Annotated in this window: 52 protein-coding genes and 1 pseudogene (2 of these 53 only partly in view); 33 read left to right on the plus strand and 20 right to left on the minus strand. The window is 66.2% G+C overall.

What is annotated here, in order from left to right; all coding sequences use genetic code 11:
• The 7 genes from recA to L0963_RS12645 form a co-directional block, all read left to right on the plus strand.
• Positions 1-96, plus strand: partial view of a recombinase RecA gene (gene recA, locus L0963_RS12615; protein WP_003050311.1) — the end only. It extends 981 nt beyond the left edge of the window; 96 of the gene's 1,077 nt are visible here — the last part of the coding sequence; the start codon falls outside the window, past its left edge; it ends in the stop codon at positions 94-96.
• 205 nt (positions 97-301) lie between these two features.
• Positions 302-1,117, plus strand: a complete 816-nt coding sequence (locus tag L0963_RS12620) for an agmatinase family protein (protein WP_186402354.1) — start codon at positions 302-304, stop codon at positions 1,115-1,117.
• A 12-nt stretch (positions 1,118-1,129) separates the two neighbouring features.
• On the plus strand, positions 1,130-1,753 hold the full coding sequence (locus tag L0963_RS12625) for a glutathione S-transferase family protein (protein WP_186402353.1): 624 nt from the start codon (positions 1,130-1,132) through the stop codon (positions 1,751-1,753).
• 13 nt (positions 1,754-1,766) lie between these two features.
• Positions 1,767-2,333 carry a hypothetical protein gene (locus L0963_RS12630; protein ID WP_234179862.1) on the plus strand — a complete coding sequence of 189 codons (567 nt, stop codon included), beginning with the start codon at positions 1,767-1,769 and terminating at the stop codon, positions 2,331-2,333.
• Positions 2,334-2,441: 108 nt separating this feature from the next.
• Positions 2,442-3,176, plus strand: coding sequence for a hypothetical protein (locus tag L0963_RS12635; RefSeq protein WP_217372433.1), 735 nt, complete (start codon positions 2,442-2,444; stop codon positions 3,174-3,176).
• Between the two features lie 51 nt (positions 3,177-3,227).
• Positions 3,228-5,882, plus strand: a complete 2,655-nt coding sequence (gene alaS / locus L0963_RS12640; RefSeq protein WP_186402350.1) for an alanine--tRNA ligase — start codon at positions 3,228-3,230, stop codon at positions 5,880-5,882.
• 11 nt (positions 5,883-5,893) lie between these two features.
• Positions 5,894-6,382, plus strand: a complete 489-nt coding sequence (locus tag L0963_RS12645; RefSeq protein ID WP_186402349.1) for an SRPBCC family protein — start codon at positions 5,894-5,896, stop codon at positions 6,380-6,382.
• Positions 6,383-6,488: 106 nt separating this feature from the next.
• On the opposite strand, the gene L0963_RS12650 is transcribed toward L0963_RS12645, so the two are convergent.
• Positions 6,489-6,902, minus strand: a complete 414-nt coding sequence (locus L0963_RS12650; protein WP_186402348.1) for a holin family protein — start codon at positions 6,900-6,902, stop codon at positions 6,489-6,491.
• A 64-nt stretch (positions 6,903-6,966) separates the two neighbouring features.
• Positions 6,967-7,533: pseudogene (locus L0963_RS12655) on the minus strand (glycoside hydrolase family 108 protein).
• A 68-nt stretch (positions 7,534-7,601) separates the two neighbouring features.
• On the opposite strand from L0963_RS12655, the gene L0963_RS12660 reads away from it, so the two are divergent.
• Positions 7,602-8,579 (plus strand): NADPH:quinone oxidoreductase family protein, encoded by a 978-nt coding sequence (locus L0963_RS12660; protein WP_186402346.1) that lies wholly within the window; start codon positions 7,602-7,604, stop codon positions 8,577-8,579.
• 131 nt (positions 8,580-8,710) lie between these two features.
• Positions 8,711-9,058, plus strand: a complete 348-nt coding sequence (locus L0963_RS12665; protein ID WP_234179864.1) for an EF-hand domain-containing protein — start codon at positions 8,711-8,713, stop codon at positions 9,056-9,058.
• 75 nt (positions 9,059-9,133) lie between these two features.
• On the opposite strand, the gene L0963_RS12670 is transcribed toward L0963_RS12665, so the two are convergent.
• Entirely contained in the window at positions 9,134-10,831 is a 1,698-nt protein-coding gene (locus L0963_RS12670) for an N-acyl-D-amino-acid deacylase family protein (protein ID WP_186402345.1), read from the minus strand.
• A complete protein-coding gene (locus L0963_RS12675; protein WP_062765817.1) occupies positions 10,824-11,447 on the minus strand; it encodes a helix-turn-helix domain-containing protein in 624 nt (207 codons plus the stop codon). The genes L0963_RS12670 and L0963_RS12675 overlap by 8 nt, the downstream gene beginning before the upstream one ends.
• Positions 11,448-11,627: 180 nt before the next feature.
• On the opposite strand from L0963_RS12675, the gene L0963_RS12680 reads away from it, so the two are divergent.
• The 8 genes from L0963_RS12680 (at position 11,628) to L0963_RS12715 (ending at position 22,958) form a co-directional block, all read left to right on the plus strand.
• Complete coding sequence (locus L0963_RS12680; protein WP_234179866.1) at positions 11,628-13,568, plus strand: serine hydrolase domain-containing protein; 1,941 nt, start codon at positions 11,628-11,630, stop codon at positions 13,566-13,568.
• Positions 13,568-14,578: a dipeptide epimerase gene (locus tag L0963_RS12685; RefSeq protein ID WP_222103021.1), complete on the plus strand. Its 1,011-nt coding sequence runs from the start codon at positions 13,568-13,570 to the stop codon at positions 14,576-14,578. Before L0963_RS12680 ends, L0963_RS12685 begins: the two co-directional genes overlap by 1 nt.
• A gap of 88 nt (positions 14,579-14,666) precedes the next feature.
• A complete protein-coding gene (locus L0963_RS12690) occupies positions 14,667-15,821 on the plus strand; it encodes a dipeptidase (protein WP_186402344.1) in 1,155 nt (384 codons plus the stop codon).
• Positions 15,822-15,825: 4 nt separating this feature from the next.
• Positions 15,826-18,012 carry a TonB-dependent receptor gene (locus tag L0963_RS12695; RefSeq protein ID WP_234179868.1) on the plus strand — a complete coding sequence of 729 codons (2,187 nt, stop codon included), beginning with the start codon at positions 15,826-15,828 and terminating at the stop codon, positions 18,010-18,012.
• Positions 18,013-18,032: 20 nt separating this feature from the next.
• The gene (locus L0963_RS12700) at positions 18,033-19,073 is read left to right on the plus strand and encodes a DUF1611 domain-containing protein (protein ID WP_186402342.1); all 1,041 of its coding nucleotides are present in this window, start codon (positions 18,033-18,035) and stop codon (positions 19,071-19,073) included.
• Positions 19,073-20,209, plus strand: coding sequence for a YkvI family membrane protein (locus tag L0963_RS12705; RefSeq protein ID WP_003050360.1), 1,137 nt, complete (start codon positions 19,073-19,075; stop codon positions 20,207-20,209). Before L0963_RS12700 ends, L0963_RS12705 begins: the two co-directional genes overlap by 1 nt.
• Positions 20,206-21,783 (plus strand): serine hydrolase, encoded by a 1,578-nt coding sequence (locus L0963_RS12710; protein WP_186402340.1) that lies wholly within the window; start codon positions 20,206-20,208, stop codon positions 21,781-21,783. Before L0963_RS12705 ends, L0963_RS12710 begins: the two co-directional genes overlap by 4 nt.
• Positions 21,780-22,958: a membrane dipeptidase gene (locus L0963_RS12715; RefSeq protein ID WP_234179869.1), complete on the plus strand. Its 1,179-nt coding sequence runs from the start codon at positions 21,780-21,782 to the stop codon at positions 22,956-22,958. Before L0963_RS12710 ends, L0963_RS12715 begins: the two co-directional genes overlap by 4 nt.
• A 1-nt stretch (position 22,959) precedes the next feature.
• Here the strand turns inward: L0963_RS12715 and L0963_RS12720 are convergent, their stop codons facing one another.
• Together L0963_RS12720 and L0963_RS12725 are read right to left on the minus strand one after the other, a co-directional pair.
• The gene (locus tag L0963_RS12720; RefSeq protein WP_186402338.1) at positions 22,960-23,202 is read right to left on the minus strand and encodes a hypothetical protein; all 243 of its coding nucleotides are present in this window, start codon (positions 23,200-23,202) and stop codon (positions 22,960-22,962) included.
• The gene (locus L0963_RS12725) at positions 23,203-24,258 is read right to left on the minus strand and encodes a Leu/Phe/Val dehydrogenase (protein ID WP_186402541.1); all 1,056 of its coding nucleotides are present in this window, start codon (positions 24,256-24,258) and stop codon (positions 23,203-23,205) included.
• 151 nt (positions 24,259-24,409) lie between these two features.
• On the opposite strand from L0963_RS12725, the gene L0963_RS12730 reads away from it, so the two are divergent.
• A complete protein-coding gene (locus L0963_RS12730; protein WP_058813303.1) occupies positions 24,410-24,871 on the plus strand; it encodes an Lrp/AsnC family transcriptional regulator in 462 nt (153 codons plus the stop codon).
• Positions 24,872-24,873: 2 nt separating this feature from the next.
• Here L0963_RS12730 and L0963_RS12735 read toward each other — a convergent pair whose 3' ends face one another.
• Complete coding sequence (locus tag L0963_RS12735; RefSeq protein ID WP_186402337.1) at positions 24,874-26,328, minus strand: CYTH and CHAD domain-containing protein; 1,455 nt, start codon at positions 26,326-26,328, stop codon at positions 24,874-24,876.
• Positions 26,329-26,574: 246 nt separating this feature from the next.
• Here L0963_RS12735 and L0963_RS12740 point away from each other — a divergent pair, with 246 nt between their 5' ends.
• The 3 genes from L0963_RS12740 (at position 26,575) to L0963_RS12750 (ending at position 29,415) form a co-directional block, all read left to right on the plus strand.
• Positions 26,575-27,198 carry a hypothetical protein gene (locus tag L0963_RS12740; RefSeq protein WP_186402336.1) on the plus strand — a complete coding sequence of 208 codons (624 nt, stop codon included), beginning with the start codon at positions 26,575-26,577 and terminating at the stop codon, positions 27,196-27,198.
• Positions 27,199-27,346: 148 nt separating this feature from the next.
• Positions 27,347-28,081: a response regulator gene (locus L0963_RS12745; protein ID WP_234179871.1), complete on the plus strand. Its 735-nt coding sequence runs from the start codon at positions 27,347-27,349 to the stop codon at positions 28,079-28,081.
• Positions 28,078-29,415 carry a sensor histidine kinase gene (locus tag L0963_RS12750; protein ID WP_186402334.1) on the plus strand — a complete coding sequence of 446 codons (1,338 nt, stop codon included), beginning with the start codon at positions 28,078-28,080 and terminating at the stop codon, positions 29,413-29,415. Before L0963_RS12745 ends, L0963_RS12750 begins: the two co-directional genes overlap by 4 nt.
• Before the next feature lie 9 nt (positions 29,416-29,424).
• On the opposite strand, the gene L0963_RS12755 is transcribed toward L0963_RS12750, so the two are convergent.
• The 7 genes from L0963_RS12755 to L0963_RS12785 all read right to left on the minus strand — a co-directional run bounded on the left by L0963_RS12755 (position 29,425) and on the right by L0963_RS12785 (position 37,561).
• Entirely contained in the window at positions 29,425-29,799 is a 375-nt protein-coding gene (locus L0963_RS12755) for a hypothetical protein (RefSeq protein ID WP_186402333.1), read from the minus strand.
• Positions 29,800-29,845: 46 nt separating this feature from the next.
• Positions 29,846-30,646: an acyl-CoA thioesterase gene (locus L0963_RS12760; protein ID WP_062902790.1), complete on the minus strand. Its 801-nt coding sequence runs from the start codon at positions 30,644-30,646 to the stop codon at positions 29,846-29,848.
• 8 nt (positions 30,647-30,654) lie between these two features.
• Positions 30,655-31,827: a saccharopine dehydrogenase family protein gene (locus tag L0963_RS12765; protein WP_186402332.1), complete on the minus strand. Its 1,173-nt coding sequence runs from the start codon at positions 31,825-31,827 to the stop codon at positions 30,655-30,657.
• 106 nt (positions 31,828-31,933) lie between these two features.
• Positions 31,934-32,776, minus strand: coding sequence for a 16S rRNA (adenine(1518)-N(6)/adenine(1519)-N(6))-dimethyltransferase RsmA (gene rsmA, locus L0963_RS12770; protein WP_234179874.1), 843 nt, complete (start codon positions 32,774-32,776; stop codon positions 31,934-31,936).
• Entirely contained in the window at positions 32,773-33,792 is a 1,020-nt protein-coding gene (gene pdxA / locus L0963_RS12775) for a 4-hydroxythreonine-4-phosphate dehydrogenase PdxA (protein WP_409574532.1), read from the minus strand. The genes rsmA and pdxA overlap by 4 nt, the downstream gene beginning before the upstream one ends.
• Positions 33,792-35,132 (minus strand): peptidylprolyl isomerase, encoded by a 1,341-nt coding sequence (locus L0963_RS12780; protein WP_186402330.1) that lies wholly within the window; start codon positions 35,130-35,132, stop codon positions 33,792-33,794. Before L0963_RS12780 ends, pdxA begins: the two co-directional genes overlap by 1 nt.
• Before the next feature lie 128 nt (positions 35,133-35,260).
• Positions 35,261-37,561: an LPS-assembly protein LptD gene (locus tag L0963_RS12785; protein ID WP_234179876.1), complete on the minus strand. Its 2,301-nt coding sequence runs from the start codon at positions 37,559-37,561 to the stop codon at positions 35,261-35,263.
• A gap of 132 nt (positions 37,562-37,693) precedes the next feature.
• Here L0963_RS12785 and L0963_RS12790 point away from each other — a divergent pair, with 132 nt between their 5' ends.
• From L0963_RS12790 to ndk, 4 genes are all read left to right on the plus strand, one after another.
• A complete protein-coding gene (locus L0963_RS12790; protein WP_062902786.1) occupies positions 37,694-39,139 on the plus strand; it encodes a leucyl aminopeptidase in 1,446 nt (481 codons plus the stop codon).
• Between the two features lie 15 nt (positions 39,140-39,154).
• Positions 39,155-39,604: a DNA polymerase III subunit chi gene (locus L0963_RS12795; protein WP_186402328.1), complete on the plus strand. Its 450-nt coding sequence runs from the start codon at positions 39,155-39,157 to the stop codon at positions 39,602-39,604.
• Positions 39,605-39,721: 117 nt separating this feature from the next.
• Positions 39,722-40,258, plus strand: coding sequence for a hypothetical protein (locus tag L0963_RS12800; RefSeq protein ID WP_186402327.1), 537 nt, complete (start codon positions 39,722-39,724; stop codon positions 40,256-40,258).
• Between the two features lie 102 nt (positions 40,259-40,360).
• A complete protein-coding gene (gene ndk / locus L0963_RS12805; RefSeq protein WP_003047863.1) occupies positions 40,361-40,783 on the plus strand; it encodes a nucleoside-diphosphate kinase in 423 nt (140 codons plus the stop codon).
• A gap of 53 nt (positions 40,784-40,836) precedes the next feature.
• Here the strand turns inward: ndk and L0963_RS12810 are convergent, their stop codons facing one another.
• The 4 genes from L0963_RS12810 to purM form a co-directional block, all read right to left on the minus strand.
• Positions 40,837-41,265, minus strand: coding sequence for a phage tail protein (locus L0963_RS12810; protein WP_234179878.1), 429 nt, complete (start codon positions 41,263-41,265; stop codon positions 40,837-40,839).
• A 102-nt stretch (positions 41,266-41,367) separates the two neighbouring features.
• Complete coding sequence (cls, locus tag L0963_RS12815) at positions 41,368-42,813, minus strand: cardiolipin synthase (RefSeq protein WP_234179880.1); 1,446 nt, start codon at positions 42,811-42,813, stop codon at positions 41,368-41,370.
• A 182-nt stretch (positions 42,814-42,995) separates the two neighbouring features.
• Entirely contained in the window at positions 42,996-43,946 is a 951-nt protein-coding gene (gene purN, locus L0963_RS12820) for a phosphoribosylglycinamide formyltransferase (RefSeq protein WP_186402324.1), read from the minus strand.
• A gap of 114 nt (positions 43,947-44,060) precedes the next feature.
• Entirely contained in the window at positions 44,061-45,167 is a 1,107-nt protein-coding gene (gene purM / locus L0963_RS12825) for a phosphoribosylformylglycinamidine cyclo-ligase (protein WP_217372411.1), read from the minus strand.
• Positions 45,168-45,432: 265 nt separating this feature from the next.
• Between purM and L0963_RS12830 the strand changes: the two genes are divergently transcribed.
• Genes L0963_RS12830 through L0963_RS12845 form a run of 4 tightly spaced genes read left to right on the plus strand, consistent with a single transcriptional unit; the run spans position 45,433 to position 50,956 of the window.
• Positions 45,433-46,650 carry a heavy-metal-associated domain-containing protein gene (locus tag L0963_RS12830; protein WP_234179882.1) on the plus strand — a complete coding sequence of 406 codons (1,218 nt, stop codon included), beginning with the start codon at positions 45,433-45,435 and terminating at the stop codon, positions 46,648-46,650.
• The gene (locus L0963_RS12835) at positions 46,650-47,306 is read left to right on the plus strand and encodes an HdaA/DnaA family protein (protein WP_003047844.1); all 657 of its coding nucleotides are present in this window, start codon (positions 46,650-46,652) and stop codon (positions 47,304-47,306) included. Before L0963_RS12830 ends, L0963_RS12835 begins: the two co-directional genes overlap by 1 nt.
• A complete protein-coding gene (locus tag L0963_RS12840) occupies positions 47,297-49,468 on the plus strand; it encodes an RNA degradosome polyphosphate kinase (RefSeq protein ID WP_234179883.1) in 2,172 nt (723 codons plus the stop codon). Before L0963_RS12835 ends, L0963_RS12840 begins: the two co-directional genes overlap by 10 nt.
• A 3-nt stretch (positions 49,469-49,471) precedes the next feature.
• Positions 49,472-50,956, plus strand: a complete 1,485-nt coding sequence (locus L0963_RS12845; protein ID WP_186402321.1) for a Ppx/GppA family phosphatase — start codon at positions 49,472-49,474, stop codon at positions 50,954-50,956.
• Between the two features lie 29 nt (positions 50,957-50,985).
• On the opposite strand, the gene rnd is transcribed toward L0963_RS12845, so the two are convergent.
• Positions 50,986-52,179, minus strand: a complete 1,194-nt coding sequence (gene rnd / locus L0963_RS12850) for a ribonuclease D (protein ID WP_186402320.1) — start codon at positions 52,177-52,179, stop codon at positions 50,986-50,988.
• A 192-nt stretch (positions 52,180-52,371) separates the two neighbouring features.
• Here rnd and aspS point away from each other — a divergent pair, with 192 nt between their 5' ends.
• The 4 genes from aspS to L0963_RS12870 are packed head-to-tail and all read left to right on the plus strand — an operon-like array spanning position 52,372 to position 56,487.
• The gene (gene aspS / locus L0963_RS12855) at positions 52,372-54,162 is read left to right on the plus strand and encodes an aspartate--tRNA ligase (RefSeq protein WP_062902776.1); all 1,791 of its coding nucleotides are present in this window, start codon (positions 52,372-52,374) and stop codon (positions 54,160-54,162) included.
• 4 nt (positions 54,163-54,166) lie between these two features.
• Positions 54,167-55,051 (plus strand): alpha/beta fold hydrolase, encoded by an 885-nt coding sequence (locus L0963_RS12860; protein WP_234179884.1) that lies wholly within the window; start codon positions 54,167-54,169, stop codon positions 55,049-55,051.
• Positions 55,052-55,111: 60 nt separating this feature from the next.
• Positions 55,112-55,897, plus strand: coding sequence for a polyphosphate kinase 2 family protein (locus L0963_RS12865; protein WP_217372408.1), 786 nt, complete (start codon positions 55,112-55,114; stop codon positions 55,895-55,897).
• A 53-nt stretch (positions 55,898-55,950) separates the two neighbouring features.
• Positions 55,951-56,487, plus strand: a complete 537-nt coding sequence (locus L0963_RS12870; protein WP_062903249.1) for a DnaJ domain-containing protein — start codon at positions 55,951-55,953, stop codon at positions 56,485-56,487.
• 141 nt (positions 56,488-56,628) lie between these two features.
• On the opposite strand, the gene rnhA is transcribed toward L0963_RS12870, so the two are convergent.
• Positions 56,629-57,054 carry the 3' portion of a ribonuclease HI gene (rnhA, locus tag L0963_RS12875; protein WP_003047820.1) on the minus strand. Its footprint extends 21 nt past the window's final position, so only the last 426 of its 447 coding nucleotides appear in the window; its start codon lies beyond the right edge, outside the window; the stop codon is at positions 56,629-56,631.

The following is a 57,054-nucleotide window of genomic DNA, read 5'->3' on the forward strand; positions in this document are numbered from 1 at the left end:
CTGATGGAACGGCTCGAAAAGGCGATCCGCAGCCGCACCGATGCGGTGGCCGAAGAGATGATGACCGGCCCCGACGCGGACGACGACGATATCTAATCCGGATCCGGCGAGCCGTCGCAATACGGCTCGCCGGCGAACGGCGGCGGGTCCGTGCCTCTCCGGCACGCCTCCTTGGATCTGCCCGACCCCTCTCTTGGCAGGTCGGCCCGGCCGCCGTTGACCATGCCGCCGCTGACCATGCTGGCGGGGCATGTACCGCATCCCGGCTTGCGTGTTCAGGGGCAAGGACTACACAGGCTCGATGCCCGCGATCCGCCTTTTCGGTTTGCCGACCGACGTCAACAGTAGTTTCGAACGCGGCGCGGCGGGCGGGTCTGCGGCGATCCGTGCGGCGCTGCGCAGCGATCGCGGCAATATGGCAAGCGAACTCGGTCCCGAAATCGGCACGGATATCGCCTTCACTGACGATGGCGACCTGCCGCTGACCGAGCATGTCGCACACGACGATGCCGCGATCCGGCGCCATGTCGCGATGCTGCACGAGGATGGCGAAATTCCGCTCGCGCTCGGCGGCGATCATGCGGTGACATTTCCGCTCGTCGAAGCCGCCGCCGCTTGTTTCGGTCCGCTCAACATCCTGCACATCGACGCGCATCCCGACTTGTACGACGACTTCGGCGGCAATCCGCGCAGCCATGCGTCGCCCTTTGCCCGGATATGCGAAGCGGGCCATGCCGCGCGGTTGGTCCAGGTCGGTATCCGCACGTTGAATCGCCATTGCGCCACGCAAGCCGATCGCTTCGGCGTCGAGATCGTCCCGATGGCGGGCTTGGTTCCCGAAGCGGTGCCGGTGCTGAGCGGCCCGCTCTATATCTCGATCGACCTCGACGGGCTCGATCCGTCGGCGGCGCCCGGCGTCGCGCATCCCGAGCCCGGCGGGCTGACAGTGCGCGAACTGCTCGCGGTGCTGCACCGGCAGTGCGCGCCGATCGTCGGCGCGGACATCGTCGAACATCATCCGGGCCGCGACATCGGCGGCGTGACCGCTATTGTCGGCGCCAAGCTGGTGCGCGAGCTGGCGGCGTTAATCGATCGCAACGGATATTGGCGAGGATAAGAGGAGAATGCGATGAGCCTGATCGTCCACCATCTGAACAACAGCCGGTCGCAGCGCATATTGTGGCTGCTCGAGGAAATCGGCGCTCCATACGAAATTCGCCACTATCAGCGCGACGCCGTTACCAACCTCGCGCCGCCCGAGCTGAAAGCCGTCCATCCGCTCGGCAAATCGCCGCTGCTCGAGGACGACGGGCGGGTGGTCCAGGAATCGGGCGCGATCGTCGAATATTTGTGCGAGCGCCATGGCGGTGACGCCCTGATCCCGCCGCGCGGCACCGACAATCATGTCCGGCACCTCGAGCTGCTGCACTTTGCCGAAGGTTCGGCCATGACTCCTATTCTCCTCAATCTCTATGTTGCCCGCCTCGGCGATACTGCGGCGCCGCTGCGACCGCGGATCGACGAACAGCTCGGCGCGCATTTCGCCTATCTCGAAAGCGAGATCGGCGACGCCGGGCATTTCATCGGCGGTCGCCTGTCGGCTGCCGACATCATGCTGAGCTTCCCGGCCGAGGTTGCGGCGATGAACGGTGCCGATCGCTATCCGCGCCTCGCCGCCTTCGTCGCGGCGTGCCACGCGCGCCCCGCCTGGCAGCGCGCGCGCGAACGCGGGGGCGATTATTTTGTCTTTTGATCGCCGGTTTGGCGTGCTGCTCCTGACCGCACTATTCACAGCGGCGACCCCGCTGGCGGCCGCGCCGCCCGTTCTGGGGCCCGAGGTCGAGCGCGACGTCGTGGTACCCGCGGGCAAGAGCTTCGAGCCCGCCCCAGCCGACGAGGAGGGCGCGATCGACCGCTTCACCGGGTTCACGATGGCGTTGGCGAAGCGCGACTATGAGGCGGCCTATGCGATGCTGCGCCTGTCGTTTCAGGCGTCGAACCCGCGGCTGGAATGGGAGATGAACCTGCGCAAGCGGGCCGCGCTGTGGGCCGATGGCACGCTGCGCATCCTGCGCCTGACCTGGTATGCCGACCCGGCGGGACAGCCGCCCGGCCTTTATGCCGCGTTCGATTTTCGCGGCGATCGCAAGGATGGCACGATGGATTGCGGCTATGTCGTCGTCCATCGCAGCGCGCCCGGTGCCGCCTTCACCGTCGTGCGCGTCGATACGTCGGAAGTGCCGCCTGACCTGCTCGAGGACGGGGTACCCAAGGCCGACGTGCTGCATCAGCTTCCCTGCTATCTGGGCAAGGGCATCGCGACCGCCTTTTGAGCGCAGTGGCGCTGAGCCAGCCCACATCGGACTTGCGGCGCGCGCCCGTTGTCCGCAATATCGGCCCGCGGTCATCCGATCGACGGAAGGCGGGGGGAGTTCGGGGTTATGGCAGGTCTGCTATTGGCGCTGTTGCTTGCGGCGGCGGGCGAGCCCGCAATTCGCGTCGAGAAGCTTGCCGCGGGTGGTTTCAGCGCCGATGTCGCCGATATCGAGGCGGCGCGGCTGACGACGACGATGGAAGAGGTCCAGCGGATTGCGGCGCAGCGCTGCGGCAAGATGAAGGTGCGTTTCGGCCGGTATAATTTCGACAGCCGCGTCGATACGACCCGCAATGTCATGATGATCGAAAACCTGCGGCAGAAATTCTTCTGCTACGATCCCGCGACCGATCCCTACAAGCCCGTTCCGCCGGACTGGAAGGCGAGCGACGCCGATACGGCGGCGGCGACCAGCTTTGTGACGCGCTTCCTCGACCGGCTCGATCGCGGCGATCAGGCCGGGATCGCGATGATGGACCCACTGGCGGAAATCACGCCGAAGGACTGGGCAAACCTGCATGCCGGCGCCACGCAGTTCCAGACCGGCGACGGATCGATGACGCCGCAATTCGTCGCGTGGAGCAACAATCCGGATGGCGCCGCATATCCCGGCGCCTATGTCCTGTTTTCGGTGCTCGACGATCATCCGGGGATTGCCGGAACGTGCGGCGGGATATTGGTGCAGCGCGTTCGCGAAGGCGAATATCGCATCGCCCAATATGATGTGCAGTTCATCTCGCAGGCGCTGGTGAACCAGCAGGGGTTGACCGGGCAGCAGCTCGACCGGCTCTGCCAGCGCTGATGCTGCGCGTCTGTGCTTGAGTAACGGACGATCCGGCACTAGATCGCGCGCATGACATCGACCAACGACATCCGCCGCTCGTTCCTCGACTATTTTGCCGGGGCCGGCCACCATATCGAACCGTCGGCACCGCTGGTGCCGTTCAATGACCCGACGCTGATGTTCGTCAACGCGGGCATGGTGCCGTTCAAGAATGTCTTCACCGGGCTGGAGAAGCGTCCGTACAGCACGGCCGCGTCGTCGCAGAAATGCGTTCGCGCCGGCGGCAAGCACAACGATCTCGACAATGTCGGCTATACGGCGCGGCATCATACATTCTTTGAAATGCTGGGGAATTTCTCCTTCGGCGACTATTTCAAGGAACAGGCGATCGACCATGCCTGGACGCTGGTTCACAAGACCTGGGGCCTGCCCGCCGACAAGCTGACCGCGACCGTCTATCACACCGACGACGAGGCGTTCGACCTGTGGCGCAAGATTGCGGGTCTTCCCGAAGAGCGGATCATCCGTATCCCGACGAGCGACAATTTCTGGTCGATGGGCGACACCGGTCCGTGCGGGCCGTGCAGCGAAATCTTCTACGACCATGGCGACCATATCTGGGGCGGCCCGCCGGGATCGCCCGAAGAGGATGGCGACCGCTTCATCGAAATCTGGAATCTGGTGTTCATGCAATATGAGCAGATGCCGGATGGGCAGCGGGTCGACCTGCCGCGCCCGAGCATCGATACCGGCATGGGTCTGGAACGCATTGCGGCGGTGATGCAGGGCGTCCACGACAATTACGACATCGACACGTTCAAGGCGCTGATCGCAGCGTCGGTCGACCTGACCGGCGTTGCCGCCGAGGGCGGAAGCCAGGCGAGTCACCGTGTCATCGCCGACCATCTGCGCGCATCGAGCTTCCTGATCGCCGACGGCGTGCTGCCGTCGAACGAAGGGCGCGGTTATGTGCTGCGCCGGATCATGCGCCGCGCGATGCGGCACGCGCACCTGCTCGGCGCCAAGGATCCGCTGATGTACCGACTGCTCCCGGCGCTGACGACCGAGATGGGCGCCGCCTATCCCGAGCTGATCCGCGCGCAGGCGCTGATCGCCGAGACGCTGGAGCGCGAGGAGGTCAAGTTCCGCCAGACGCTCGACAAGGGGTTGCGGCTGCTCGACGAGGCAACCGTGGGCATGGGCAAGGGCGCGACGCTGCCCGGCGATGTCGCCTTCAAGCTCTATGACACCTTCGGCTTTCCCTATGACCTGACCGAAGATGCGCTGCGGGCGCAGGGTATCGCGGTCGATCGCGCGGGCTTCGATGCGGCGATGGCGCAGCAGAAGGCAGCGGCGCGCGCGGCATGGAAGGGCAGCGGCGAAAGGGCGTCGGATGAAATCTGGTTCGACCTTGCCGAAGCCAATGGCAGCAGCGAGTTCACCGGCTACACCTCGACAGAGGGCGAGGGCGAGGTGATCGCGATCGTCAAGGACGGCCAGCCGGTCGAGACCGCCGAAGCCGGCGACACGGTGGTCGTGCTGACCAATCAGACGCCCTTTTATGGCGAAAGCGGCGGCCAGATGGGCGACGCGGGAACGATCACAACGCTGGAAGGCGCCAAGGCCAATGTCGAGGATACCGGCAAGCCGCTCGGCCGGCTGCACACGCATCAGGCGAAGCTGGAGGCGGGCAAGCTGAAGGTCGGCGACACTGTGCATCTGTCGGTCGATGCCGCGCGCCGCGATCGCATCCGCGCCAACCACAGCGCGACGCACCTTGTCCACGCCGCGCTGCGCAACCGTCTGGGTGCGCATGTCACGCAGAAGGGCAGCCTGGTTGCCGAGGATCGTTTCCGGTTCGACTTTTCGCACCCCAAGGCGCTGACGCCGGAGGAAATCGCCCAGATCGAAGCCGATGTGAACGCGCAGATCCGGGCGAACGAACCCGTCTCGACGCGGCTCATGACCCCCGAGGACGCGATCGCAGCGGGGGCGATGGCGCTGTTCGGCGAGAAATATGGCGACGAGGTGCGCGTGCTCAGCATGGGCAAGGGCGACGAGCATAGCTATTCGGTCGAACTGTGCGGCGGTACGCACGTGCGGGCGCTGGGCGACATCGCCTTGTTCAAGATCATCAGCGAAAGCGCGGTTTCGTCGGGCGTCCGGCGTATCGAGGCGCTGACCGGCGAGGCGGCGCGCCAGTGGCTGCTGGGCCGCGACGAGGCGCTGAAGTCGGCGGCGGCGGCGCTCAAGACCTCGCCCGACGAGGTGCCGGCGCGCGTTGCCGCGATGGCCGAGGCGCTGAAGAAAGCCGAACGCGAGCTGGCCGACGCGAAGAAGGCGCTGGCGCTTGGTGGCGGCGGTGCGGGCGGCGGAGCGGCTGCGGGTCCGGCGATCGAACAGGTCGGCGATGTCGCCTTTCTGGCGCAGGTCGTCGAGGGGCTCGATCCCAAGGAACTTCGCGGCACGGTCGATGGCCTCAAGAAGCAGGTCGGCAGCGGCGTCGCGATGCTCGTCGCGGTCAATGATGGCCGCGCGTCGGTCGCGGTTGGCGTGACCGACAACAAGACGGGCAGCCATAGCGCCGTCGATCTGGTCAAGGTCGCGGTTGCGGCGCTCGGCGGGCAGGGCGGCGGCGGCCGTCCCGACATGGCGCAGGGCGGCGGCCCGAACGGCGGCGCGGCGGACGACGCCGTCGCGGCGGTCAAGGCCGCGCTCGCCTGAAACGGTAGGACGTGAAACCGACAAAGAAGACGCGGCGCACCGATCATGCCGAGAGGCTGATCGCCGCGCCGCTGGTCGATGTGTTCGCGGCCTTTACCAGCGCCGAAAAACTGGCGCGCTGGCTTCCGCCCGAGGGCGCGACGGGCGCATTCGAGCATAGCGATCTGCGCGAGGGCGGCGGGTTCCGCCTGCGCCTGACCTTCGACGACCCCGATGTCGAGACCAAGAGCGACGATGACAGCGATCTGGTCGCGGTGCACATCCCGGTGCTCGATGACGGGCGGCTGATCGTGTGGGAGGTCGAATTCGTGTCGGATGATCCCCGCTTTTCGGGCACGATGGCGATGCACTGGTATCTGTCGCGCAAGGGCGGCGGGACGCTGGTCACGGTCGATGCGCATCATGTGCCGCCGGGGATTTCGGCGAAGGATCATGAGGCGGGGCTGACGTCGTCGCTGGCGAAGCTGGCGGCGGTGGTGGGAGAAAGAGCGGCCAGTTAATAGCGACCTGTATCCCCGCGAAGGCGGGGATCCATCATCCGGCAGTGCCGGAGATGGGTCCCCGCCTTCGCGGGGACACACAATTGAGAGCAGGGCTTGGAAAGGTTCAGTCCTCCCCCCCTTTCGCTTTCCCCCATGCGCGGGCGGCGGTGTAGCCGAGGTAGCCGGTGCCGAAGAGCGCGTAGAGCGGTTCGGGGATGCCGGCGAGATAGGCGTTCATGCCCTCTGCGATGCCCTTTGCCATGTCGGGGCGCGTCGCGGCGATCAGGCCCATCGGGATCGCCCACAGAAGCAGCGTATACATGACGTAGAGGAAGCTGGGCCGCGCGCGGCTGGTCCAGGGGTCGGTGCTGTTCGCTTCGGCGACGATCGCGGTCATCCGCGTCTTGATCGCCTCCATTTCCTGGCTGCCCTCGAGCTTCAGCAGTTCGAGCTTGGCGCGGTCGCGCGCTTCGGGGTCGGGGATGATCTTGTCGATCAGCTTGGCGACGGGGCCGATCAGGCCTTCGATGATGCTCATATTTGCAGATCCTTTTGCTGGAAGTTGTCAAAGTTCACGGTACGTCCCGGTATGATGATACTCATCAGCCGCCGCCGATGCGGTTCGCGAGCCAGCCGTAGAGAAATGCCTCCTGGCTCGGGCGGCGTTCGGCGAGCGCGATGTAGCGTTCGCCCTGCAGCGCCTGCATCGCGCGCAGCAGCACGGTTTCGCCGCCCTTGCCGCGCGCTTTCGGAAAACCGTCGAGCGCTGACAGCGTGCGCGGGCCGATGGCGCGGTCGACCATGATATCGGGATAGTCGCGCGCCGTGCGGTTGAGCGCGTTGCGTGCGCGCTGGAGAACGCCAGTGGCGATCGCAGTACCCATGTGACGCCGGTATCTAACGGTTCGGCCGCAATGCGCGGCGCGCGCGGCGATGCGATCGAAGGCGGGGCGCAGCCAACAGATGCGGCGACAGATGGTGGCCGCCTCGGCGCGGGGCAGATCGCGCATCGGCCCCGTATAGCCTTGCGCCCGCGCTACGGCATCGGTGATCCCCCGGCGCGTCGGGCCGCCGCAATCGGCGGGGTGGTTTACATATCCGCCTTCGCGGTCGATGAGGGCATCGATCAATGCGTCAATCGCAAGGCGGGGCAGGTGGGCAAGTGACATGATTCGCTTCTTTGGTTCACTGAGATATTGAAACGAACCATATTGGAATATTGTAGGAAAGGATTTTCATGCGCGCGCTGCAAGTGAGCCAATTGGCGCCCGATCACGCGGGTTGCGCGATCGCCGACCTGCCGCGACCCGAACCCGGGCCGGGCGAGGTGCGGGTGCGGGTGCGGGCAGCAGCAGTGAATTTTCCCGACCTGCTGATGACGCGCGGCGCCTACCAGCTCAAACCCGAGCTGCCCTTCGTGCCGGGGCTGGAGTTTTCGGGTGAGGTCGATGCGGTGGGCGCGGGCGTCGAAGGCTGGGCGCCCGGCGATGCGGTGATCGGCGGCAATCGTTTTGGCGCGATGGCCGAATATTGCATCGTTCCGGCGGCGACGCTGCGGCGCAAGCCCGCCGCGCTCGACTGGGCGGCGGCGGCGGCCTGTCCGGTCGCCTATCTGACGGCCTATGTCGCGCTCGTCCGCTGCGCGCGGGTCGCGCCCGGCGACTGGGTGCTGGTCCACGGCGCGGCGGGCGGCGTCGGCCTGGCGACGGTCGATCTGGCGCGCCGGCTGGGCGCGCGGGTGATTGCTGCGGCAAGCAGCCCCGCGAAGCGCGACGCCATTGCCGCGCTTTACGCACCCGACGCGGTGATCGAGGCGGCGCCCGGTTTTCGCACGACGGTTAAGGCGTTGACGGAGGGGAGGGGCGCCGATGTCATCTTCGACCCGGTCGGCGGCGATGTGTTCGACGAATCGACGCGCTGCATCGCCTTCGGCGGCCGCTTGCTTGTCGTCGGCTTTGCATCGGGGCGGATTCCCGAGATTTCGGTCAATATCCCGCTGATCAAGGGCTTTTCGGTCGTTGGGGTGCGCGCGGGCGAATATGGCCGCCGCTTTCCCGAGCGCGGGGCCGAGAATATCGCCGCAATCGACGCAATGGCGGAGAGCGGGGCGATCCGCCCCCATGTCCACGCCGTGCTCGATCTTGCCGATTGGCGCGCGGGGTTTGCCATGCTCGAACGGCGCGAGGTGGTGGGGAAGGTCGTGCTGACGCCCTGACGAGCGGGCGCGGCGGCGCTTTGGCCCGCGACTGCGGCACCACGGCGCAACTGGCATAGTTTTGCGACAAACCATGGGTCATTGAGCCGCGGGGTGCCCGGCGCTTTGCCGCCCATAGTGAAGGACGACATGTGAGAAAATTTCTGACGATTGCCGCGCCGCTGATGCTTGCAATACCGGCCGCGCACGCGCAGCCGCCGGCGCATAATGGCGAACGCATGTTCGCGATGATGGACGCCAATGGCGACGGCAAGCTCGACAAGGACGAGATCGCGAAGATGATGCAAATGCGCGCCGAGCGCATGGGCGAGCCATCGATGGCGACGCCCGAGCGGGTCGATGCGCTGATGAAGCGGTTCGACACCAATGGCGACGGCTTCGTCGACAAGGCCGAAATGGAAGCGATGCGCAAGGCGCGCGCGGCCGCCCCGCCGCCCGAAGCGCCCGCCGACGGCGCCGATCAGAGCGAATCCAACTGAAAAGACTGAATTGAACGGGGCCGGCGGCGGTTTCGGCCGCCGCCGGTCAATCACCGCCAATCAATGCGCGCGCGATCAGGAGCAGCGCTTCCAGCCCGATCCGCGTACTGCCTTGCCCGGGGTCGCGCCGGTCGGGTCGCCGCCGCGCAGCACCGCTGTACCGTTGACGAACACATCGCGCACGCCGGTCGCATATTGGTGCGGCTTTTCGAAGGTCGCGCGGTCGCCGACGGTCGCCGGATCGAAGATCACGACATCGCCGAAATAGCCGGGGCGCAGCGCGCCGCGATCCTGAAGGTTGAGGTTGCCCGCGGGGAGCGAGGTCAGCCGCCGCACCGCCTCTTCGAGCGGGATCAGCTTTTCGTCGCGAACATAGCGGCCGAGCAGGCGCGCGAAATTGCCGTAGGTGCGTGGGTGGGCGCCCGATTTCAGGAACACGCCCTCGGCCGCCTGCGATGCGGCGTCCGAGCCGAAGCTCATCCAGGGAAGCTGGATTTGGCGCCGGACATTTTCTTCCGACATCAGGAAATAGACGGTCCCGACGCGCGAGCCATCCTCGACGACAAGGTCCATCGCGGTTTCCTCGGGCGATTTTCCGCGCATCGCCGCCACTTCGGCCAGCGTCTTGCCGGTGAGCGGCTTGAGCGCGTCATTCTTGAAGCCGGTCAGGATCATCTTGTCGGCACCCGCGCCGATGTAGAGATTCTCCCAGTCGCTGCCCGGCCTTTTCATTTCGGCCGCGACGCGGGCGCGGATCGCCGGATCCTTCAGCCGCTCGATCCACGCTTCCAGTCCGCCCGCCTGAACCCAGGTCGGCATGGCGGCGTCGAGCCCGGTGGCGCCCGCGGTATAGGTGTACATGTCGGCGGTGATCCGCGTTCCCGCGGCGCGCGCCGCCTCGATCTTCGCTACGACGGGCGCGAATTTGTCCCAGTTCGCGCGGCCGGCCATCTTGAGGTGATAGATTTCGGCCGGCGCGCCCGACCGGCGCGCGATGGCGATCAGTTCGTCGACCGCTTCCTCAAGCCGGTCGCCTTCCGAGCGCATGTGACTGATATACATGCCGCCGCAGCGCGCCGCCTCGCTGGTCAGCGCGACGAGTTCGTCGGTCTCGGCATAGGAGCCGGGGGCATAGATCAGCGAACTGCCGACCCCCAGCGCGCCTTCGTCCATCGCCTGACGGACGAGCGCGCGCATCCGCGCGAGCTGTTCGGGGGTGGGATCGACATCGCCTTCGCCCAGTTCGTGCACGCGCACTGTCGCCGCACCGACGAAGCTCGCGACATTGGGCGCAATGCCGCGCTTTTCGAGATAGGCGAAATAATCGCCCAGCGTCGTCCAGCTGATGTCATATTTGATATCGCCCTGACGCTCGGTCTCCTGCGCCTTCATCGTCGCGTTGAACGGGCCCATCGACCAGCCTTCGCCCATCACTTCGAGCGTCACGCCCTGGCGGATGTCGCTGAGGCTGCGCGGGTCGGCGATCAGCGATTCGGTTGCCCAGCTCAGCATGTTGATGAAGCCGGGCGCGACAGCCATGCCCTTTGCGTCGATCTCGGTCCGGCCGCGGCCCGCGACCGTGCCGACCGCGACGATGCGGTCGCCCTTCAGCGCGATATCGCCAACGACGGGGGCGGCGCCCGAGCCGTCGTAGAGCGTCCCGCCGCGGATGACGACGTCATAGGCAGGGGCCGCGCCGCGCGCGCCGGCCGAGGCCGAAAGGAGCAGCGAGCTGGCGAGCAGCGCCGCGACGAAGGGCGAGCGGCTATGCATGGAGGCTCATCAGCGAATCCATCAACCCTTCGTCGGCGCTCGAGCAGACGCCGAGGACCAGCGCCTCGTCGCAGCCGTCGGCGACGACATAAGCGTGACCCATGGACGAATCGATATAGATGCCCTGACCCGCGTCGAGGACCACGGGATCGTAAAATTCGCTGTGCACTTCGATCCGTCCTTCGATGACATAGATGAACTCCTCGCCCTGGTGGTGGACGAGCTCGCCGAATTCGCTCGCACTGCGCGCGCGGATGCGCGTGATGATAGGGATCATGCGCTTTTGCCGCAGGTCGGTGCAGAGATAATGATAGTCGTAATTGTCGGTGGTGACGCGAACCGCGGTGTCGATGGTGCCGACGCTGCGCCGGCCGGTGACGCGCGGCGCGCTGTCCCCCGCATCTTCGGCGAACAGGTCGGACATGCGGATGTTGAGCCGCTGGCTGAGCTGTTGCAGCTTGTCGTAGCTGAGCGTCAGCCGGTCATGTTCGACCTTCGACAGCGTCGATACCGGGATGCCCGAGCGCGCGCTCATTTCCTTGAGCGTCCAGCCATTTCGGGTGCGAATTCCCCGCATGACCTCGCCGAGCGTCGGGGGATTCGATCGGGATGTCATCGGGTCGGTCCATTCCTCATTTGACAATTTTCCAATCAGGATCATTATGTCCGCATTGGGTCACTTATTGCTGACCCTTGGTAAGGCGTCTCGCGGCTCGCTGCAAGCATGTCGCGCGGCGCGCCGGATAAGGGGGATAAAGCGATGCGTTTCCTTCGCAAGCTTATGATAGGATTGGGAGTGCTGGCGGCCGTCCCGCTGGCCGCGCAGGGGCCGGTGCAGCAGATTGCCGCCAAGCCGGCGGAGCAGACGCCGGCCGTGCCGCCGCCGCCCGCGGGCGCGGCCAAGCTCGACGCCGCCGATGTCGAGGCGTGGCTCGACGGTTTCATGCCCTATGCGCTCGCGCGCGGCGAGGTTGCCGGTGCGGTCGTCGTCGTGGTGCGCGGCGGCGGCACGGTGCTGCAGAAGGGCTATGGCTTTGCCGATGTCGCGTCGCGCAAGCCCGTCGATCCCGCGACGACGCTGTTTCGCCCCGGTTCGGTGTCGAAGCTGTTTACCTGGACCGCGGTGATGCAGCTTGTCGAAGCCGGTAAGCTCGACCTCGATAAGGATGTGAACACCTATCTCGATTTCAAGATTCCGCCCTTCGAGGGCAAGCCGGTGACGCTGCGCAATATCATGACGCACACCGCGGGCTTTGAAGAATCGATCCGCTATCTGATCAGCAGCGATCCCAAGGCGGTGATGCCGCTGAAGGATTATGCGCGCGAAGCGCTGCCCGCGCGGGTTTTTGCGCCGGGAAGCACGCCCGCCTATTCCAACTATGCGACCGCGCTGGCCGGATACATCGTTCAGCGCACCAGCGGCGAATCCTTCGATGATTATATCGATCGGCACATTTTTGCGCCGCTGGGCATGAAATATGCGAGCTTCCGCCAGCCGCTGCCGGCCGCGCTCGCGCCCTTCATGTCGAGCGGCTACCGCGTGATGACCGACAAGGCCAAGCCCTTCGAAATCGTCGTGCCGGCCCCCGCGGGCAGCCTGTCGGCGTCGGGCGGCGACATGGGCAAGTTCATGATGGCGCATCTGAACAACGGCGGCGTGCTGCTGAAGCCCGAGACGGCGAAGCTGATGCACGATTACAAGGCGCCCGGCGTCGGCCCGCTCAACAGCATGGCGCTCGGCTTCTACGAACAATGGGTCAACGGGCATCGCGCGATCGCGCACGGCGGCGATACCGAATGGTTCCACAGCTATCTGTGGCTGTTCCCCGATTCGGACATCGGCTTGTTCGTGTCGATGAACAGCCCCGGCAAGGAAGGCGCAGCGGGCGCGATCCGCAGCGCGCTGTTCCACCAGTTCGCCGACCGCTATCTGCCCGGCACGCCCAAGCCCGGACAGGTCGATGAAAAGACTGCGCGCGACCATGCCGCGATGCTGGCCGGCCATTATGTGTCGAGCCGCGGGTCCTTCACCAATTTCATGAGCCTGTTCGGCCTGCTCGGCCAGGCGCAGATCGTGGTCGGAACCGACGGCAAGATCGCGATGCCCGCGCTCGACGGGCTGAGCGCCGGACCGCGCGACTGGGTCGAAGTCGAGCCCTTTGTGTGGCGCGACACCGGCACCGGCGAACGGCTCGCTGCCGAGGTCAAGGACGGACGCGTCGTGCGCATCAGCCTGGATGCCGCGTCGCCCTTCATGGTCTTCTGGCCGGCCCCGGCGGGCGAAAATGTCGCCTGGCTGAACCCGGCGCTGATCGCAGCGCTGCTGCTCGTGCTGCTTGCGGCGCTCGCGTGGCCGGTGCGCGCGCTGGTCCGCCGCAGCTATGGCGCGACCTTTGCGCTCGAAGGCCAGGCGCGGCGCGCGTGGCGGCTGTCGCGGCTGTTCGCGTGGCTCGTCATCGCGGCGGTCGCCGGATGGGCGATGTTCATCGTCACCTTCTCGGGCGATATCGGGAGCGTCGGCGGCCCGCTCGACTGGCTGATCATCCTGCTGCGCGTGCTGACGCCGATCGCCAGCCTTGGCCTGTTGGCGACGAGCGCGTGGCACCTGTGGCTGTGCATCAAGGACAAGCGCCGCTGGACGATGAAGCTGGGGGCGGTGCTGTTGCTGCTGTCGGCGCTGGTGCTCGTCTGGCTGACGCTGCACTTCCACCTCTATGGCTTCGGCATGGTCTACTGATGACGGCCGATGTCATGACCGGACTGACGCTCGACCTTCGGGTCGAGCGTTTTCCCTATCACCAGCCGTTCCGCATCGCGGGCCATGTGTTCACCGAGACTGCGCTGCTCGTCGCCACCCTGTCCGACGGCCGCCATGAGGGCCGCGGCGAGGGGGCGGGGGTTTATTACCTCGGCGACGATATCGACCATATGCTCGCCGAAGCGACGCGGGTGCGGCCCGCGATCGAAGGGGGCGCGACGCGCGAGGATCTGCAGCATCTGCTGCCCCCCGGCGGCGCGCGCAACGCGATCGACTGCGCCTTCTGGGATCTCGAGGCCCGGCGTGCGGGCAAGCCCGTCTGGGAATTGGCCGGGCTCGACCCGCCGCGCGCGCTGCGCTCGACGCTGACGCTCGGCGCCGACAGCCCCGAAGCGATGGCCGCCGCCGCGCTGGCGATCGACCCGCACGCGCCGGTGAAGGTAAAGCTGACGGGCGAGGTCGACCTTGACGCGGCGCGCATCGCCGCGATCCGCGCGGCGCGGCCGCATGCGTGGATCGGCGTCGATGCCAATCAAGGTTATGACCGCGCTACGCTGGGCGATCTGTTGCCGCTGCTCGTCGCGCATCGCATCGCGCAGCTCGAACAGCCGCTGCGGCGCGGGCGCGAGGCCGACCTCGACGGGGTCAAGCGGCCCTTGCCTTTCGTTGCCGACGAAAGCGCGCTGTCGCTCGCCGACACCGCCTCGCTCGTCGGGCGCTTCGATGTCGTCAATATCAAGCTCGACAAGTGCGGCGGGCTGACCGAGGGGCTGGCGATCGCGCGGCAGGCGCGGCGGTTGGGGCTCGACGTGATGGTGGGCAATATGATGGGCACCAGCCTGTCGATGGCGCCATCCTACCTCGTGGGGCAGCTCTGCGACATCGTCGACCTCGACGGGCCGACGTTCCTCGCGCGCGACCGCGAGCCCGGCGTCACCTATCGCGACGGCAAGATCCATTGTCCGCCGAGCCTGTGGGGTGGCGGCTGATATGAATTTTCCTGTCCTAAATGGGTTGACAATTTTCTGATTAGGACAATAGTCTTGAAAATGAAATTTTCTTGAGGTGGAGGGTGGAATGACCGCGTCATTCCCGGCGACGCGCCGCGCCTTTGTGGCGGGCGCGGTCGGGACAGCCTTGTCTGCGACGATCGCTGCGCCGATGATCGGGCGCGGAGCCTATGCCTTCGCGGCGACGCCGGCGCGCAGCTATTCGACGCGCGCCGTCGATCTGGTCGCCGCCTCGCTGGTGATCGACATGCTCGCGCCGCTCAAGATCACGATGGCAGCCGATTATATCGCGCACCGTCTGACCGATGCCGAGGCGGGGGAGTTTCGCGCGAGCGGGATCACGGGCTTCCACAACAGCTTCGGTCTGGGCGGCCCCGATGCGCGGGCGCAGGCGATGGAATATATGGCGGGGTGGCAGGGCTTCGTCGGGCGCAACGGCCATGTTTTTTCGCTCGTCGACACGGTGGAAGACCTCGACAGGGCAAAGGCGATGCGCAAATGCGCCGTCATCATGGGCCTTCAGAATGCCGACCAGTTCGACGGCGTCGAGGATGTCGCGGTCTTTCGCCGGCTGGGCCTGCGCTGCGCGCAACTCACCTATAACAGCCAGAACCGCATCGGGTCGGGCAGCACCGACCGTATCGATGGCGGGGTCAGCGACTATGGCGCGGCGATCATCGACGCGATGGAGCGGGCGAAGATGCTGATCGACGTGTCTCATTGCGGCGACCGCACCACGCTCGACGCGATCGCGCTCGCCAAGGGGCCGATCGCGATCACCCACAGCAATGCGCGCGCGCTGGTCGACCATCCGCGGGTCAAGACCGACGAGGCAATCAAGGCGCTCGCCGCCAAGGGTGGGGTTATGGGGATCACCGGAGTGCGGATGTTCGTCCGCGCGAGCGACCCCACCAATGTCGGCCATATGGCCGATCATATCGACCATGTCGCCAAGCTGGTCGGGATCGAGCATGTCGGCATCGGGTCCGACGCCGACCTCAACGGCTATGACGACATGGCGCCGGAGGAATATGCGGCGCTGAAGGCAAGCTACAAGGACAGCTATGCCTTTCGCGACAAGATCGACATCGACGGTTTCGACCACCCGCTCAAGGTCTTCGACCTGACCGAGGAACTGATCCGTCGCGGCTATTCGGACGATAACATCCGCGCGGTGCTGGGGGGCAATTTCCGCCGCCTGCTCGCGCAAGTGTGGGGGTAAGGCGATGACACAGGGTCTTTGGATTGCAAGCAGCATCGCGGCGCTCGCGGTGGCGATGCCGGTGCAGGCGCAGGAAGCGGGCGGCGCGGAATATAGCGGCGAGATCGTCGTCACCGCCCAGAAGCGCGTGCAGAACGTGCAGGACGTGCCGATTTCGATCAGCGTGGTCGGCGGTGAGGATATCCAGCAGCAGGGTTCGGCCTCGCTCGTCGATTATGCCGGCTATGTTCCCGGCATGAACGTGAGCAACGGCGGCACGCCGGGGCAGACGACGATCACGCTGCGCGGCGTCGCACCGCTGAGCGCCGCGCAGACGGTCGGCATCTACCTCGACGATGCGCCGGTCGGATCGAGCGCGATCTACAATCGCGCGGGGGCCTTCACGATCGACCTGATGCCCTATGACCTCGATCGCGTCGAAGTGCTGAAGGGTCCGCAGGGCACTCTGTATGGTGCGAGCTCGATCGGCGGCCTTGTCAAATATGTCACGGTGCAACCCGACACGCATGAATTCCGCGTGCGCGCCGGGCTCGAGGGCTTTTCGATCAAGGATGCAGGCGGTCTCGGCTGGGGCGCGCAAACCTATGTCAACGTCCCGATCGCGCAGGACACGCTGGCGATCAGCGGCAGTTTCGCCTGGCGCAGGAGCCCGGGCTGGGTCGACAGCGTCAATAATTCCGGGCTGACCGATCAGAATGATTTCGAACAGCGCGGCGGCCGCGCGGCGTTGCTCTGGCAACCAACGCCGCAATTGAGCGTCAAGCTGGCGGGCATTTGGCAGTCGCTCAATTCGGACGGCAACGGCCTCTATGCCGCGGACCTTGCGGGCAACCGGCTCGGCAACGGCCATTCGTTCAACAATTATGTCCCCGAATCCTATGATATTTCGCTCGATTATTATTCGGCGACGATCGATTATGATTTCGGCGTGGCAACGCTGACCTCTGCGACCACCTACAGCAAGACGAAGAGCCGTCAGGTGCAGGATGCGAGCTATGCTTTCGGCGTACTCTTTCCGCTGCTTACGGATGGCGCCGTCGATCCGGGCATCACGCCGTTTTACCTCGACCTCGGGCTCAAGAAGTGGACGCAGGAAGTCCGGCTGACCTCGCCAAGCGGCGGGCGGTTCGAATGGATGATCGGCGGCTTTTTCACCGACGAGAAGACGAGCAACGCGCAGCTTGTGCGGTCCTATGACATGAACGGCGATCCGATCGCCGGGCTCGATCCGCTGGCGATCGTCGGGCTGCCCGCGACCTACAAGGAATATGCGATCTTCGGCAATGCGACGCTGAAGCTCGCCGAGCAGTTCGACGTGACCGGCGGGCTACGCTGGGCGCGCAACAAGCAGACGTTCCGCCAGATTAGCTCGGGCGCGATCGTGCCCCAGGCCGACGATCCGGGAAGCTCTGCAGAGAGCGTCTGGACCTTTTCGGTCAGCCCGCAATTTCACATAAACAAGGACGCAATGCTCTACGGCCGCGTCGCCACCGGCTACCGTCCGGGCGGCCCGAACGTCATCGTTCCCAATGTGCCCCCGACGGTATCCGCCGACCGCATGACCAACTATGAGGTCGGACTGAAGGCCGATCTGGCCGACCGGATGGTGACGGTCGATGTCGCCGCCTTCTGGATGGACTGGACCGACATTCAGGTCGTCCGCTCGTTCGGCGGGGTCAATGGCGGGGCCAACGGCGGCAAGGCGACGAGCAAGGGTTTCGAGGGCAGCATCGCCTTTCGCCCGGCGCCGGGCCTGACGATCAGCGCGACCGGCAGCTACACCGACGCCTCGCTGAGCGAGGATGTTCCCGAAATCAGCGGAGCGAAGGGCGACCGTTTGCCAGCGGTGCCGAAGTTCAGCGGCGCGCTCCGCGCCGACTACGACTTTGAGCTGGGCGGCAGCGCCAAGGGCAGCCTCGGCGCCGGCATCCGCCACGCGAGCAGCCGCTTGTCGCTGGTCGAAAGCGATCCTCTGACCGCGCGCGCCGAGCCGTATACCTCGGTCGACCTCAATGCGTCGGTGACGTGGGACGGCCATTGGACGCTGCGCGCCTACGCGCGTAACCTGTTCGACAACAAGGGCGAGATGGCGCGCTCGACGATGGCGGACGGGCTGAACCAGCCGAGCTTCCTGTCGATCTCGCCGTTGCAGCCGCGCACGATCGGCGTCGCGATCGACATGGCCTTTTGAACGAAAGCGGAGTGACAGCGATGAACGCGCCGACGGGCCGGCTGGACAGCCAGCTCACCCTCCCGCAGCCCTATCTGCTCTTTCTGGGCGACACGACCGAGGCGGGCTATGCCAAGACCGCCTTTGGCCTTGCCGACTGGGCCGCCGACCGCTGCGTCGGCGAATGGGGGATCGGCGGCTGCACCGTCACCACCGGCCTGCCGCGCCTGTCGCCGGCAGAGGCGCGGGCGGCGGGCGCGCGTTCGCTGGTCATCGGCGTCGCCAATCAGGGGGGCATCATCGGCGACAGCTGGGTCGCGGTGCTCGTCGAGGCGATGGAGGCGGGGCTCGACATCGTGAGCGGGCTTCACGTCCGGCTGACGAGCATCCCCGCGCTCGCCGATGCAGCGCGGCGCACCGGCCAGCGGCTGATCGACGTTCGCACCCCGCCGCCTTCGATTCCGATCGGCAACGGCCGCAAGCGCAGCGGCAAGCGGCTGCTGACCGTCGGCACCGATTGTGCCTTGGGCAAGAAATATACCGCGCTGGCGCTGCACCGCGCCTTTGCCGAGCGCGGGATCGACGCCGATTTCCGTGCCACTGGGCAGACGGGGATCATGATCGCGGGCGGCGGGATGCCGATGGATGCGGTGGTGTCGGATTTCGAAGCGGGTGCCGCCGAAATGCTGAGCCCCGACGCGCCTGCCGATCACTGGGATCTGATCGAGGGGCAGGGGTCGATCTTCAACCCCGCCTATGCCGCGGTATCGCTCGGCCTGCTCCACGGCAGCCAGCCAGACGTATTCGTCGTCTGCCACGATCCGACGCGCACGGTCATTCTGGGAATGGAAAGCTTCGCCCTGCCGAGCATCGAGGAGGTGATCGACCTGACGATCCGGCTCGGCGGCCGGACCAATCCCGCGATCCGCTGCGGCGGCGTCAGCCTCAACACCTCGGGCTATGATGCCGATGCGGCCGCGGCGCTGATGGCGGCGGAGGCGGCACGGCTGGGCCTGCCGGTCGCCGATCCGATCCGCGGCGGCGCGGCGTTCGCGGCGCTCGTCGAAAACTGTCTCGCGTGATGGTGGGCGAGGCGGGCAGCGGAGGGAGCTGGTTTCAGCGCTTTCTGCTGCCTGGTTTCGCGCTGAAGGCGGTCATCATCGGCGGCGGCTATGCGACGGGCCGCGAACTGGCCGAATATTTCGTGCCGGCCGGACCGTGGGGCGGGCTTGCCGGGATGCTGCTCGCGACGCTGATCTGGAGCGTCGTCGCGGCGCTGACCTTCGCGCTCGCGCGGCAATTGCACGCCTATGACTATCGCAGCTTCTTCCAGCAATTGCTCGGCCCCGGCTGGGTGCTGTTCGAGGCGGCCTATCTGATCTTCGTCGTGCTGATCCTCGCGGTGTTCGGCGCCGCCGCCGGCGCGATCGGCGCGGCGACCTTCGGCTGGCCTGAACTGATGGGAGCGGTCGTGCTGGCCGCCGCGATCCTGTTCGCGACCGCGTTCGGCGAAGCGGGGGTCGAGCGCCTGTTCAAATATGCCTCGATGCTGATCTATGCGGTCTATGCGCTGTTCCTCTTCTTTGCGCTGACCCGCTTTGGCGACCGCATCGGCGCGGGTTTCGCCGCGGCCGGACCGCCGGCGGACGGGTGGATGGCGGGCGGCATCACCTATGCGAGCTATAACATCGTCGGGGCGGTCGTCGTGCTGCCGGTGCTGCGCCACCTGACGAGCCGCCGCGACGCGTTGATCGCGGGCGCGATCGCCGGGCCGCTGACCATGCTGCCCGCGATCCTGTTCTTCGTGGCGATGATGGCCTTTTATCCCGGCATCGGCGACGAGACGCTGCCCTCCGACTTTCTTTTGCGGCAGATGGCGGTGCCGGGCTTTCACCTGCTGTTCCAGCTGATGATCTTCACCGCGCTGCTCGAAAGCGGGGTGGGGGCGATCCATGCGATCAACGAACGGATCGCGGGTGCGTTCGAGGCGCGCGGTCGCGCGGCGCCCGGCACCGCGGGACGCGCGCTGATCGGCGCGGCAATCCTGGCGGGTTGCATGTTCGTCGCGGCGCGCGTCGGGCTCGTCGACCTGATCGCGAGCGGATACCGCATCCTCGCCTGGCTGTTCCTGGCCGTTTACGTCGTCCCGCTGCTGGGGATCGGCACCTATCGCCTCGTCAAGCGGGGCCCCTCGTCCATGCAGGAGGTTCGTCCATGAAATCCGCGCGTCTGCTGGCGGCATCGCTGATGCTCGCCTTTTCGGTGCCCGCCTGGGCCGAGCCGCCCGCCGACATCGGCGACAGCGTCGAGGCGCTGCGCCAGAAGATCGGCGCGGTCGGCGTGTCGATCGCGATCGTCGAGGACGGCCGGACGACGCTGGCGCGCGGCTGGGGCGTGCGCAAGCTGGGCGAGAGCGCGCCGGTCGACGCCGAAACCATCTTTCAGACGGGATCGACCGGCAAGGCGATGACCGCCGCCGCGCTGGCGGTGCTCGTCGATCAGGGCAAGATCGCGTGGGACGATCCGGTTATCAAGCATATGCCGTGGTTCCGCATGTACGACCCGTGGGTCACGCGCGAGATCACGATCCGCGATCTGCTCGTCCACCGGAGCGGGCTGGGGCTGGGGCAGGGCGACCTGATGTTCGTGCCGCGCACCTATCTGACGCGCAAGCAGACGGTCGAGCGCGTCGCCTTTCTCAAGCCCAAGACGAGTTTCCGCTCGGCCTATGCCTATGACAATATCCTCTATGCCGTTGCCGGGCAGTTGATCGAGGAGGTGACCGGCCAGCGCTGGGAGGATTTCATCCGCGAGCATGTGCTGCGCGCCGGCGGCATGAAGAATGCGACGAGCGATAGCGAAGACCGCTTCCGTATCCCCAACCGCTCGTGGCCGCATGCGCGCCTGTCGGGGGCGCTGCGCGGGCTGGGGCCGCAGCAGGCGCTCGACGAACGCGACGAGCTCGGCCGCAACGGTGCGCCCGCGGGCGGACTGGCGCTGAGCGCCGACGATATGGCGGCGTGGCTGAAGATCCAGCTTGCCCATGGCGCGCTGCCGGGCGGCGGACGGCTGTTCAGCGAGGAACAAGCGAAGCAGATGTGGACCCCGGTAACGCCGATGCCGATCACCGAACTGCCCGACAGCCTGAAACCCGCGCAGCCGATGCAGCAGGCCTATGCGCTCGGCTGGCAGGTGCAGGATTATCGCGGCCACCGCATCATCCAGCACAGCGGCGGCGTGTTCGGTTCGATCACGCGCGTCGTGATGATTCCCGACAAGAATGTCGGCTTTGCGATCATGATGAACAGCGAGGACAGCGGGATGATCCTGGGGCTGACCTACGAGCTGCTCGACCATTATCTTGGGGCACCCGATTATGGCTGGACGACCAAATGGCAGGACTGGTTCGAGGCGCGGCTGGCGGGCGGCGTCGAATATCTGAAACAGGCGAAGGCATCGCCGGAGAGGGTCGGCCCGTCGCTGAAGCCCGCGGGCTATGCGGGGCGCTATCGCGATCCGTGGTACGGCGATGTCGTGATCGCCGACGGCGCGAAGGGGCTGACGATCGACTTCACCTCGACCCCGCACATGGCGGGGCGGCTCAAGCATTGGCAGTATGACAGCTTCGTCACCGAATTCGACGATGCCGCGATCGAGCCCGCCTATTTGACCTTCGCGCTCGACGCCGACGGCAAGGTGACCGGCGTGACGATGAAGCCCGTCAGCATGATCGCCGATTTCAGCTGGGACTATCAGGATCTCGACCTCAAGCCCGTGGAGGACAAGAAGTGAAGCGCATTGCCATTCTACTCGCCGCCACCGCGCTGTCCGCCTGTTCGGCGGCGGGCGACAAGCCGGAGGCGGCGCCGCCGCCGCTGCACAGCCGGATGCTGGTACTCGACACCCATCTCGACACGCCGCTCCACTTCGAGCGGCAGGGCTGGAACTTCGCCGACCGGCACGATCTGGCGACCGACCTGTCGCAGCTCGATATCCCGAGGATGCGCGACGGCAATCTCGATGGCGGTTTCTTTGCCATCTACACCGAACAGGGGCCGTTGACCCCGGCGGGCTACGCCGCGGCGCTTGCCCATGCGCGCAAACGGTCCGACCTGATCGACAAGATGATCGCCGACAACAGCGGCGTCATCGGCGCGGCGCGCACCGCCGAGGATGCGCGGCGGCTGAACAAGGAGGGCAAGCTCGTCGCCTTCAAGTCGATGGAGAACAGCTATCCGCTCGGCGAGGATCTCTCGCTGTTGCAGGAGTTCTTTGACAAGGGCGTGCGGCTGGCGGGGCCGGTCCATTCGGCGAACAATGAGTTTGCCGACAGCGCGACCGACAAGCCGCGCTGGAACGGGCTGAGCCCGCTCGGCAAGCAATGGGTGGCCGAAATGAACCGGCTGGGCATCGTGATCGACGCGAGCCATTCGTCGGACGCGACCTTCGACCAGATCCTGCAATTGTCGAAATATCCGATCCTGCTCTCGCATTCGAGCCTGCGGTCGGCGCATGACCATCCACGAAACCTAGACGAAGGACGCTTGCGCAAGCTGGCCGAAAAGGGCGGGGCGATGTGCATTTCGACGATCTTCATGTCCGAGATGAACATGTCGCCGGCGCGCGCCAAGCTGTTCGGAGAATATGAGCATATCGGCGAGATGACGCCCGAAGCGCAGGCGGACCTGACGCGTCAGTGGCGCGAACTCGACAAGAGCGAGGCGATGTGGGCCGCGGATTTTGAGGATTATATGAAGATGGTGCTACGCGCGATCGAGGTCGGCGGCGTCGATCATATCTGCTTCGGCGCCGACTGGGACGGCGGCGGCGGCCTGAAGGGCATCGAGGATATTTCGGCCTTGCCGAAAGTCACCGAACGGCTGAAGGCCGCAGGCTATTCGGACGCCGACATCGAAAAAATGTGGAGCGGCAACATCCTGCGCGTCGTCGCGGCGCAGGGGAAATAGCCTATTCGGCGAGGGCGGCTTCGATCATTGCGACATCAGTCACGGCGAAGAGCGCGCCGAGTTTGGATGCGATGACGGCCGCCGCGCCACCGTCGAGGCCAGGTACGTCGATCCGCAGTCGCATCGCGCCGTCGCCGGTCTGCATGGCAACCGCCGCGGGGACGAGGCCGCGCTGCCCGAAGAAGCCGGTGATGCGGGGAAGCGACTGCGGATCGGCGAGCGCGGCGATGTGAAAGCGGTGCATTCAGGCCGCCGCGCGCTGTGCCCCGGCCGCGATGACCTCCTCGGCCATTTCGTCGGCGACGACGGCAGGCGAGCGTCCTTCCTGTGCGGCGCGGTCGAGGAGTGCGGTCACGCGCGGAGCGATCTTCGCCACGCGCGCCGCAACCTCGGCTTCGTCTTCGCCCAGATATTCGGCCGATACGCTGATGATCCCGCCCGCGTTGGCGACATAATCGGGGACATAGGCGATGCCGCGCGCCATCAGCAGGTCGGCGACCGCCGGTTCGGCGAGCTGGTTGTTCGCGGCGCCGCACACCAGCCGCGCCTTCAGCCCGCCGACGCTTTCGGCATTGAGGGCGCCGCCGAGGGCGCAGGGGGCGAGGATGTCGGCTTCGACGCGAAGGATGTCGTCGACATGCACGACCTCTGCCTCGTGGATCGCCGCGAGCCGGTCGCGCCGCGCGGGGTTCGGATCGGCGATGACGAGCCGCGCTCCGGCGTCGGCGAGGCGGCGGCAGAGGTCGGCGCCGACATTGCCCGTGCCCTGCACCGCGACGGTCAGGCCGGTAAGGTCGCGGCCCAGCGTGTGCGCCGCCGCTGCCTGCATCGCGTCGAAGACGCCGCGCGCGGTCCAGGGCGAGGGGTCGCCGCCCGCGCGGCCGCCCGCAGGGGGCAGGCCGGCGACGTGGCGCGTGACGCCCGCGATATCCTGCATGTCGGCGACGGTGGTGCCGACGTCCTCGGCGGTTACGTAGAGCCCGCCGAGCGCCTCGACCGCGCGGCCGAAAGCGCGGAACAGCGCTGTGCGGTCGAACGAGCCGGCGGGGCGGCGCAGCACCGCCTTGGCGCCGCCGAAGGGCAGGCCCGCGAGCGCATTCTTGTAGCTCATCCCCTCGGCCAGCCGCAGCGCATCGGCGAGCGCGCCATCGACATCGTCATAGTGCCACAGGCGGCAACCGCCAGCGCCCGGCCCGAGCGCGGTCGAGTGAATTGCGATCACGCCGTCGAGGCCGGCGGCGGCATCGAACAGGCGGACGCATTCGACCGGCGGGGTCATACGGGCGGGGCGGCTGACCATCATGGTTCTCCTTGAAATGATTGGCGGAATGGCTGGTGTAAATTCGCTCAGCCTTATCGCATCATGTCGCCGGACATACTTGTTCGCATTTTCGTCCGCATTGGCGATTTTGGGGATGTTGAAACCGGAATTCGGCTGATATGAGAAATGAATGACCGACCTTGATCCGTTCGAGATAAAAATCCTTCGCGAATTGCAGCGCGACGCGAGTCAGACGACCGCCGAGATCGCCGATCGCGTCGGGCTGTCGGTGTCGCCCTGCTGGCGGCGTATCGACCGGCTGGAGCGCGAGGGATTTATTCGGAAACGCGTCGCGATTGTCGACCGGCGCAAGGTCGGACTGAACGCGCATGTCTTTGCGCAAGTGAAGCTCAACGCGCACGGCCGCGCCAATCTTGATGAATTCAGCGCGACGATCCGCGGCTTTCCCGAAGTGCTCGATGCCTATGTGCTGATGGGGACGACCGATTTCATGCTGCGTATCGTCGCGCGCGACATCGACGCCTATGAACGCTTCTTCTTCGATCAGCTGAGCAAGCTGCCCGGCGTCCAGGAAATCAATTCGACGGTCGCGCTGTCCGAGATCAAGTCGACGACCGAACTGCCGCTATAGGCTCAGCGCCAGAAAGGGGCGGCATCGCGGAGCGCGCGAAAGGCGGTGCGCGCTTCGCCGAGCAGGCGCTCGCGATCGCCAGTGGCGAAAAGTGCGACCACTTCGGGAACCGCATCGAGCGACAGGCTGCGCAGCAATTGGGGTGCGGTGGCGATGTCGTTGAGCGCGCCGAGATGGTCCTGCAGCGCCTCGGTGAGCTTGGCATGATCGCGCAGGGCCGCAGACTGCCCGTCGTCGGAAAACAGCGGTGCGAAGAAATCGGCGGTGTAGCGCAGCTTCTTGACCGTCTTGCGGAGGCGGTGCCGGGCTGCATCGTCGAGGCGCGCGAAGTGGCGCCCGCGCTTGCGGACCTTCCGGTGCAGCCGGTCCAGCGCCTCGGCCGCGAAACCGCGTACCGGACGTGCGCATGGCGCCGCGGCTTCATCACCCGTGCGCCAGTCGCCGATGGTGAGCCACTCGACGAAATCGAGCATCAGATGCCGCGCGCGCGGAGCAAGCAGCGCTGCGGTGGCGCGCGCATAGGCGGCTTCGCGCGCGGGACGCAGCCGGTCGGCGAGGGCGCCCGGTCCGGCGCGCACGGCGAGAACGTCGAGATCGCGCGCCGCGCCCAATTCGCCAGCAAGCCAGCGTAGCTCGTCGTCCCAGCGCGCGGCAGCGGAGGGCGGAAACAGCGGCGCGTGAACCGCGAGCGCCGAACGCAGCCGTCGCAGCGCGACGCGCGCCTGATGCAGCGCGCCGGGATCGCCGCGCTTGATCACCGTTGCGGCGTTGAGGCGGAACTGGCGCAGGCAGGCGCGGGCGATGGCGCAAAACGCCTCCGCCGCCGTGATCCCGGCCGCCAGCGCCACCGGCCGGGCTTTTTCGGCGGGAGCCGGCGGCGCGAGCAGCCGGTAGCCGCGGTCGGCCTTGCTGAGTATAGCGATCTGAACCGGGGTTGCCGCATCGATCCGGCGGGCGAGGGCGAACAGCGCGGGGATTGCGCTGCCCTTTGCCTCGAGCTCGATCTCGTCGATCGGGGTTTCGGCGTCGGGGGTGGCGACGCGGGCGTGATCGAGTGCGACCTCGATCCCGCCCAAATCCCAGAGCATCCGTTCGTTTTCGATCGTAAAGACGGGGCCAAGCTTCGCCGTGCGCGCGCCCAGCGTCGCCGCGACTGGGGTGCGATCGTCGAGCACGGGGATGTCGCCTTCCACCGCAAATTCCCATTCGGCGCGTGCGAAGAGGCCTGCGGCCGCGGCGCGCGCCTTCACCGTCTGGAGGCGCTTGGTGCCGCTCGTGCGGATACGCAGCGAAAAGCCCGCGGCGGCGAGCGCGCGGTCGGGAGTGTCGAAATAGACCGCATGCTGGGCGATCATCGTCGGCGGCGCGCCGAACAGCGCCGGCCAATCGACCGTGCTGCGCGCGTCCGGCGCGAGTTCGAGCTTGAGCTCGACCTCTTCGCTCGACTTGCCGCCCATCCCTTGCCCCTCTTGCGATCGCCACCGACCCGTGCCGCTGCTTAGCGCCTTCGCGTCCGGATTGCCATCGCCTGGCGGCGCAGCCGGAACTTGCCGTGGGATGAACGCGGGGGGCGTTTTGCGACATTTTGCGACACTATTCCGACGATGCGGCAATGCTGTGGGACAAACGGAGCCTAGAAGGGTGTCATCGGGACCGAAGGCTCTCCCCCCTTTCATGTGGTCCCTTGGACAGGAGTTCGTGACGTGAAGAAAAAGATGACCCTTTTGACGCTGGGCGCCGCGCTGATCGCGGTGCCGGTGCTGGCTGCCCCCGGCGGCGACCGCAACATGGGCGACGCCAACAAGGACGGCGTGCTGACCCGCGCTGAGGTCGAAGCGCACGCCAAGGCGATGTTCGTCAAGCTTGACATCAACAAGGACGGCAAGCTCGACCAGGCCGATCGCGCCGCACGCCATGCCGAAAAGCGCGCCCAGATGTTCGACCGCCTTGACGCCAACAAGGATGGCAGCATCAGCAAGGCCGAATGGGACCAGGCCGATGCCGCGCGCCAGGCGAAGCGCGCCGAATGGAAAGCCAAGCGCGGCGAACGCGCCGGTGCGCCGGGCGGAGGCGGCGAGCGGCACGCGATGCGCGGCCATCACGGCGGCAAGCGCGGCGGACATGGCGGTCCGGGCGGCTGGATGAAGGCCGATGCCAGTGGCGACAAGGCAATCAGCCAGGCCGAATTTGTCGCCGGCGCGCTGGCGCGCTTCGACCGGTTGGATACCAACAAGGACGGCAAGGTGACAGCGGAAGAGCGGCAGGCCATGCGCCAAGGGATGCGCGACAAGCGCGGTGCGCCGCCGGCGCCGCCCGCCGCCAACTGATTGGCAGCGACGCGGGCGGCGTGGGCGGGCCTATCCCCCCTCCCTGGCCCCCCACGCTGGCATTGCCTTTGCCGCCGCGTCCTGCCAGCTATCGCCCATCGGCCCCCTGCGGGCCGGTGGGCGAACTATTTATTTGTAGCGGATAACCATGACCGATAGCGACACCCCCCGCATTCTGCTGATCGACGACGAACCGTCGATCCGCGAGCCGCTTTCCGAATATCTGGAGGCGCAGGGATTTGCCGTGACCGACGCGGCCAATGCCGCCGAAGCGCGGTCGGTGCTGCGCGCGCAATCGGTCGACCTGGTAGTAAGCGACATCATGATGCCCGGCGAAGACGGCCTGTCGCTGACCCGCCATCTGCGCGAGACGAGCAGCATCCCCGTGATCCTGCTCACCGCGCGCGCCGAAGATACCGAGCGCATCATCGGGCTGGAGATCGGCGCCGATGACTATGTCGTCAAACCCTTCAACCCGCGCGAACTGGTCGCGCGCATCCGCACCGTGCTGCGCCGGACGCAGGCGAACGGCCGCGCGGTCGATCCGGGCGGGACGAGCTATGCCTTCGGGCCGTGGGTGCTGCGCGAGGTCGAACGCGTGCTGGTCGACGAGGCGGGCACCGAAGTCGCGCTGTCGTCGGGCGAATTTCACTTGCTTCACGCGCTGGTGCGCCATCCGCGACAGGTGATGAGCCGCGACCGGCTGCTCGATCTGGTGCGCGGGCGCGAGGCCGACATCTTCGACCGCGCGATCGACAATCTGGTCAGCCGCCTGCGCAAGAAGATCGAGGAAGACCCCACGCACCCGCAGATCGTCAAGACGGTGTGGGGCGGCGGCTATACGCTGGCTTGCGAGGTCAAGCGGCTGGGGCCGGCCGCATGAGCATTCGTCTGTGGCCGCGCAGCCTGATCGGGCAGTTGGTGCTGGCCGTCGCAGCGATGCTCTTCGTCGCGCAGGGGATCAATTTCGTGATGCTCGCACGCGGCCAGAAGCAGCAGACGCTTGCGCATGGCGGCGGCATGGCGGTCGCACGGATCATCGATGCGATCGATCGCGACCGACGCGGCCGGATCGACGACGGCGCCGCGAGAGGCCGGCACGACCGGGTCCAGAAACTACTGATTACCGACGGGCCGCCGCCGCTGATTCCGGGGTCGGTGCCGCTTGCCGACCTGTCAGCCTATGTCGCCGACCTGCTGAGCGAGGGCGGGGTCAAGGCGAGCGAGGTGTCCGCGTGGGCGATGCCGCTGCGGCCGCGTGCGCAGAAGACCAGCTATCCCGGCCGCGTCGTCGTGGTGAGCGCGCGCGTCGACGGGCGCTATTTCACCGTGCGGAGCCGCATTCCGGCGACCGGCGGGCGCCTGCAAGGCTTTTTGCTATGGCAGACGCTGTCGCTCTATCTGCTGCTCCTCGTGCCGATCATCCTGATCGCGTGGCGCGTCGCGGCGCCGCTGCGCGAGTTGACCCGCGCGGTGCGGGCCAATCCGGCGGCGCGCGATCTGCCGCCGATCGACGAGGCGGGTCCGTCCGACGTGCGCGACCTGATTGCGGCGTTCAACGCCTATCGCGCGCGCATCGGCACGATGCTCGCCGACAAGGACCGGATGCTGGGTGCGGTCGGCCACGATCTGCGCACCCCGCTCGCAAGTCTGCGCGTCCGCGTCGAGCAGGTCGACGACGACCTGCTGCGCGAAAAGATGATCGCCTCGATCGAGGAAATGACCGCGATGCTGGCCGACATATTGGCGCTCGCGCGGTCGGGGGCGGGAACCGAGGCGCCCGAGGCGATCGCGCTGCCGCTGCTACTGCGCGAACTGACGGCAGACTATGGCGAGCAGGGCAAGGATGTCGCGGCGGGCGCGCTCGCCGAGGCGGCGGTGCGGGCGCGCCCGATGCTGCTGCGCCGGGCGCTGCGCAACCTGATCGACAATGCGCTGGCCTATGGCGTTCGCGCGCGGCTGTCGGTGGTGCGCGAGGGCGACCATGCGCGCATCATCGTGTCCGATGACGGCCCGGGGCTGACCGACGAGCAAATCCGCACGCTGGTCGAACCCTTTGCGCGCGGCGAGCAGTCGCGGAACCGCGCGACGGGTGGCGCCGGCCTCGGCCTGTCGATCGCGCGCGAGATTGCGGCGGGCGAGGGCGGCGAGCTGGTACTGGCGAACCGCCCGGGCGGCGGGCTCGAAGCCGCGATTGTGCTACCGGTTCTGACGTAAGTCGGGTGGTTAGCCGAAGTCCGCTGGCATCGCACTGGGTTCGCTGACCATCGCAAATCGGACCTCAGCGAAGTTCACCTGCAATGTGTCTTCCAGCGCAACCGCGTAACCCTCGATGAGCGGTAGCCGCTGTTCGTGAAGGTGAAGGATGATGCCAAGGCCAAAATCCAGCCCTTCAACCGCGACCCAAACATGCTCTCCTAAATGAAGACTTTCCCGGCGAGGGGCAATCGGTGCAGCTAGGGTTGTGAAGAAACCTCCGCCGGTGTTTTCGCGTGACAACACCTCAGCATCGAGCAGACGGTCAAGACCTCTTGCGAGATTACCAGCTTCTGCAAAAATTGCCTGCAATGCGGCGCGTTCCAGTTGAGTCAGGCCAGCCATCTGGTTTTTTTGGCTTCGATCACCTAAGTCCGCGATGGGGTCGTTATCAGGCGTAAATCGCAATCGCCTGGCTGCCGTGCAGCACCGGTTCGCCGGCGCGGTTCCACAGCATCATGTCCTGCACCGACAGCCCGTTGCGGGCGAAGCCGGTCTTGGCTGAGAGCAGCCACCAGCCGTCGTCGGTCTCGGGCTTTGCGGTGAGCATGTTGACCGTCCAGTTCATCGAGCTGATCGGACCGAATTCGGTGAACAGCGCCATCGCCGCGGGGGGCAGCGCATCGCCCATCGCGAGCAGCGCGACCGCCGGATGACAGGCGGGCTCTTCGACAAAGCGCACCCAGGTCAGATATTCGCCGACATCGCTTTTCCAGTTGAAGCGCGGGCCGGTCGTCGGGCGCATGTCGAAATGGCGGGTGAAGCTGGGCCGCGCCTTGTGCTCGGGCACCGGCTGAAGCGTTTCGGGGGCGGGCGCGTCGGGTATGGCGAGCCGGTCGTGATCGAGATGGCTTTGCCGGTCGGGCGAGAAGGCGAAGACCGCGGCGGTGCCGAAGCCTGCATCGCTGGTGACGCCAGCGTCGATGAACAGGCTCGATTTCGATTGGCGCAGCACGCGCGTATGCACGGTGCAATCGCCGCTGACCGGCCCGACGAAGCTGATCTGCGCATAGCGAAGCGGCGCCTCGGTCGGGTGGAGCGCCATCGTGCCGGCGAGCGCGACCGCCGAGCTGATCCCGCCATAGGCCGTGCGGCCCTGCATCCAGCCGTCGTCGATATGCGCCGTCGCGACATTGCCGTCGACGCGCAGGGTGGAGAGCAGCGCGTCGAGCGCGCTGGGGGAGCTTGTCATCGGTAAACTCAATCCTCGATCTGGAAGGTCAGTCCGGCATGGGCGGTCAGCCGGTCGATCAGGGCCTGACCAAGCAGCGCGCCGGGGGTCCACACGCCGCCCGCGCCATCGGTTTCGAGCAGCGTCATGCCGGTTTCGGCGAGCATCTTCGACGTCGATCCATAGCCGGGGTCGCGGTCGCCCTGGACGCTGGCGCGGATCGTGGTGCCGTCGGGATATTCGCCAACGAAGAGGATGTCATAGAAGCCGTTTTCGCGCTCTTCCTTGCTCGGTCCCTCGCCGGGTTTGAGCTTGGATTCGCCGAAGGGGTTCGCCTTCGCCATCGCTTCGGCCATCGCCTTTCCGGCCTCGCCGATCGTCGTCATCACCATCTCGTCATAGACAAGGTCGGACCCCCATGGGTGGCCGAGCAGGAAATTGGTGCGGTGGACATTTTTGGTGTTGATCGGCGCCATCACGAAGGGCGCAGTCCAGGTGCCGGTCGCATGATCATATTCGGGGATCAGTCCCGACGGCTGGTGCGGACCTTCGAACCCCGGGGTCAGCGCGAAGGAGGATTTGAGCAACAGCGCGAGCGACGGCTTCTTGGCGACGGCCTTCAGTGTTTCGGTCAGGCTGGCGATGGTGCCGCCCGAGGCGCCGCCCTGCATCTTGCGTACGCGGCCCTTCACGCGCGGCGCGGGTTTGCCGTGGCGCTTCACCGCCTCGGCCTGGAGAAACAGCACGCCGAGGTCGAAGGGGATCGAATCGAAGCCGCACGAAAAGGTGATGCGCGCGCCCGATGCCTGCGCCTGATCCTGATGCGCGTCGATCATCTCGCGCATCCAGCCGGGCTCGCCGCACAGATCGGCATAGGCGGTTCCGGCCTTGGCGCAGGCGTTGACGAGGTCGCTGCCATAAAGCTGATAGGGGCCGACGGTGGTCAGCACGACGCGCGTGCGATGCGCCATCATGTCGAGGCTGGCGGGCTCGCTGGCGTCGGCGACGACGAGCGGCGTGTCGGCCGGCGCGCCGATCAGGTCGCGCACCTCGGCAAGCTTGTCGAGACTGCGTCCCGCCATCGCCCATTTGGGCGCGTCCTTGCGGCCGCCATAATGCTGCACGAAATATTCGGCGACGAGGCGGCCGGTAAAGCCGGTCGCACCATAGACGATGATGTCGAATTCGCGGGCCTCTGCCACGGCACCCTCCCATTTACGTAAACGTTAACTAAAGGCTAGCGCAGATGGGCGGCCGTGCCAAGGGGCGTCGCGTCGCGCCGGGTCCGCGGGCCTCAATCCACCAGCGTCAGGCGGCGGGCGTCAGCGACCGTGCAAGCGCCACCCATTCGGCGACGCTGACCGTCTCAGCGCGCCGGGTCGGATCGATACCGAGCGCGTCCAGCGCCTCGATCGCGCCGGGAACCCCCTTGAGGCTCTGGCGCAGCATCTTGCGGCGCTGTCCGAACCCCTTTTCGGTGAGCTTCGACAGCACCGCAGGCGACACGCCCGGCGGTTCGTCTCCCAGGGTGACATGGACGATCGCCGACATCACCTTGGGCGGCGGGGTGAACGCCGAGCGGTGGACCTTCATCGCGAGCTTCGCCTGGGCGCGCCACTGCGCCAGCACCGCGAGCCGCCCGTAAGCCGAGCTGCCGACGGGGGCGACGATGCGTTCGGCGACCTCGAGCTGGAACATCAGCGTCAGCGACAGCCATTGCGGCGGCCAGGCAGCGGGTTCGAGCCAGCGCGTGAACAGTGCGGTACCGACATTATAGGGAAGGTTGGCGACGATATGATAGGGGCCGCCCGCCAGCGCGTTCGCATCGACCGCCATCGCGTCGTCTGACACGACGGTCAACCGGCCGTCGAAGGCATCGGCAAGATCGGCGAGCAGCGGCAGGCAGCGTTCGTCGCGTTCGACCGCGATCACCCGCGCCCCGGCGCGCAACAGCGCGCGCGTCAGCCCGCCCGGTCCGGGACCGACCTCGAACACCGTCGCGCCGTCGAGATTGCCGGGGATCGCCGCGACGCGATCGAGCAATTGTTCGTCGAAAAGGAAATTCTGCCCAAGCGCCTTGCTGGCCGAGAGGCCGTGCGCGCGCACGACATCGCGCAGCGGCGGCAGCGGACGATTGGGCTGCGTCGTCACGCGGCGGCGGCGCAGCCGCGCGCCCGCGCCCCGGCCATCCGCGCGGCCATTGCGATCGCGGCGATCGTCGGTCCGGGATCGGCGGTTCCCGAACCCGCGATGTTGAAGGCGGTACCATGATCGGGCGAGGTACGGATGATCGGCAGCCCGAGCGTCAGGTTGACGCCGTCGTGGAAATGCAGCGCCTTGAACGGCGCCAGCGCCTGATCGTGATAGCCGCAGAGCAGAGCGTCATAGCGGTCGCGGATGCCGGGTGCGAACAGCGCATCGGCGGCGAGCGGGCCGTCGACGACGATCCCCTCGGCGGCAAGCTGCTCGATCGCGGGGGCGATGATGCGGATTTCCTCGTCGCCGAGTCGGCCGCTTTCGCCGGCATGGGGGTTGAGCCCGGCCATCGCGAGGCGCGGCTGGGCGATACCGAAGTCGCGGATCAGGCCGCGCACGACGATGCGCGCCTTGGCAACGATAAGCTCGGCGGTCAGGCGTTCGGGCACCTCGGCGAGCGGGATATGGACGGTCAGCGGTACGACGCGCAGGCCGGGGCCGGCGAGCATCATCACCGCATTGGTCGCGGTAACGCCGCAGCGTTCGGCGATGAATTCGGTCTGCCCCGGATGGGTATAGCCGATGCTTTGCAGCGCATGTTTCGACACCGGACCCGTCACCAGCGCCGCGGCGGCGCCGTTGCGGGTGAGACCGATGCCGGTTTCCAGCGCATGCAGGGCGCAAGTCGCGCCGGCCGCAGTCGGTTCGCCGGGGGTGAGGGGGCCGCTGTCCTCGAGATGCCAGACGGGCAGCGCCGTGTCGAACAGCCGTCCGGCCTCCTCCATGTCGTTGACGCGAACGATCGGACCGTCCCAGACGGCTTCGATCACCGCAGCGTCGCCGACGGTGACGAAGGGGGGAAGGTCGTGCTTGTCGCGTTCGGCCCAGGCGCGGGCCGCAACTTCGGGACCGACGCCCGCCGGGTCGCCCATGGTGACCGCGATCGGGCGTCGTTTAATCATAGCCGTCATCAATTATATTCGATCACCGCATCCCGGCGCAGGTCGCGCAGATAGCGTTGCGCGCGCTTGTTGACCTTGTCCTCGAGCAGCTTCTGCTCGATCGCCTGAACGTCGGGAGCGGTCGCCGATTCAGGCAGGTCGCGGCCGCAAAGGACCAGGACGCTGACCCCTTCATTGGCGGCGCCGAACGGCTGAGTGACTTGGCCGATCTGCATGTTGGTCAGCGTGTTCTGCAGCTGCGGTGGCAATGCGCGCATCGAGATATTGTCGCGCGACACGACATTCGCGCCGAGCTTGGCGGCGATATCGTCGGCCGCGCCGCAACCGGCGATGCTGCGCGTCGCGTCGGCGAACTGGCTGGCGAGCTCGCTCGCCTTTGCTTCGGTCGTGCCGGGGGCGAAATCGAGCGACACCTGCTTGAGGCTGAGCACCGCGTCGCGCGGGTCGGCCGTCAGAACCTGGCGCCGGTCGATCATCAGCAGGATCGATATCCCGCCCGGGACTTCGACCGGGCCGACGAGCTGGCCGGGCTGCATGTTGAGCGCCGCCTGCGCCATCGACGGCGGAAGGGTCGCGGGGCGGACCCAGCCGAGATCGCCGCCAACGACCGCGGTCGAGGCTTCGGAGAATTGGCGTGCATAGGCAGCGAAGCTGCCGCCGGCCTGAAGCGCCTGAATGATCTTTTGCGCATTCGCCATCACGGCGGCGGCATTTTCGGGCGTCGTCGCGAGATAGATTTCGCCGAGGTGCAGTTCGTCCTGACCCTTGGCCTCCTGCAGCCGCTTGACCACCGCTTCCACCTCGTCGGTCGATACATTGGTCGTCGACTGGATATTGCGCGACAGCAGGCGGTCCCAAGCAAATTCGCCGCGGATTTGCTGCTTCACCGCGGCGGCCGAAGACCCCTTGGACGCGAGATATTTGCTGAATTCGTCGGGCGTCTGCTTGAAACGCGCCGCCAGCCGGGCAAATTGTTCGTTGATGACATTTTCGTCGATGTCGATCTTTGCCGCGCGGGCTTCCTGAATCTGGAGCTTTTCGTCGATCAGGTTGCTGAACACCTGCTGGCGCAGCCGCTGAATTTCCTCGGCGGGCAATTCCATATTGTTGTTCGCAATGCGGATCAGCGCCATGCGCTGCTCGATGTCGGTCGCGGTGATGACTTCGCCGTTGACGATCGCCGAGGGGCGATAGACGTTGGGCTTGCCGTCGCCGTAAAGCTGGACATTGCCGGGAATGGCGAGGTTGGTCGCAGGGGTTTCGCTGTCGGCTACGGTCTGGGCCGACACCGGGACGGACCCCACGGCCGCAGCGGCAATCAGTCCGAACATGGTCGAAATTTTGGTCATTGCCATCCTATTCGAGTAAGAATGCGACGCTCCGTATCAGCCGAAGCGCCCGATGGTCCAGCGCAATCCGCCATCCGGACCTTTGAAGCCGGGAGATAGCGGGAAAACGCTGAACGCAGGCTGAGCGATCAGAAACCGAGGTTGCGGAACGCGACGCGGAAAGAGAAGCTGTTGCCGCGCCGCGCGTCGCCGGTGTCGATGTAATCGCGGCGCCAGGTGAAGGCGATCGACAGGCAGTCGTCGTCATAGGCGACGCCGAGCCGGTGGCGAATCGGGTCGAAGCCGTCCGATGTGCTGAGCGGATCGTCGGCCTTGCTGGTCAGATCGACGATCGCCGAGCCGAAGATCGACCAGTTTTTCGCGACCGCCACGCGGCCGCCGACGCGCGCTTCTTCGCGATCCTGCAGATCTTCGCCGAGCAGGGTGATGTCGCGGTTGAGGCGCGAATAGCCGAGCACGGCATAGGTCGAGCGGCTGCCGATCGTCGCGTCGAATTCGTTGCGGCGGATCGCCAGATTATCCTTGTCGAGCCGGAAGCGGTGGGTGAGGCGCAGGAAATCCCTGTAGGCGACGGTCGTCCGCCCGACGATGTCGGAGAGCCGGTCGGTGAGCCCCGTCCCGTCGGGGAACAGCGTCGGCTTGTCCGACAGGCGATAGCTTTGCCCGATGACGCTGCTGATATTGAAGCCGGGGCGACTGAAATTCCATTCAACGCCATAGGTGATGCGCGCGCCGTCCTCGAACCGGTCGTAGCCGTTGAAGCGATTGATCGCGAATAGATTGCCGTCCTCAAGATCGAAGGCGCGCGAATCCTCGTTCGGAATATCGACATTCTTGAGCGGCGGCGTCGCGACGATCTGCACTCGCGGGGTCAGCGTCTGGGTGCCGCCGAGGAATTCGCCGATGAAGGGCCAGCGCATGTCAGCGGCGATGGCGGCGATGCCGCGGGCCTGCCAGCCCGACTTGCCGCGATAGTCGGCGATCGGCGTCAGCAGATTTTCGTCACTGTGATAGACATCGCCGCGCACCAGTGCGGTCAGCGTGACTTCCTGGCCGAGCCCTGTCAGACCGCGCAGATCCCAGCGCGCGCCGGCGAAGGCGCGCTGCGTATCCTGTCCCGCGGTGCGGGCGATCGACAGCGTGTTGAGCTGAAGCTCAAACTGTCCGCCCAGCCACGGATCGGGCAGGCGTTGGCGATAGTCGATGATCGGAAGCGCGATCGGTTGCTGTCCCTGGCTGTCGCCCGCGCGCAGGGTCTGCGTCGCCCAGCCGGCGATCGACAAATAGCTCTGCCCACCGATCCGCTCGAGCTCGAACATCGATCGCAACCTGTCGTCGCGGCTGATATCGTAGCGGCGCATGAAGGTGCGGTCGGTGGTGATCCGGCCCGAATAGGTCAGGCTCCACTTGGGATCGAACTGGAACTTGCCTGCGCTTTCCAGATAGCCGCGAAAATCGTTGCGCTGATCGGCGGCGGTGCCGGTTCCGGTCAGCGGCACCACCGAGCTGTAGGTCGCGTAGCCGTTGATTCGGAAAGCGCCGATATCGGTGAGAGCGCGGAACTCGCCTTCGATCATCGGCGCTGTATTGGTGTAGACGTGCGGCGTGATCGTCAGGTCGCGGTCGGGGGCGAGGCGCAGATAATAGGGAAGGGCAATTTCGAACCCGTTGGTGCGGCCGAGGCGGACGTCGGGGACGAGGATACCGCTGCCCGCATCATTGTTGGCGGGGTGGCTGAGCCCCGGCAGCGGGATGAGCGGCAGGCCGAAGACTTCGACGCGCGCGCCCTTGTAGCGGATCTTGTTCTTCGCCTGGTCGTAAACGACGCGGACGGCGCGGATCTGCCAGCTGGGGTTCTTGGGGCAGCCCGCGTCATCTTCGACTGGGCAGGGGGTGTAGGCGGCGTTTTCCAGCTCGATATTGCCGTTGTCGAAGCGCCTACCCTTCACCGCGGCGAGCCGCGCGCCATTATCGAACACGACGAGCATATTTTGGACGATGCCGTCGCGCAGCGTGTCGGTCAGCACGATGCGGTCGCCATAGGCGGTGTCGCCTTCGGGATTCTTGATCGCGACATCGCCCTCGGCGACCACTTCGCCGGTCTTGCGGTTCCACGTCACCTTGTCGGCGCGCATCGAGATGGTGTCGCGGTTCATTTCGACATTGCCGTCGGCAACGACGATGTCGGCATCGCTGTCGTAATTCAGATTGTCGGCGGCAAAGCCGATCTGTTCTTCGTCACCGGGCTTCGGTGCATCGACCGTGACGGCCGAAACGTCGCGATTCTGGAGGTCGGGCTGCGCGGCCGGAGCCGACGCGGGCGTGTCGGTCTGTGCCGCGGCGGGCACGGCGACAAGCAGCATGCCGCTTGCGGTGGCGACCCAAAGGGGCCGCGCGCGCGCCGCGTGGGGGAACAAAGTCCGACTCATTTAATTTCTTTGTCCCACACCTTATCTTGCGTCCACCCTTTGCGGGCTGGCTGCTTTAGTTTTGCAACTCGCGAGCGAAACCCCTATCGGTCCGGCACGTTCCAATCAATCATCGCATAAGAGAGTTAAAAGATGGACATTCAGTTTGTCGCGCAAATCGATGCGTCTGCCGACGTTGTCGCATTTCCGGTCCGCAAGGGCGAGGCTGGCGCCCTCGGCGCGTTGCTCGGCGCGCTGGCGAAGCAGGCGCGGTTCGACGGCGCCGCGGGTTCGGTGGCCGAAACCGCCGCTTTCGATGGCGACCGGGCCACGCGGCTGCTGCTGGTGGGCATCGGCGAAGGGACGGTCCATGATCTCGAGCGCGGCGGCGGCGCGCTGACCGCGCGGCTGCAGACGAGCGGCGTGGCGGTGCTGCACGTCGATTTTGCGAGCGCGGGCCAGATCGACGAGGATGATGTGCTCGCCTTCGCGATGGGTGCGAAGCTGCGCGATTGGCGCATCGACACCTATCGCACCCGCCTTTCCGACACCGCCAAGCCCAGCCTGAAAACCATCGTGATCGCGTCGCCCGCGGGCGATATTTCGGCGCGCTGGGGCAGCTATTCGGCGGTTGCCGACGGCGTGGCGCTGACCCAGACGCTGGTCGCCGAGCCGCCGAACATCCTCTATCCCGAAAGCTTCGTCGAGCGCTGCCAGCATCTGGCCGACCTTGGCGTCGAGATCGAGGTGCTCGACGAACGGCAGATGAAGGCGCTCGGCATGGGCGCGCTGCTTGGCGTCGCGCAAGGGTCGGTGCGGCCGCCGCGGCTGCTCGCGATGCGCTGGAACGGCGGCAATGCCGACGACAAGCCGGTCGTATTCATCGGCAAGGGCGTGACCTTCGATACCGGCGGGATCAGCCTGAAGCCCGGCCCGGGCATGGACATGATGAAGTGGGACATGGGCGGCGCGGGCGCCGTCGCGGGCGCGATGAAAGCGATCGCGGGCCGCAAGGCCAAGGCGAATGTCGTCGGCATCGTCGGCCTTGTCGAAAATATGCCCGACGGCAATGCGCAGCGCCCCGGCGACATCGTCACCACCATGTCGGGCCAGACGGTCGAGGTGCTCAATACCGACGCCGAAGGGCGGCTGGTGCTGTGCGACGCGATCACCTGGGCGCAGAAGGTCTATGAGCCCAAGGTCATCGTCGATCTGGCGACGCTGACCGGCGCGATGGTGATCTCGCTCGGCCACGAATATGCGGGCATTTTCGCCAATGACGACGGGCTTTCAGAAAAACTGATCGCAGCGGGTGAGGCGACGAACAACAAGCTGTGGCGCTTTCCGCTGTCGCCGGCCTATGACAAGCTGATCGATAGTCCCATCGCCGACATGAAGAATATCGGCCCGCGCGAAGGCGGTTCGATCACCGCGGCGCAGTTCCTCAAGCGCTTCGTCGAGGACGGAGTCGCCTGGGCGCACCTCGACATCGCCGGCACGGCCTGGAGTGACAAGGACGGCCCGGTGTGGGCGAAGGGCGCGACGGGCTATGGCGTCCGCCTGCTCGACCGCTATATCGCCGACAATCACGAAGGCTGATCCGGTTCGGGGAGCATGGCGCGCGTCGACTTCTATCGGCTGACCCGCGACCCGGTCGAACGGGTGCTCCCCGCGATCGCCACGCGCATATTGGAAGGCGGCAACCGGTTGCTCATCGTCGCCGCCGCGGCGTTGCAGCGGCAGGCGATCGACGAGGCGCTGTGGACGCTGCAACCGGCAAGTTTCCTGCCGCACGGCGCGGCGGGATCGCCGGACGAGGCGATCGAGCCGATCCTGCTCGCGGGCACGCTCAGCGCCTCGGCGATCAACGGCGCCACCCATGTCGCGCTCGCCGATGGCGAATGGCGCGAAGAGGCGCTGGCGTTCCAGCGCGCATTCCTGTTGTTCGACAACAGCCGCATCGACGATGCGCGCGCGACCTGGCGCGCGCTGACCACGGCCGAGGGCGTGGAAATTCACTTCTGGAAACAGGATGAACGCGGACGCTGGTCCGAAGGGCCGTGACGCGATAGGCTGGCCGAGCCGGGGCAGATCGTCTTCTGTGAGGGGGATCACCGACGGCAATCGGGTCGCACCCTAGGGACAGCAGCCGAGAGATTCGGGGGCAACAGGAGGTAGATTATGGCGACGCTCAGGACATTGACGCTTGGCACCGCGATCGCGCTGGCGATAACGCTTTCGGCGTGCGGGTCGAAATCCGAAAAGGAAGTCGCGAGCGGCACTTACACCGACCCCGAAACCGGAAAGACCGCCGACTATAAGGTGACGTCCGACACCAGCGGCGAAAATGGCACGATCAGCATCAAGACCGAGGACGGCGAGATGCAGTTCGGCGGCGGCGCGGGCAATGCGAAATTCCCCGCCGGTTTCTCGCCCTATCCGGGTGCAAAGGTTACGGGCGGCTTCACCGCGACGAACAAGGATGGGGCTGGCGGCATGGCGAGCTTTGAGGTCAAGGGCCAGGCCGCTGACGTGATCGCGCATTTCCGCAAGCAGGCCGAGGCCGCGGGCATGAAGATCACGACCGAGGTCAAGGCCGGCGAAACCGCTATGTTCGGCGCCGAACGGCCTGGCGACAGCAAGTCAGGCGTGCAGGTCACGGCGACGCAGGCGGGCGACATGGTCAACGGGTCGATCACCTACGGCCACGGCGGCTGATCCGGCGCCGGGAAAGGCCCCCGCGCTCTTTGCTTGCGGAGCGGCGAAAGCGCGGCTAGAGGCGCGCCCATTCCGACAAGATATAAAGCAGGAGCTTTCCCAATGGCGGTCACCCGCACCTTTTCGATCATCAAGCCCGACGCGACCCGCCGCAACATCACCGGCGCCGTCACCAAGATGCTGGAAGACGCCGGCCTGCGCGTCGTCGCGTCGAAGCGCATCCACATGACCAAGGAACAGGCCGAGGGCTTTTACGCGGTCCACAAGGAACGCCCCTTCTTCGGCGAACTCGTCGAATTCATGACCTCGGGTCCGGTCGTCGTCCAGGTTCTCGAAGGCGAGAATGCGATGCAGCGTAACCGCGACGTGATGGGCGCTACCAACCCCAAGGACGCGGCCCCCGGCACGATTCGCAAGGAGCTGGCCGAAAGCATCGAAGCGAACACGGTGCACGGCAGCGACAGCGACGAAAATGCGGCGATCGAAATCGCCTATTTCTTCAAGCCCGAAGAAATCGTCGGCTGAACCAGCCGAGCCGCAAGGCCAAAGAGGCCGCCGGAGTGATCCGGCGGCCTTTTTCAGCTGCGCGACGGGTAGATGCCTTGGATCGCGACGCAGTAGCGAATGGCTAGTGTCGGCTGCGTTTTGACTGCGCCCGACGCCGCGGGCTCGCGGGCGACGCTGCTGTCGCCGCCCTTTTGGCCGAGCACCAGCGGCGGTACGTCACGGCCGTTACCTACATGGACCGGCGCGCGTCCCCGCAGATCAGGGAGCGCAAAGGTCTTGCTCCCATCCCCGCCATAAGTCGTTCCCAGCAACGAAAAAAGCGCCAAATTCTCGCTGATTGACACGAGTTGGCCATTGGCTTCGGTCCAACCGCGCGGACAGAAGGTCGCGGCTGTCATCATTACTTCGCCGATAAAAGGGTCGCTCGCTGCATGAGCTGGCACAGATGTCGCCAGCAGCGCCACGCCCACGATCGAAAATGCATTGAATTCCTTGCCCATCGTCAAATCCCCCAGATCTAGCAGCGCACTTCTCGGGAAGGGGCGGAGCGCTGTCAACATGCCCGCAATCAGGTGGAAGGGGCGGTGGCGGAGCGGCTGGCGCTAGAGCAGCGGGCTGACCGTCGCGACGAGGTTTTGCCACAGCCGCCGGACGATGCCGAAGGATGCGACATCGGCGGCGCCGACGGGTATCGAATCGGCGCGGTAGACTTCCTGTCGCGCGCGAAGTTCGGTAGCGAAGGCCTCGTCACGTAACAGGATATTATTCTCGAAATTGAGTTCGAAGCTGCGGCGATCGAGGTTGGCGGAGCCGATCAGTGCGACTTCGCCGTCGACCACCATCGTCTTGGCGTGGAGCAGGCCGGGACGATATTCGTAGAGCTTTACCCCCGCGTCGACGAGGTCGGCATAATAGCTGCGGCTCGCGCCCGCGACGACGCGGCTATCGTTGCGGTGCGGCACGATCATCACCGTCGCGACGCCGCGCCGCGCGCAGTCGAGCAGCGCGAAGAGCAATTGTTCGTCGGGGACGAAATAGGGGGTGGTGACGACCAGCTCGTGCCGCGCCGAATGGATGAGCGCGGTGAAACAGGCGGTCATCGCGGCATAGCGAACATTGGGGCCGGTCGCGATCACCTGCGCCGCGATGCCCGGGTCGGCGGCGGCAGGAGGCTCGGCATCGTCCTGCAAAAGGTCGCCGATGTCGTCGCCGCGCTCGCTTTCCCAGTCGGCGGCAAAGACAAACTGGCAGTCTCGCACCACCGGGCCTTCCCAGCGCGTCATGATGTCGACCCATGGCGCATATTTCGACTTGATGCGAAATTCGGGGTCCGCGAGATTCTGGCTGCCGCACCAGGCGATGCGATTGTCGATGATGAGTTGCTTGCGGTGATTGCGCAGGTCGAAGCGCCCGCGGATCAGCGTCCAGATGAGCCCGCCGATCGGCAGCGCGATGCGCGCATCGACCCCGGCATTTTCGAGCTCGATCCAATAGGCCGACCGGATGAAACCGCGCGAGCCGAGCGCGTCGGCGAGGACGCGGACCTTCACGCCGCGCCGGGCCGCGCGGACCAGCGCGTCCTTGATCCGGAAGCCGTTACTGTCGGCGAGCCAGATATAGAAACAGAGGTGGACGGTCGACTTCGCATTGTCGATGTCGTCGACCATCTCGCGGATCGCGGCGTTGCTGTCGGCGGCGAGGCGGGCGCGATTGCCCGCGGTCGGCGGCAGCGCGTTCACCGTTTCGGCGAGCGCGAAGGGCGCCGCCCAGGCGCTGCGGGCGAGCGCGCGGCGGACGGCGTCCTTCTCGCTGGGGTGCGGCAGATGCGCCTCGATCGCGGCATAGCGCGCGCGGCGCTTAGCACTGATCCGCGCCTCGCCGAGCAGCAGATAGGCGAGGATGCCGACGACCGGCACCGCGATCGTCGCGATCAACCACGCGAGCCGTGAGGCGGGCTCGCGCTGCGGCCGCAGGATGATCCGGCTCAGGATGACGATGAAGACCGCGATGTACGCGGCCCACAGGATCAGGGCGAAATCATACTCCATCGCCGCCAGTTCATCGTGCTTTGGCGCAAAATGCCAGTGCGAATTTTGGGGGAGGGGAAAGGTGGGGCATCCTTGGCGTCATTGCGAGGAGCGAAGCGACGCGGCAATCCCGGGCGGGCGTAATCCGCTCTGGGTTGCTTCGCTCCGCTCGCGATGACGAATTGGCTGACTGCGGCCCGAGCCTAAAATTCCTCCGCCACCCCCATCAGCCCCGCGAGCTTTTTCGGCGCGATCGCCAGCCAGCTCTTGCGGAGCCAGTCGCCGATCGCATCCCAGTCGGTATCGCCGAGGTCGAGGCGGATGCCGATCCAGCCGTCGCCGAAATAGGCAGGGCGGTAATAGCGCGCTTCGTCGAGTTCGATGAGCTGCGCCTGCTCGTCGGCGCCGCTGATCTTGACCAGCAGCGCGGTCTTGCCGTCGCCATGGTGGTCGTGCGTGAAATAGGCGAATTTCTTGCCCTTGACGATGCCAAAACAGGGCATGCCGTGCGACGTCACTTCGTCGGCTTCGGGCAGCGCCATCGCCAGCGTGCGGACACGGCCGAGCAGCCAGTCGGGTGCGCGTTCGCGCGTCACGAAGGCGGCGAGCGCGGCGGGATAGAGCTGATGCTCGGCAAAACGGACGCGTTCCGCCAATGTTTCAGCGGTGTCGCCGGGCACGATCGCGACCGGGGTCTGGGCCAGCACCGGCCCATCGTCGAGTGCGGGCGTGACAATGTGGACGCTGCACCCCCCGAAACGGTCGCCAGCGTCGATCGCGCGCTGATGGGTGTCGAGCCCTTTGTAGAGCGGCAACAGACTGGGATGGATGTTGAGCATCCGGTCGGTCCAGCCGGCGACGAAATCGTCGCTGAGAATGCGCATATAGCCCGCAAGCGCGACATAGTCGGCGCCGGCGGCACGTAGCCGTTCGTCGACCAGCGCGTCGAAGGCGGCGCGCGACATTCCCTTGTGCGATTGCGCCCAGATCGCAATGCCTTCGGCAGCGGCGAGCGCGAGGCCCGGCGCTTCCGGGTTGTTGCTCGCGACCAGCACCAGTTCATAAGGGCAGCCGGCGGCCTTTGCGGCATAGAGGAGCGCCGCCATATTTGTCCCGGCGCCCGAGATGAGGACCGCGACTTTCGCTTTCATCACGGCGCCACCCTTTCAATCCGTTCGTGCTGAGCTTGTCGAAGCACTGTTCTTCTCTTTCAAGGTCCAAAGGGAAGGACGGCCCTTCGACAAGCTCAGGGCGAACGGAAATGTGCGTCAGCCGTGGTGCGTGGCGCTCCACGCACCCATCGCGCTCCACGTTTCCGCGCCGCCCGACACGGTGCAGCCCTTTTCGCCCGCCGCGATGTGGCCGATGCGGTGGACGGTTTCGCCGGCTGCTTCGAGCGTTTCGGTCGCGGCCGCAACGTCGCGTTCGGCGACGACGACTGCCATGCCGATCCCGCAGTTGAAAGTGCGCGCCATTTCTTCGGGCTCGATATTGCCCTGCGCCTGCAGGAACGCCATCAGCCGCGGCTGGTCCCAGGCGTCGGCATCGATATGCGCGTGGAGCGTTTTGGGCAGCACGCGGGGGATATTTTCGAGCAGGCCGCCGCCGGTGATGTGCGCGAGCGCATGGACCTTGCCGGTCTTCACGAGCGGCAGGAGGCTTTTCACATATATGCGCGTCGGCGCCATCAGCGCGTCGATCAGCAGGACGGTCTGATCGAACAGCGCCGGGCGGTCGAGCTTCCAGCCCTTGTCGGCGGCGAGGCGGCGCACGAGCGAAAAGCCGTTCGAATGAACCCCCGACGACGCGAGGCCGAGGATCACGTCGCCCGCCGCGACCTTGTCGGCGGTGAGCACCTCGTCGCGCTCGACCGCGCCGACGCAAAAGCCAGCAAGATCATAGTCGCCGTCCGAGTACATCCCCGGCATCTCGGCGGTTTCGCCGCCGATCAGCGCGCAGCCCGCCTGTTTGCAGCCCTCCGCGATGCTGGCGACGACTTCGGTCGCTTGCGTCTTGTCGAGCTTGCCGGTCGCATAATAGTCGAGGAAAAACAGCGGCTCGGCACCCTGCACGATGAGGTCGTTGGCGCACATGGCAACGAGATCGATCCCGACCCCGTCATGCTTGCCCGCGTCGATCGCGAGCTTGAGCTTGGTGCCCACGCCATCGTTCGCGGCGACGAGCAGCGGATCGTTGAACCCCGCCGCTTTCAGGTCGAAGAAGCCGCCGAAGCCGCCGAGGTCGGCATCGGCGCCGGGGCGGCGCGTCGCGCGGGCGAGCGGGGCGATGGCACGGACCAGCGCATTGCCGGTCTCGATCGATACGCCGGCCTGCGCATATGTATAAGGGGCGGGTTGGTTATGCTTGGAATCCATGGCCCGCGCGACTAACGCTTCCGGCCGACAAATGCCATGATTTCCTTGTCGGTGACCTCGACTTTCGCGTAGGGCATGCAGGAATCGTCATCCCGGCGAAGGCCGGGATCTCGCCGGGGCATTATGGCACGAGGTCGAGATTCCGGCTTTCGCCGGAATGACGCACAGAGTGAAGGTTGCATCTTGGTTGGGAACAAAGCGTAAGAACCCTATGACTTCGGCCGCTTTCCCTCGTTCGACTCCCGGTCTCCCGCTCCGCTCGTTCGTGCCTCGCGATCGGCGCTGGGCGGCGATGTTCGGGCTGTTCCTGGCAGTTCTGATCGCGGGCCTCGTCCAGGGGCAGATCGCGCATGGCGACCGCGGCATCACGCCGATCAACAGCAGCGGCGATTTTCTGGCGAGCGGCATCGCGATCGACGTAACCGGCGACAATCCGGAGGATGCGCGCGAAAAGGGCTGGCGCGAGGCGCAGCGCAAGGGGTGGCAGCAACTCTATCGCAAGACCAACGGCAGCGACGGTCCGGCGCTGTCCGATTCGGTGCTCGACGGCATCGTCACCGCGATCGTGGTGGAAAAGGAACAGGTCGGGCCGCGCCGCTATGTCGCGACGCTGGGCGTCCAGTTCGACCGCGTCCGCGCCGGGCAGATATTGGGCGTCAGCGGCCGCACCCTGCGTTCGCCGCCGCTGCTGGTGATTCCCGTCTATTCGATCGACGGCATCCAGCAGGTATTCGAACAGCGCAGCGCGTGGCAGCGCGCCTGGGCCGAATATAATACCGGGCAGAGCGCGATCGACTATGTCCGCACCGCGGGCACCGGCGCCGACACGCTGTTGCTTAATGCGGGGCAGACCGGACGGCGCGGCCGCATCTGGTGGCGCGTCATCCTCGACCAATATGGCGCAGCCGACGTACTGATCCCGATCGCACGGGTCGAATACAGCTATCCCGGCGGACCGGCGACGGGTCATTTCGCCGCGCGCTACAGCCCCGACAACCGCCTGATCGGCGCCTTCACGATGACCGCGCCCAACGCCGCCGCGATTCCCGACATGATGGAAAAGGCGGTGGCACGGATGGATGCGCTCTACACGCAGGCGCTCGCCGCGGGACAGCTGCGCACCGACGCCTATCTCGTGCTCGAAAAGCCGGTCGAGAAGGAGGATCTGCCCGAAGAGGTGGCGACTGACGAGACTGTGGTGGCCGGCGAGACCGACGCCAGCCTGCCGACGACGACGCCTGCGGGGCTGCAGACCTTCACGGTCCAATATGCATCACCCGACGTCGAATCGGTTTCGGCGACCGAACGCGCCGTGGGCGGTATTTCGGGAGTCCAGTCGGCCGCGACGAGCAGTCTCGCGCTCGGCGGCATGTCGGTGATGCGCGTCACCTTCCGCGGCGACGTCGGCGCACTGAAGGCGGCGCTCGCGGCGCGCGGTTTCAAGGTGCAGGAAGGCGGCGGCCAGCTCAGGATCAGTCGCTGATGCCTCGTGGTTCGGGACAGATCGCGCTGCCGCTCGACTGGAGCGCGGGCGGCGCCAACGACGGTCCGCTGATCGTCGGGACGAGCAACGCCGACGCGGTGCGCTATCTGCGCCATGTCGCGACCTGGCCGGTGCGCACTGCGGTGCTGACCGGGCCGCGCGGATCGGGGCGCAGCCTGATGGGGCGGCTGTTCGCACGCGAATCGGGCGGGCGCGTGATCGATGGTCATGCCAGCGTGTCCGAAGAGGAGATTTTCCACGCCTGGAACGCCGCGCAGGCGTCGGGAACGCCCCTGCTCATCATTGCCGATGCGCCGCCGTCCGAATGGGCGATCGCGCTTCCCGACCTCGCTTCGCGGTTGCGCGCAGTGCCGGTGCTGACGATCGGCGAGCCCGACGATTGCCTGGCACGCGACCTGATCGACGCACTTTTTGCCCAGCGCGGGATGGCGATTTCGCCGGACGTCGCCGCCTATGTCGTGCCGCGGATGGAGCGCAGCTATGCGATGATCCACCGCGTCGTTGCGGCGCTCGACGCGGCATCGCTCGAAAAAGGGCGCGCCATTAGCATTCGTCTTACGCGTGAAACATTACTGTCACAGGGGCTCATCGATCCCGATTTGCTCGAAAGGCAGGAAACAGGCACATGTCGATAACCGGTCAGCCCCTTCGCGCCGATAATGATCCGGTGGTTCCGGACTTCGACAAGAAGAACCCCGACCGCTTTTTCAACCGCGAACTGTCGTGGCTCGCCTTCAACCGGCGGGTGATGGAGGAGGCGCGCAATCCGGCGCATCCCTTGCTCGAGCGGCTGCGCTTCCTGTCGATTTCGGGGAGCAATCTCGACGAATTCTTCATGGTCCGCGTCGCCGGCCTGAAGGGGCAGCAGCTTCAGGGGATCGACGATCCGTCGGCCGACGGCCGCTCGCCGGGGCAGCAGCTCGCCGAGATCGAGGCCGAGGTGAACCGGCTCGTCGACGAACAGCAGAGCGAGTGGCAGAAGCTGCACGGTCTGCTCGCCGAACAAGGGGTCATCGTTCATGGCGCCGGGTCGGAGCGCGAGCGACTGCGCGCTTCGCTCCGCCAATATTTCAGCGAACAGATATTCCCGATCCTGACGCCGCAGGTGCTCGATCCTGCGCACCCCTTTCCCTTCATCCCCAACCGCGGCCTTGGCGTGATCTTCGATCTCCAGCGCCAGGCGACGGGCGACACGGTGCGCGAACTGGTGATGATCCCCGCTTCGCTGCCGCGACTGGTGCCGGTACCGGGCGAGGCGACGAGCTTCGTGCCGATCGAATATCTGGTCGAACTGTTCGCCGACCTGATTTTCCCCGGCTATACGAGCCGCTCGATCGGCGTGTTCCGCATCATCCGCGACAGCGACATCGAAATCGAGGAAGAGGCCGAGGATCTGGTGCGCCTGTTCCGCACCGCGATCCGCCGCCGCCGGCGCGGGCGGGTGATCCTGCTCGAACTCGAGGCCGACATGCCGGCCGAACTGGCCGCAGTGCTCAACGCCGATATTCAGGGGCATGAGGCGATCGTGGCGAAGATCGGCGGTTTCGTAGGGCTCGCGGCGCTGTCGGCGCTGGTCGATGTCGATCGCCCCGACCTGAAATTCCCGGCCTATTCGCCGCGTTTTCCGGAACGCATCCGCGAACATGGCGGCGATTGTTTCGCGGCGATCCGGTCCAAGGACATCGTCGTCCATCACCCCTATGAAAGCTTCGACGTCGTCGTGTCCTTTCTGCGGCAGGCAGCCGCCGATCCAGATGTCGTCGCGATCAAGCAGACGCTCTATCGTGCCGGCAACCAGTCGCCCGTCATCCGCGCGCTAATCGAGGCAGCCGAGGCGGGCAAGTCGGTGACGGCGGTTGTCGAACTCAAGGCGCGCTTCGACGAGGAGCAGAATCTACTCTGGGCGAACCAGCTCGAACGCGCCGGGGTGCAGGTCGTCTACGGTTTCATCGAGTGGAAGACGCACGCCAAAATCTCGATGGTCGTGCGCCGCGAGGGGCAGGGGTACCGGACCTATTGCCACTTCGGTACGGGCAATTACCACCCGATCACCGCGCGCATCTATACCGACCTCAGCTTCTTCACGGCCGATCCGCGCGCAGGGCGCGATGCGGCGCAACTGTTCAACTATATCACCGGTTATGTCGAGCCCGAGCGGCTCGAGCTGGTGACGATGTCGCCGCTCAACATGCGCGCGCATCTTTGCGAGCTTGTCGATGCCGAGATTGCGGCGGCGCGGGCGGGATTGCCGTCGGGGCTGTGGGCGAAGATGAACAGCCTTGTCGATCCCGGCATCATCGACAAGCTTTACGAAGCGAGCGCGGCGGGGGTGCCGATCGAGTTGATCGTGCGCGGCATCTGTTGCCTGCGTCCCGGCGTTCCCGGCCTGTCGGAGACGATCCGCGTCAAATCGGTCGTCGGCCGTTTCCTCGAACATAGCCGCATCTGGGCCTTCGCCAACGGATCGCGCCTGCCGCACCAGCGCGCCAAGCTCTATATCTCGAGCGCCGACTGGATGCCGCGCAACTTCGATCGCCGCGTCGAATATATGATCCCGATCGAGAACCCGACCGTCCACGACCAGATATTGGATCAGGTGCTGGTCGCCAATCTGATCGACAATGAACAAAGCTGGGTGCTGCAGGCCGACGGCACCTATGTTCGCGTCGATCCGGGCGACAAGCCGTTTAACCTGCACCATTATTTCATGAACAACCCCTCGCTTTCGGGGCGCGGGACCGCGCTGCACAAGCGGCAGGATGTGCCGACCCTCGATTTCAACATGCGCGAAGACTGACACTTGCCGATCGCCCGTTCCACCCGACTGACCGCCCATCGTTCCGCCGTCATCGATATCGGGTCCAACTCGGTCCGCCTCGTCGTCTATGAAGGGCCGCCGCGTGCGCCCGCGGTGATCTTCAACGAAAAGGTGCCGGCCGGGCTGGGCCGCGGGCTCGCGATCGACAATCGCATCGCGCCCGAAGATGCCGAACGCGGGCTGATCGCGCTGCGCCGCTATGCGCTGCTCGCGCGGCACATGGAGGTGAAGGACCTGCAATGCGTCGCGACCGCGGCGGTGCGCGATGCAGAGAACGGCCCCGATTTCATCGCCGGTGCTGCCGAGGCGGGATTGAAGATCCGCCTGCTGTCGGGCGAAGAAGAAGCCGAAGCGGCGGGCTGCGGCGTCATCTCGGCAATCCCCGACGCGCACGGCATCGCGGTCGACCTAGGTGGCGGTAGCCTTGAGCTGGCCGAAGTGTCTGGCGGCACCGTCGGGCGGCGCGTGTCCTTCCCGCTCGGCGTGCTGCGCCTGCCCGCGCTGCGCAAGCAGGGGCAGCAGGTTTTCGAGCGATCCGTGCGCAAGATGCTCAAGGGCGCGGGCTGGCCGGACAATATGACCGGGCTGCCGCTCTATCTTGTCGGCGGATCGTGGCGCGCGCTGTCGCGTCTCGACATCGAACTGACGCAGGACCCGCTGCCGGTGCTCGACCATCATGTGATGCCGCGCGCCGCGCTGCGCCGGCTGCTGCGCGCGACAAAACGGATGAGTTTCGAGGAGTTGCGCGCGATTCCGGGGATGGCGTCGAACCGCGCTGCAACGCTCCCCGATGCCGCGGCGCTACTCGCGGCGCTGGTCAATATCATCGACGTGCCCGAGATGACCGTCTCCTCATCGGGGCTGCGCGAAGGGTTGCTCTATCAGGCGCTCGACCCCGCGACCCGGGCGCAGGATCCGCTGATCGTCGCGGCGGAGTTCGAGGGACGGCGACTTGCTCGCTTCGCCCCGCACGGGCGCGCGATCGCCGAGTGGATCGCGCCGCTGTTCGCCAATGAGGAGGCGAGCGACGGCCGGATCCGGCTCGCCGCCAGCCTGCTCAGCGATGTCGCCTGGTCGGCAAACCCCGATTTCCGTGCCGAACGCGGGACCGAGATCGGGCTGCACGGCAACTGGCGCAGCATCGACATTCCCGGCCGCATCCTGCTCGCGCGCGCCCTGCACGCCGGGTTCGGCGGCGCCGACATCGATTTTCCCGCGATGACCAGCCTCGTTCCGGCGGACCGCATCGACCGGGCGCGGCAGTGGGGGCTTGCCATCCGGCTGGCGCAGCGGCTCACCGGCGGGGTGGAGGCGCCGCTCAAGGCGAGCGCCATCGCGCTCGACGACGGCAAGCTACGGCTCAGCCTCGATCCCGGCTGGCATCATCTGGCGGGCGAATCGGTCGACCGGCGCCTGCGCGCGCTGGCGCAGGCGTTCGGGGTCAAGCCGGAGCTGGTGCTGCTCTGAGCAGAATGGGAGGGCGCGCAGGCGCGCCCTCAGGCGTCGGTTTCGGCCGGGGCGGGGGCTTCGATCTCGCTCATCACCAGCTTGCCGTTCTTGACCGCAAAGCCGACGCGGCCTTCGACAAGGTCGAGCGCGGCGTGGCCGAACACGTCGTAGCGCCAGCCCTTCATCATCGGGATATCGTCGCGACGCCCGGCCGCAAGCGCTTCGAGATCGTCGCTGCGCGCGATGAGCCGCGCCGCGGCATTGAGTTCGCGCGAGCGGATCTTGAGCAGCAGCTTGAGCAGATCGGCGACGAGCGCGCCTTCCTTGCCCAGCCCCGGACCGCGCGGGGCGCGGTCGGGCATGTCGTCCTTGGGCAACGGCTTGGCGCTCGCGAGCGCGTCCATCAGCCGCCCGCCGATGTCGTTCGACCGCCATGTCGCCGACAGGCCGCGCACGCTGCCGAGGCCGTCCTGATTTTTCGGCGGATGCGCGGCAAGGTCGGCGAGCGTCTCGTCCTTGACGATGCGTCCGCGCGGCAGATTCTTGTTGCGCGCCTCGCGCTCGCGCCATGCGGCGAGGGCCTTGAGCCGGCCGAGCGCGTCGAGCTTGCGCGACGGCACCTTGATCCGCTGCCACGCCTTTTCGGGGTCGATCGCATAGTTGGACGGATCGGCGAGCTTTTCCATTTCCTCGTCGAGCCAGTGGCCGCGGCCCGTCTTGATGAGCTTTTTGAGCATCATCGGGAAAATTTTGGCCAGATGGGTGACGTCGCCGATCGCGTAGTCGATCTGCCGCTTGTCGAGCGGCCGGCGGCTCCAGTCGGTAAAGCGCGCGCCCTTGTCGAGCTGCAGGCCGAGCCAGGCCTCGACGAGATTCGAATAGCCGACCTGTTCGGCCTGACCGAGCGCCATCTGGCCGATCTGGGTGTCGAAGATCGGGTGCGGCGTCTTGCCGGTCAGGTTGAAGATGATTTCGACATCCTGCCCGCCCGCGTGGAAGACCTTGAGGACATCTTCATTGTCGACGAGCAGGTCGAGCAGCGGGGCGAGGTCGATGCCCGGCGCCATCGGATCGATGGCGGCGGCGTGGTGTGCATCGGCCACCTGGATCAGGCACAGTTCGGGCCAGAAGGTGTTTTCGCGCATGAATTCGGTGTCGACGGCGATGAAGTCGCTGCCCTTGATCAGGTCGACAAACTGGTGAAGCGCTTCGCTGGACTCGATTAACGGATGAATTTGCATGGGGAGCCTATACAGCGCCCGCAGCATAATCGTCAGGAAAATTTACCGCTGTTCATCGCAGGGACATGGGCGGCGCCGTTCGGGGCGAATCGCGGGTCCACCCTTGACAAAAGGCCCCGCGACCTGCCTTAGGCGCGGCCATATCGGCACGTTTTCCGGCGCGCCTCCCCGGACATTTGAAAGACGAACATAATGCACGCCTATCGCACCCACACATGCGCCGACCTTCGCGCCGCCAACGTCGGCGAGGAAGTCCGTCTTTCGGGTTGGGTGCACCGGACGCGCGAGCATGCGAATGTGCTCTTCGTCGATCTTCGCGACCATTATGGCATCACCCAGATCGTGGTGGAGACGGATTCGGACCTGTATCCGACGGTCAATGGCGTCGGCCCCGAGTCCGTCCTGACCTTCACTGGCAAGGTCGCCGCGCGGTCGCCCGAGACGCTGAACCCCAAGCTTGCGACCGGCGAGATCGAAATCTATCCGAGCGCGGTGACAGTGCAGTCGGCGGCCGACCGCCTGCCGCTGCCGGTGTTCGGCGAGGCCGAATATCCCGAAGAAATCCGCCTCACCAACCGCTTCCTCGATCTCCGCCGCGAACGGCTGCACAAGAATATCGTGCTGCGCTCGAACGTCATTTCGTCGCTGCGCCGCCGTATGATCGACCAGGGCTTCACCGAGTTCCAGACCCCGATCCTGACCGCGAGCAGCCCCGAGGGCGCGCGCGACTATCTGGTGCCCAGCCGCGTCCACCCCGGTAAATTCTATGCGCTGCCGCAGGCGCCGCAGATGTTCAAGCAGCTGCTGATGGTTGCGGGCTTCGATCGCTATTTCCAGATCGCACCCTGTTTCCGCGACGAGGATGCGCGCGCCGACCGTTCGCCGGGCGAATTCTACCAGCTCGATTTCGAGATGAGCTTCGTCACGCAGGACGACGTCTTCAACGCCATCGAACCCGTCTTGCACGGCGTGTTCGAGGAGTTCGCCGATTTCGACGGCAAGGGCCGCACCGTGTCGCCGCTGCCGTTCCAGCGCATTCCCTACCGCGAATCGATGCTGAAATATGGCAGCGACAAGCCCGACCTGCGCAACCCGCTGCTCGTCCATGACGTGGGCGATTTCTTCAAGGGCTCGGGCTTCGGCCGCTTCGCCTCGATGGTCGAGGAAGGGCAGGTCGTCCGCGCCGTTGCCGCGCCCGAAACGCACGAGAAGAGCCGCAAATTCTTCGACGAAATGAACAGCTGGGCGCAGTCCGAGGGTTTTCCGGGGCTGGGCTATGCGACGCAGAAAGACGGCGTGTTCGGCGGCCCGATCGCCAACAACCACGGCCAGGAAGGCATGAAGGCAATCGCCGATGCGATGGGTCTCGGCCCGAACGACGGCATCTTCTTCGCCGCGGGCCCGGAAGCCAAGGCGGCGAAGCTCGCCGGTCTTGCACGCACCCGCGTCGCCGAACAGCTTGATCTTATCGACAAGAGTCGCTTCGAATTCTGCTGGATCGTCGATTTCCCGATGTTCGAGGCCGACGAGGAAACCGGCAAGATCGATTTCAGCCACAATCCCTTCTCGATGCCGCAGGGCGAGATGGAGGCGCTGGAAACCAAGGACCCGCTCGACATCCTCGCCTATCAATATGACATCGTCTGCAACGGCGTCGAACTGTCGTCGGGGGCGATCCGGAACCACCGCCCCGATATCATGTACAAGGCGTTCGAGATTGCGGGCTACAGCCAGCAGGATGTCGACACCAATTTCGCGGGCATGATCAACGCCTTCAAGTTCGGTGCGCCGCCGCATGGCGGTTCGGCGCCGGGCGTCGACCGCATCGTGATGCTGCTCGCCGACGAGCCGAACATTCGCGAGGTGATTGTCTTCCCGATGACGCAAAAGGCCGAAGATCTGATGATGGGCGCACCGGCACCGGTCTCCGAGAAGCAGCTCAAGGAATTGCATATCCGTCTGGTGGACGGGCCGAAGAGCTGACCCGATGAACGGGCCGCGCGAACACCGGCTCGCTACGCCGGAAGGCGACATCTGCTGGTTCGAATGGGGGACCGCGGGGGCGGGGCCGTCGCTGCTGCTGCTTCATGCGACGGGGTTTCATGCGCGGCTGTGGGACCAGGTCGTCGCCGCCTTGCCGCAAGGCACGCATGTCATCGCGCCCGATCATCGCGGGCATGGGCGCAGCTATCGCCCCGCGACGCTCGCCGATTGGGGCGCGACCGGCGACGCGCTGTTGCCGCTCATCGATCGCTTTGCCGGAACGCCGCTGATCGGGTGCGGGCACAGCATGGGCGGGCATGCGCTGACCCGTCTGTCGGCGCAGCGGCCCGATGCCTTTCGTCACCTTGTCCTGATCGATCCGGTCATCATGGCGCCCGACCTTTATGCGGGTCAGGATGCGCTACCGATCCCCGATCCCGCCGAGCATCCCGTGGCGCGTCGGCGCGATAATTGGGACAGCGCAGAACAGATGCGCGCGCGCTTCGCCGATCGTCCGCCCTATGCACATTGGCAACCGGCGGTGCTGGATGATTATTGCCGCTATGGCCTGCTGCCCGCGTCCGGAGGGACGGGGTTGGAGCTGGCCTGTCCGCCGCGCCTCGAGGCGTCGGTCTATCAGAATGCGCTGCGCATCGACCCCTATCGCTGGCTATCGGGGCTGGCGGCGGCGGTGACGCTGATCCGCGCGCCGAGCGGCGAACGCGGCGATTCGATGGACTTTTCCCAAAGTCCCACCTGGCCGGGGCTCGGCGCGCATATCGGCGCGGTGCGCGACGAGCGCTGGGACGAGCATAGCCATTTCATCCCGATGGAAGCCCCCGCGCGCGTCGCCGCGCAGCTCGCCGATCTTGCCGCCATTCAGGGTTAACCCCGTCGCATCGACCGCGCTGCTGTGTTAGCAGCGGTCGCGGACCAAGGGGATGGATGGATGACGATCGACCTCGCCGACTATGAAGCCGGCGCCAAATATGACGGCGATTATGCCAAGGATCTGGCGGCGCTGCAGGCGCGGCTCGAAAATGTCCAGGCGGCGCACATCACCCATGGGCAGCGCAGCATCATCATGCTCGAAGGCTGGGACGCGGCGGGGAAAGGCGGGATCATCCAGCGCCTGACCGCGCAGCTCGATCCCCGCTATTTCGAGGTCTGGCCGATCGGCGCCCCCACCGACGAGGAAAAGGCGCGTCATTTCCTGTGGCGTTTCTGGACCCGCCTGCCTGGCAATTGCGACATCTCGATCTTTGACAGGAGCTGGTACGGCCGCGTCCTTGTCGAGCGGGTCGAGGGGTTCGCGACCGAGGCCGAATGGCGCAAAGGCTTTGACGAGATCAACGAGTTCGAGGCGCAGCTGACCGGCAGCCGCACCAATCTGGTCAAGCTGTTCGTCCATGTGACTCAGGCCGAGCAGGACAAGCGCCTTGCCGACCGCCTCGACGATCCGTGGAAGCGTTGGAAAACCGGGCTTGAGGATTATCGCAACCGCGCGCACCGGGGCGCCTATCTGGACGCGATGCACGACATGTTCGCGCACACCGATACGCGCTGGGCGCCGTGGAAGGTTATCGACGGCAACAACAAGAAGGCGGCGCGGATCGCGGCGCTGTCGCATGTTGCGGCCACGCTGGAGGCGGCGGTTCCGATGATCCCGCCCGACCGCGATCCCGCTGTCGTGAAGCTGGCGCAAAAGGCGTTCGGATATAAACCAAAGACTTAGGATTTTGGCCGGCTCGGGTAGCAATCGCTGCCGTGAGCCGCTACATGGTCCCGATGAGCCGCGCCAAGAGATCCGACGATTGGGGTTTCCCCCGCTGGCGCGCCTATGGGCAGGGCCGCGAGGCGCAAAAGGTTCGTCTGTGCGACCGCCATGGTTGCGACGCCCCCGGACGATGCCCCGCACCCAAATCGCCCAACAGTCCTGAACGCTGGTATTTCTGCGAAGCCCATGCCGCTGAATATAATCGCGGCTGGGACTATTTCGCAGGCCTGAGCGCCGAAGACGCTGCGGCGCGCGCCGCCGAAGAGGCGCAGGGCGCACGCAGTTACGCCCGCGCACAGCATTATGGCTGGGGCGGCCCGGGCGACGGCAGTCGCAGCGCGGACGAGATGCGAGCGCTGGAGGTGTTCGGGCTCGACAGCGACGCCGACTTCGACGCGGCCAAAAAGGCCTGGCGCGCCTATGCCAAGGAATGCCACCCCGACGTCAAGCCCGGCGACGCCGACGCTGCCAAACGCTTCGCGGCCGGGCAGGCGGCGTTCGAGGTGCTGAAGCAGGCCGAAGACCGCAAGAGCTGGAAGCCGGCCTGAGCGCGCTTTGCGAACGAATAGAGGGGCGGCATTGATATTGTTTACCCCGGCGAAGGCCGGGGTACGCAAAAGAGATTTCGGCAACGTCTGCTGCTCCCCACTGCCGCACAGGGTTAGCCGCATCGCGTCGGCCCGTGCCGCCTAGCGTTTGATCGCCAACGCGGCGTCGCTCGCGAGCTTGTCGGCGAGTTCGTTGTCACCGTGGCCGGCGTGGCCCTTGACCCACAGCCATTCGATCTCGTGCCGTGCGGCCTCGCGCACCAGGCGTTGCCACAGGTCGGCGTTGGCGACAGGCTTTTTCGCGGCGGTCTTCCAGCCGTTGCGCTGCCACCCATGGACCCATTTGGTGATGCCGTCGCGGACATAGACACTGTCGGTCGACAGTTCGACCTTGCACGGGCGCTTGAGCGCGGCCAGCGCCTCGATCGCGGCGAGCAACTCCATGCGGTTGTTGGTGGTATCCGCCTCGCCGCCCGACAGCGTCTTGACGACATCGCCCCAGCGCAGCACCGCGCCCCAGCCGCCGGGGCCGGGATTGCCCTTGCAGGCGCCGTCGGTCGCGACGAT

The sequence above is a fragment of the Sphingopyxis sp. NFH-91 genome (genome assembly GCF_021401285.1).
GTDB classification, from domain to species: Bacteria; Pseudomonadota; Alphaproteobacteria; order Sphingomonadales; family Sphingomonadaceae; genus Sphingopyxis; species Sphingopyxis terrae_A.

Coding starts and splice junctions, on each gene's coding strand:
- L0963_RS12620 (WP_186402354.1), top strand. CDS start 302: ATGCCCGCGATCCGCCTTTTCGGTTTGCCGACCGACGTCAACAGTAGT.
- L0963_RS12625 (WP_186402353.1), top strand. CDS start 1,130: ATGAGCCTGATCGTCCACCATCTGAACAACAGCCGGTCGCAGCGCATA.
- L0963_RS12635 (WP_217372433.1), top strand. CDS start 2,442: ATGGCAGGTCTGCTATTGGCGCTGTTGCTTGCGGCGGCGGGCGAGCCC.
- alaS (WP_186402350.1), top strand. CDS start 3,228: ATGACATCGACCAACGACATCCGCCGCTCGTTCCTCGACTATTTTGCC.
- L0963_RS12650 (WP_186402348.1), bottom strand. CDS start 6,902: ATGAGCATCATCGAAGGCCTGATCGGCCCCGTCGCCAAGCTGATCGAC.
- L0963_RS12660 (WP_186402346.1), top strand. CDS start 7,602: ATGCGCGCGCTGCAAGTGAGCCAATTGGCGCCCGATCACGCGGGTTGC.
- L0963_RS12670 (WP_186402345.1), bottom strand. CDS start 10,831: ATGCATAGCCGCTCGCCCTTCGTCGCGGCGCTGCTCGCCAGCTCGCTG.
- L0963_RS12675 (WP_062765817.1), bottom strand. CDS start 11,447: ATGACATCCCGATCGAATCCCCCGACGCTCGGCGAGGTCATGCGGGGA.
- L0963_RS12685 (WP_222103021.1), top strand. CDS start 13,568: ATGACGGCCGATGTCATGACCGGACTGACGCTCGACCTTCGGGTCGAG.
- L0963_RS12690 (WP_186402344.1), top strand. CDS start 14,667: ATGACCGCGTCATTCCCGGCGACGCGCCGCGCCTTTGTGGCGGGCGCG.
- L0963_RS12695 (WP_234179868.1), top strand. CDS start 15,826: ATGACACAGGGTCTTTGGATTGCAAGCAGCATCGCGGCGCTCGCGGTG.
- L0963_RS12700 (WP_186402342.1), top strand. CDS start 18,033: ATGAACGCGCCGACGGGCCGGCTGGACAGCCAGCTCACCCTCCCGCAG.
- L0963_RS12705 (WP_003050360.1), top strand. CDS start 19,073: ATGGTGGGCGAGGCGGGCAGCGGAGGGAGCTGGTTTCAGCGCTTTCTG.
- L0963_RS12710 (WP_186402340.1), top strand. CDS start 20,206: ATGAAATCCGCGCGTCTGCTGGCGGCATCGCTGATGCTCGCCTTTTCG.
- L0963_RS12720 (WP_186402338.1), bottom strand. CDS start 23,202: ATGCACCGCTTTCACATCGCCGCGCTCGCCGATCCGCAGTCGCTTCCC.
- L0963_RS12725 (WP_186402541.1), bottom strand. CDS start 24,258: ATGGTCAGCCGCCCCGCCCGTATGACCCCGCCGGTCGAATGCGTCCGC.
- L0963_RS12730 (WP_058813303.1), top strand. CDS start 24,410: ATGACCGACCTTGATCCGTTCGAGATAAAAATCCTTCGCGAATTGCAG.
- L0963_RS12735 (WP_186402337.1), bottom strand. CDS start 26,328: ATGGGCGGCAAGTCGAGCGAAGAGGTCGAGCTCAAGCTCGAACTCGCG.
- L0963_RS12745 (WP_234179871.1), top strand. CDS start 27,347: ATGACCGATAGCGACACCCCCCGCATTCTGCTGATCGACGACGAACCG.
- L0963_RS12750 (WP_186402334.1), top strand. CDS start 28,078: ATGAGCATTCGTCTGTGGCCGCGCAGCCTGATCGGGCAGTTGGTGCTG.
- L0963_RS12755 (WP_186402333.1), bottom strand. CDS start 29,799: ATGGCTGGCCTGACTCAACTGGAACGCGCCGCATTGCAGGCAATTTTT.
- L0963_RS12760 (WP_062902790.1), bottom strand. CDS start 30,646: ATGACAAGCTCCCCCAGCGCGCTCGACGCGCTGCTCTCCACCCTGCGC.
- pdxA (WP_409574532.1), bottom strand. CDS start 33,792: ATGACGGCTATGATTAAACGACGCCCGATCGCGGTCACCATGGGCGAC.
- L0963_RS12780 (WP_186402330.1), bottom strand. CDS start 35,132: ATGACCAAAATTTCGACCATGTTCGGACTGATTGCCGCTGCGGCCGTG.
- L0963_RS12785 (WP_234179876.1), bottom strand. CDS start 37,561: ATGAGTCGGACTTTGTTCCCCCACGCGGCGCGCGCGCGGCCCCTTTGG.
- L0963_RS12790 (WP_062902786.1), top strand. CDS start 37,694: ATGGACATTCAGTTTGTCGCGCAAATCGATGCGTCTGCCGACGTTGTC.
- L0963_RS12795 (WP_186402328.1), top strand. CDS start 39,155: ATGGCGCGCGTCGACTTCTATCGGCTGACCCGCGACCCGGTCGAACGG.
- L0963_RS12800 (WP_186402327.1), top strand. CDS start 39,722: ATGGCGACGCTCAGGACATTGACGCTTGGCACCGCGATCGCGCTGGCG.
- ndk (WP_003047863.1), top strand. CDS start 40,361: ATGGCGGTCACCCGCACCTTTTCGATCATCAAGCCCGACGCGACCCGC.
- L0963_RS12810 (WP_234179878.1), bottom strand. CDS start 41,265: ATGGGCAAGGAATTCAATGCATTTTCGATCGTGGGCGTGGCGCTGCTG.
- cls (WP_234179880.1), bottom strand. CDS start 42,813: ATGGAGTATGATTTCGCCCTGATCCTGTGGGCCGCGTACATCGCGGTC.
- purM (WP_217372411.1), bottom strand. CDS start 45,167: ATGGATTCCAAGCATAACCAACCCGCCCCTTATACATATGCGCAGGCC.
- L0963_RS12835 (WP_003047844.1), top strand. CDS start 46,650: ATGCCTCGTGGTTCGGGACAGATCGCGCTGCCGCTCGACTGGAGCGCG.
- L0963_RS12840 (WP_234179883.1), top strand. CDS start 47,297: ATGTCGATAACCGGTCAGCCCCTTCGCGCCGATAATGATCCGGTGGTT.
- rnd (WP_186402320.1), bottom strand. CDS start 52,179: ATGCAAATTCATCCGTTAATCGAGTCCAGCGAAGCGCTTCACCAGTTT.
- aspS (WP_062902776.1), top strand. CDS start 52,372: ATGCACGCCTATCGCACCCACACATGCGCCGACCTTCGCGCCGCCAAC.
- L0963_RS12860 (WP_234179884.1), top strand. CDS start 54,167: ATGAACGGGCCGCGCGAACACCGGCTCGCTACGCCGGAAGGCGACATC.
- L0963_RS12865 (WP_217372408.1), top strand. CDS start 55,112: ATGACGATCGACCTCGCCGACTATGAAGCCGGCGCCAAATATGACGGC.
- L0963_RS12870 (WP_062903249.1), top strand. CDS start 55,951: ATGAGCCGCGCCAAGAGATCCGACGATTGGGGTTTCCCCCGCTGGCGC.